The sequence below is a fragment of the Rathayibacter sp. AY1G1 genome (assembly GCF_002932095.1).
In the GTDB taxonomy this organism is placed as follows: Bacteria; Actinomycetota; Actinomycetes; order Actinomycetales; family Microbacteriaceae; genus Rathayibacter.
This window is the reverse complement of record NZ_PSUZ01000006.1, coordinates 1-54,877: the sequence shown is the minus strand read 5'-3', so window position 1 is coordinate 54,877 and position 54,877 is coordinate 1. Positions and strand designations below refer to the sequence as shown.

The window sequence follows — 54,877 nt, the reverse complement described above, 5'->3', positions numbered from 1 at the left end:
GCCGGGCGGGGCCCGGGCGCGGATCAGCCGCGCTTCTGGAGGGCGGCCAGGCGGTCGTTGTAGGCCGTGAGCTCGGCCTCTCCGGTGCGGTCGGCCTGGCGGTCGCGGCGCTTGGTCTCGCGGGCGTCGGAGCGGCTCCACATCATCGCGACGACGATCGCGAGCGCGAGGGTGGGGATCTCGCCGATGCTCCACGCGATGCCGCCGGCCGCCTGCTGATCGGCGAGCGCGGAGGTGCCCCAGCCCATCGCTCCGTACCAGTCGGCCAGGAGCAGCCCCTCCCCCGTCATCAGTGCGAGGCCGAAGAAGGCGTGGAACGCCATGGTGCCCAGCAGCAGCAGGAGGCGCATCGCGTAGGGCACGCGGTGCACGCTCGGGTCCACTCCGATCAGGACGCTGACGAAGAGGTAGCCGGTGATCAGGAAGTGGACGATCATCCACTCGTGGCCGATGTGGTCCGTGGTGGCCCAGCGGAACAGCGGGGAGTAGTAGAAGCCCCAGAGCGACCCGACGAACAGCAGCGCGGCGACGATCGGGTGCGAGATCGCGGTGGCGAAGCGCGAGTGCACGGCGACCAGCACCCACTCGCGGGCGCCGCGGGAGCCGTCGGAGCGGCGGGCGGCGGCGCGGGCGATGAGCGTGACCGGTGCCGCCGGGACGAGCAGCAGCGGCACCGCCATGGTGAGGACCATGTGCGAGAGCATGTGGGCGCTGAACAGGTACTTCTCGTACGCGTTCACCCCGCCGTTCGTGATGTAGGCCAGGAGGAGCATGCCCGCGATCCAGAGGATCGTGCGGTGCAGGGGCCAGCGGTCGCCGCGGCGGTGCAGGCGCACCACTCCGGCGACGTAGAACGCGATGGCGAAGGAGCAGACCAGGAGCCAGACCAGGTCGATGTTCCAGAGCGTGAGGAAGTTCATCGCGCTCGCGGGCGGCGGCAGGGGCTCGCCCGTCAGCAGCTGGGCCGGGGTCGGATCCGTGAGCTGGCTGGCGGCGATCTGGTCGACCGGGGTCGCGGTGCGCGCGAGAGCCGCGGCGACTCCGGACGCGATCCCCATGAAGGCGATCTCGGCGCCGACGAGCCACCAGAAGCTGCGGCCGCCGACACCGCCGGCCTTCCGCATCCGCTCGATGAGGTAGCGGCGCTGCAGCACGCCGAACAGGCCCAGCGCGACCAGCGCCGCGACCTTGACCAGCACGAGGATCCCGTAGCCGGTCAGCAGGTTGTCGAGGGTGGCGAGCCGGAGCTCGGCGCTGACGTAGCCGGACGCCGCGACCACGACGAAGCTCACGAGCGCGAGGCTGGAGTAGCGCTCGATCACGGGCAGCAGGCGGGAGCCGCCGAGCAGGGGCCGCAGGGCGATGACGGTGATGAGGCCGCCCAGCCAGATCGCCGCGAAGACGAGGTGCAGGCCCAGCGCCGTGACGGCGGCGTCGTGCCCGCTCGCTCCCGCCGCGTGCCCCTGCTGCGCCATCGGCAGCAGCGTGAGCAGGGCCAGGCCCGTGACGAAGACGAGCGCGGTCTGGTTGCGGACGGCGAAGCAGAGGACGGTGACGACGGCCGCGAGCAGCGTCGTGATGAGCCAGGCCTGGCCGACCTCGATGCTGCCGATGAAGTAGCTGAGCTTGGTGCCGAAGTCGCGGTCGAGGCTCAGAGGCGTCTGCGTGACGTTGAGGAAGGTGAGGAACCCGGTCACCGCGCTGGCCGCCGCGAAGAACGCGGCGCTGGCGGCGGCGACGTCGAGGGCGATCGAGAACTCGGTGCGCGGCTCGGGCGCGGCCTCGGCGGGCGCGGGGCGCGCGGGCGCGACCGCGGTGCGCGTCGATCCGGCGCGGGAGGAGGACTGGCCGCCGCGCGAGGACTGGCCGCCCCGCGCGGAGGCGTGAGCGGTCGAAGATCGGGACGAGGATCGAGCGTCGCGGGCGGCGGCGGCGCGGGGGCTCAGCGCGAACAGCGTCAGCACGAGCGAGCCGATCATGCCCGCGGCGCCGAGATTGACGGCCAGCTTGGCGATCGGGAGGCCGTAGCGGACCACGGGGCCGGGATCGTTCAGCAGCGGAGCCGCGGCTCCCCCGCCGAAGGCCAGGGCCGCGAGGAGGGCGACGAGCGCTGCGGCGACGAGCACGAGCGCAGGGCCGACGATCCGGACGGTTCGATTCACCGGTCCAGCCTACGTTCCGCGCCTGATCGGCAGCCGCGTCCGCGGACGATCGGCAGCCGCGTCCGCGGACGACGACGGCCCCGGCGCAGTGCCGGGGCCGTGTCGGAGGGCGCGACTACTTCGCGGCGGCCTTGAGCTTGGTGCCCGCGGAGACCTTGACCGAGTGGCCGGCGGCGATCTGGATGGTCTCGCCGGTCTGCGGGTTGCGGCCGGTGCGCGCGGCGCGGGAGGTGCGCTCGACGGCGATCCAGCCGGGGATGGTGACCTTCACGTCGTTCGACACGGAGTCGGCGAGGGTGGTGAAGAGCGAGTCGAGGACGCCGTTGACGGCGGCCTGGCTCTGGCCGGAGTCGGCGGCGATCTTCGCGACGAGCTCGGTGCGGTTGAGCGACTTGTCAGCCATGGAGTGTCCTCCCAGGACGTTCTCGCTGTCGGAACAGCTGGTTTCGATGGATCGTCCTCGGCCGGGGACGGACGTCCTCAACCGGTCGGACCGTCGGTAACCTACCAGCCCCGCCCCGGATCTCCGGCGATTCCGGCCCCGAGACGCCCGGAACGACGCCGATCGCGCCGGTCGGTCCCTCCACAGGAGGCGCTCGGCGCCTCTCGTCCACCGATCCGCCGATCGCCTCTCCGCAGAGTCCGCCGCCTGACGAGGATCGGCTCATGACGACGACGGCACTCCTCCCTCCATCCGCTCCGGCCGACGCGGCCCTCCCCCGGCCGCCCCGGCGGCACCCTCCCGCTCGCCGGCCGTACGAGCCCGGCCTCGCCGCGCTCGCGCTGGGCCTGCTCGCGCTCGCGTCCTCCGTGCATCCGCTCTGGGCCCTCCCCGCCGTCGCCGTGGCGGTCGCCGCGGTGATCGCGTCCGTGCGGGCGCTGCGGTGGGCGGGCGAGCGGAGGAGCGCGGTGGCCGGGCTCGCCTGCGCGGCTCTCGCACTGCTCGTCTGCTCCGTCACGGCACCCGCCTCCGTGCGGGCGGGCCTGGCCGTGCTGGCCTGGATCACCGCCCTGCGGCCCGGCCCGTGAGCGGGCGCGGCTCCGGTCCAGCCCGCCTCGCTACAGTGACGGCGGTCCGCGCCCGAGCGGGCCGGGAGGACGGCCACGATGGCTCAGACGGACGGTTGGATCTCGACGGCGATCTGGTGGCACGTCTACCCGCTCGGCTTCACGGGCGCCGAGGCGAGCGCCTCGGAGGGTCCGGGTCCGGACGACGAGCCGCAGCACCGCCTCCGCGCCCTGCTCCCCTGGCTCGACGACCTGCTGGCGCTGGGCTGCAACGGGCTGCTGCTCGGGCCGGTCTTCGCCTCCTCCACCCACGGCTACGACACGGTCGACCACTTCCGGGTCGATCACCGCCTCGGCGACGAGGCCGACCTCGACGCGCTGATCGCCGCGTGCCGCGAGCGCGGGATCCGGGTGCTGCTCGACGGGGTCTTCAACCACGTGGGACGGGAGCACCCCTGGTGGCGTGCCGCGGTCGCAGCCGGCGAGGGCTCCCCCGAGGCGGCGCGCTTCTCCCGCAGCGAGCGGTCGCAGGAGGTCGACGGCCTCCGCGTCGACGTGTTCGAGGGGCACGACGCTCTGGTCGAGCTCGACAACGGGAACCCCGAGGTCGCGGAGCACGTGTCCTCCGTGCTCGCGCACTGGCTCGAGCGGGGCATCGACGGCTGGCGGCTCGACGCGGCGTACGCGGTCGCGCCGGCGGCCTGGCGCGCGGCGATCGACCCGGTGCGGCAGCGCTTCCCCGACGCGTGGTTCGTCGGCGAGGTCATCCACGGCGACTACACCGGCTACGTGCGGGAGTCGGGGCTCGACTCGGTCACGCAGTACGAGCTCTGGAAGGCCGTCCGCAACTCCCTCGAGGAGGCGAACCTCTTCGAGCTGGCCTGGTCCCTGAAGCGCCACGACGACTTCGTCCGCGAGTTCCTGCCCCTGACCTTCGTCGGCAACCACGACGTGACCCGGATCGCCAGCGCCGTCAGCGACGAGCGCCACCACGGCCACGCCACGGCGATCCTCGGCTTCGTCGCCGGCGTGCCGAGCATCTACTCCGGCGACGAGCGGGGCCTGCGCGGCGTCAAGGAGGAGCGGATCGGCGGCGACGACGCGATCCGCCCGGAGTTCCCGGCCGAGCCCGCCGAGTGGCCGGGCGGGGAGGCCTACCGGGCCCACCAGGAGGTCGTCGCGTTCCGCCGACGGAACCCGTGGCTGGTCGGCGCGAGCACCCGCACGGTCGACCTCTCCAACACCGCCGTGATGCTCGTGGCGGAGGGCCCGGAGGGACGCACCGCGCGGCTCGCGCTGAACATCGGCGACGAGACGGCGACCGTCGGCGGCGTCCAGGTCGCTCCCCACTCCTGGTCGCTGCACGACTGACCCGGCGCGCGGGCGGCCCGGCAGTGCGCGACGGAGCGTCGACCTCCGGGGGCCCGTCCTCTACGCTCGGGCGCATGCCGAGACCTGCACGAGGACCCTTCGACGGGCGAGCCGACTCGATCGACGACGCCGGGATGCCGGCGTCCGGACTCGAGCAGGCGTTCGCCGCCCCCGTCGACCCGGAGAGCGACCCCGGACCGGGCGAGAGGAGCGGCCTGTCGAGCCGCATCGCCCAGGAGCTGCTCGAGGACGGCTTCGGCCTCGACGCGAGCGACGAGGAGCCCCCGTCCCGCGCCGTGGAGATCGACGATCCCGCCCGCGCCGTGGGTGACGATCCCGCCCACCCCGTGCACGGCTCGATGTCCGGCGAGTTCGAGCGCCGCTGAGCCCGGCCGCCGTCGGTCGGTCGTCGACAGCCCGGCGGCACCGCTCCGCCCGCCGGCCGTCGTCACCCCGCCGGTACCGCGCCGCCGGCCGCCGGAGCCGGGTCCGGGCCGGCCGCCTGCAGCTCGGCGAGGAATCCGGGCCGGAGCACGCGTGCCTCGATCGACGCGGCTCCCGAGGTCCAGCCGTCGCCGAGCGGACGCTCGGGCGTGAGCAGCACGTGGCCCGGCGTCCCCGCTCGGCCGAGGGCGGCGGCGACGCGGCCCTCCGGATCGTAGAGGGCGTGGTCGACGAGCGGCCCGTAGACGGCGTGCACCGCGAAGTCCTCGCGGCTGCCGAGGAGGACGGGCAGCAGCTCCTCGCCCGGGCGCAGGCCGTGGGGCCACCAGCGGAAGCGCTCGACGAGCGCGTGGCAGGCGGCGCACGAGGGCGAGAAGAAGACGAGGTGCGTCGCCGGGCGGGACAGCTCCTCGAGCGTCAGGAGCTCGCCGGCCACTGTGACGAACGCGAGGTCGGCGGCCGAGAGGTCGCCCTCGGGCGCGCGCCCCGGCGCGGACTCCCTGTCGGCTGCGGACAGGCGGGCGGCCGCCCGGACGCGAGCGGCCGTCGACGCCGCACGGCGGTCGCGCACCAGCACGAGCGAGACCGCGGCGAGAGCGGCGGCGAGCCCGGACGCCGCCGCCGAGGCACCGCCGCCGCCGAGCAGCGCGGCCGGAGCGAGCCCGCCGAGGGCCCCGGCGACCGCGAGCGCGAGCAGCACCGCGTTCCTCGCGACGGTGCGTCCGGTCATCCGTGCCGAGCCCAGCCCGCCGAAGCACTCGCAGTCGACGTCCTCCGTCGCGCGGACCGCGCGGACGGCGACGACGAGGAACACGGCGTCGAGGAGCGCCACCGGCACGAGGGCGGCACGGTGCGCCGGAGCGGGCGCCAGCACCACCGCGGCGCCCAGCGCGATCTCGACGACGGGGAAGGCGGCCGCGAACCAGCCGCGGCGCCGGAGGAGGAGGGGGACCCCGAGCGCCTCGAGGCTCGCCCGGAACCGCTCCGTGCGGCCGAGCTTCAGGGCGCCGCTGACGACGAGCACCGCGCCCGCGCACCACGCGGCGATCGCGAGAACCGCCTCCAGCATCCGTCGCCCTCCTCGCTCGGCATCGACCCGCACGACGCTACCGGCACGGACCGGCCTCCCGCGGCCGAGGCGGGGAACGGGGCGGAGACGGCGCGATCCGGCGCGTTCCGCCCTCCGGACGAGCCGCTGCCGGCGCATCCGGCGCCCGGATCCCTCCAGGCGGGGCGCCCCCGGGCTCCCTCCCGGTCCCGGACGGCCGCTCCGCCGTACACTGCGAGAGGATCGGAGGGGTCATGCGGGGACGGCGAGCGCGCGACGAGCGGCACGGCACGGCGGCGAGTCCGCCTGCGGCCGCCGCTCCCCCGGCTGCGGTCACGGCTCCGGCCCCCTCGGACTCGCCGGACGACGCCTCGGGCGACGTCTCGACCGGGATGCGGATCGCCGCCGCCTGGTCGTGGCGCTTCCTCGCCGTCGCCGGGCTCCTCTACCTCCTCGTGCGCCTCGTCTCGCTGCTGCCCGTGATCGTCGTGCCGGTGCTGATCGCGCTGCTGCTCACCGCGCTCCTCACCCCGCTGCGGAACCGGCTCGAGCGCCTGCGGCTCCCCCGCCCGCTCGCGGTCCTGGTCTCGATCGTCCTGATGCTCCTCCTGCTGACCGGCCTCGTCGGGCTGGTGATCGTGCAGTCGCGCTCCGGCTTCAGCGGAGTGGGGCAGCGCGCTCTCGACGCGGTCGACGGCGTCGAGGCGTGGCTGCGGAGCCCGCCGCTGTCGTTCTCGGACGTCCAGCTCTCGGACTGGGCGCAGCGCGCGGTCGACTGGGCCGACGCGCAGGCGTCGACGATCGCGTCCGGGGCCCTCGCCGTCGGCTCCCAGCTGGCCGAGGTCTTCGCCGGAACCCTCCTCACCCTGTTCTCGCTGATCTTCCTGCTCCTCGACGGCCGCCGGATCTGGCACTGGTTCCTCCGCCTCCTCCCCCGCCGCGCGCGCCCCGCGATGGAGCGCGGCGGCGCCGCCGGCTGGCGGACCCTCAGCCAGTTCGTGATCGCGCAGCTCGGCGTCGCCGGGATCAACGCCGTCGGCATCGGCATCGGCGCGCTCGCGCTGCAGCTGCCGCTCGTCGTGCCGATCGCGATCGTGGTGTTCCTCGGCTCGTTCGTCCCGATCCTCGGCGCGATCGTGACCGGTGCGCTCGCCGCGCTGGTCGCGCTGCTGTTCAGCGGGCCCGTCGCCGCGCTGGTGATGGTCGGCGTCGTGATCCTGGTGCACCTGCTCGAGGGGCACGTGCTGCAGCCGCTCATCCTCGGGACCGCCGTGAAGGTGCATCCGCTCGCCGTGGTGCTCGGAGTCGCGACCGGGCTCGAGGTGGCCGGGCTCGCCGGAGCGCTGTTCGCGGTGCCGACCATCGCGACGCTGAACGCGGCGGTCACCGCCATGCGGGCGCGCGCGCCCGGCGCGGAGTGAGCGCGTTCGATCCGGCCGCCCGACCCGGATCGACGGTGCTGCCCGCCCTCGCCTGCCCGGTCTGCGGCGGCGCGCTCGCCCCCGACGCGCTCCCCCGCCCCTCCTCGCTCCGCTGCCCCCTCGGGCACAGCGCCGACCTCGCGCGTCAGGGCTACGCCTCGCTGCTGCGCGGGAGGCACGCGACCTCGGGCGACACCGCGGCGATGGTGCAGGCCCGCGCCGACCTGCTCGGCTCCGGCCACTACCGGGTGATCCAGGACGCGGTCGCCGCGGCCGTCCCCGCCGGCGCGCGGCTCGTGGTCGACCTCGGCTGCGGCACCGGGGCGTACCTCGCGGCCGTGCTCGAGGCGCATCCGGCGGCGGACGGGCTGGGCCTGGACCTCTCGGCCCCGGCCGCCCGCCGCGCCGCCCGCGCGCACCCCCGGGCGGCGATCGCGACCGCCGACCTCTGGCAGCCCCTCCCGCTGGCCGACGCCTCCGCCGACGCTCTGCTCACCGTCTTCGCGCCGCGGAACGCCCCGGAGATGCGGCGGGTGCTCCGTCCGGGCGGCGTCGCCGTCGTCGTCACTCCGCGCGAGAGGCACCTGCACGAGATCCGCGAGCGGTTCGGGATGCTCGGCATCGACGCCGGCAAGGCGGAGCGGCTCGACGAGCAGCTGGCGGGGTTCGCGCTCGAGGAGCGCACCGAGCTGGACACGACGGTGCTGATGAGCGTCGACGAGCTGCGCGCCGAGGTGCTGATGGGGCCGAGTGCCCACCACGTGGATCCCGAGGCGCTGGACGCGCGGCTCGCGGCGGTGGAGGGGACGACCGCGGTGACGGTCGCGGTCACCGTGTCGCGCTTCGTGCGCGCGGAGTAGCGGCGGGCGTGCCGCCGGCCCCGCGTCAGTACGTCTCGCGCAGGCGCTCCTGGTCGACCACCGCTTCGCGGTCCGCGAGGCGGCGCAGGCCCGCGAGGGGCTGGGCCATCCGGTGGTTGCCGCGGAGGACCGGCTCGGCCCGGTCGAGGAAGGCCCAGTACCCGGCGGTCACCGGGCAGGCGTTCTCGCCCAGGCGCACCTTCGGGTCGAAGCGGCAGCCGCCGCAGTAGTCGGACATCCGGTTGATGTAGGCGCCGCCCGAGGCGTACGGCTTCGTCGCGACGACGCCGCCGTCGGCGTGCTGGGACATCCCGATCACGTTCGCCGGCATCACCCACTCCGTGCCGTCGACGAAGACGTCCACGAACCAGTCGTTGAGCTCCGCCGGATCCCACCCCCGCTGCAGTCCCCAGTTGCCGAGCACCATCAGGCGCTGGATGTGGTGCGCCCAGCCGTGCCGGTGCACGTCGTCGAGCGTCTCGTGCAGGCAGTTCGCCTCGATGCCGCTCGGGTCGAGAGCGAGCAGCTCGGCGGGCAGCGGCGTGGAGGCGCCGAGCGCGCGGCTGCGGTTCCGATACTCCGGTCCGAGGTGCCAGAACAGGTTCCAGACGTAGTCGCGCCAGCCGAGGATCTGGCGGATGAACCCCTCCGTCGCCGCGATCGGCGCGCCCCCGGCGGCGTACTCCGCCTCGGCCGCCTCGACGACCGTCCGCGGATCGAGCACGCCGAGGTTCATCGGGGCGCTGAGCAGCGAGTGGGCCATCGTCCAGTCGCCCGAGAGCATCGCGTCCTCGTAGGTCCCGAAGTCGCCCAGGCGCGACGACACGAAGTCGGCGAGCGCCGCCTCGGCCTCGGCGGGCGTCGCGGCGAATCGGCGCGGACCGTCGGCGCCGACCAGGCGGACCGCCCCCTCGGCCTCCCAGCGCGCGAGGTCGGCGCGCACCTCCTCGTCGATGTCGTCCTCCTCCGGCCACCACGGGTCCGGCAGGCCGAGCCGGGAGGCGCCCTTGGGCGGAGGCTGGCGGTTGTCGTGGTCGTAGTTCCAGCGGCCGCCCTCGGGCTGGTCGCCGCGCATCAGCACGCCGGTGCGCTCGCGGCTCCACCGGTAGAAGTCCTCCAGCAGCAGGCGCTTGCCCGAGCGGGAGAGCGCCCACTCGCGGAAGTCCTCCTCGGCCGTGATGAAGCCGCGGCTGGGCAGGACGCTCATGCCGAGCCTGCGGGCGAGGCGGCGGCCGCCGCGGGTCGGCGGGTCGATCACCTCGAGGTCGTCGCGCCCGGCGAGGGCCTCGCCGAAGGTCTCGGAGCGGACGTACTCGGCGCGGTCCCCGAGCTCGCGGGCGCGGTGGCGGAGCGCCGACAGCAGCAGCTGCGCCTTGGCGCGGTGCATCGGGCGGCGCCCGAACGCCGATCGGGCCTCGACCAGCAGCATCGGACCGCCGTCGTCGAAGGCAGGGCCGAGCTGGCCGATGACGCTCCAGCGGGTGCGAAGGGGTCTGCTCATCCTCGGAGGCTAGGCGGACGGATCCGGCGCCGGTAGGAGTTGCGCGGCACGGATGTGCAGCCGCCACGTCTTGCACCCCCGCCCCCGATGCAGAAGTCTCGGAGCGAGCGCGGCGGATCCGACCGCGCACCGACGCGACGAAGCGAGGAGGCCGCCATGGCCCACCACGACCACGACAACGAGCACCACGAGGGTCACGAGCACCACGACCACCACGAGGGTCACGACGAGCACACCGCCGGCCACGGCCGTCACGTCGCCGAGGGCACGAGCACCGAGGACACCGAGGGCGGCGAGTACACCTCGACGGAGGGCGTCTCGCACACCGCCGGCGAGGCCGAGGGCAGCTACGTCGACACCTCGGTCAACGAGCAGAGCACCGCCGACAAGGGCAGCTACGTCGACACCAGCGCCGCGGGCACCTCCGCCGAGGGCGAGGGCGAGTACACCGACCGCGACGAGTGACCCGCGCCCGGGCGCCGCGCGTCCCGCCGGGACACCGCGCTCCGGCCGGTGTCCCGGCGGGGAGCCGGCGCCTCGGCGGGGAGGTGGTCCGCCGGCCCTTCAGGCGGGCTTCAGCGGGGCCGCGGCTAGCCTGGGCTCGCGCGGGGCCCCGCGCGCCGAGCCCGGGGAGGCCGCCATCCGCATCCTGGTCGTCGACGACGAGATCAACCTGCTCCGCGCCCTCGAGACGGGCCTGGAGGCCGAGGGCTTCGCCGTGGACACCGCGACCACCGGCACCGACGCCCTCTGGTACGCGCAGGAGGCCGACTACGCTGCCATCGTCCTCGACCTGATGCTCCCGGACGTCAGTGGCTTCCGCGTCTGCGAGCGGCTGCGCGCCGCCGAGGACTGGACCCCGATCCTGATGCTCACCGCGAAGGACGGCGACCTCGACCAGGTCGAGGCCCTCGACACCGGCGCCGACGACTACCTCACCAAGCCGTTCTCGTTCCCGGTGCTCGTCGCGCGGCTGCGTGCCCTCATCCGCCGCGGAGCCGCCGAGCGGCCCACGGTGCGAGTCGTCGGCGATCTCGTGCTGGATCCGGCGTCCCGGAGCGTCGAGCGGGGCGGAGTCGCCGTGCCGCTGACCGCGCGCGAGTTCAGCGTCCTCGAGTACTTCGTCTCGCGGGCGGGCGAGGTCGTCTCCAAACGCGACGTCCTCGGAGCCGTCTGGGACTTCGACTACGACGGCGACCCGAACATCGTCGAGGTCTACGTCCGCACCCTGCGCAACAAGATCGACCGGCCCTTCGGCCGCGACACACTCCGCACCCGGCGCGGGGCGGGCTACACGCTGGTGGCCGGGTGAGCCGCCGGAGCCTGCGGACCCGCATCACCGCGGCCGCGACCGCCGTGGTGGCCGCCGCCGCGCTCCTCGGGAGCGTGCTCTTCGTCCTGGTCCTCTCCTCCGTGCTCGCCTCGAGCGCCGCCTCCGCCGCCGACGCCGAGGCGGAGCGGGTCGCGGCGCTGGTCGAGCAGGGCGGCCCGGAGGCCGTCCGCGGCTCGGAGGGACTGGTCCAGCTCGTGGTCGACGGGCGGGTGACCGCCGCGGGCGAGGACGCGGAGGACCTCCCTCCGCTCGCGCTGGCCGAGAGCGACGACCCGGTCACGGTCGACATGGACGACGAGGGGGCGGTGGTGGTCGCCGCCCGAGAGCTCGACGACGACTCCCTCGTCGTGGTCGGCGTGCCCGACGAGGGCCGCGAGGAGGCGGTGTCCACGACGATCGGGCTGCTCGCGGTCGCCGTCCCGCTGCTGATCGCGCTGGTGGCGGTGGTGTGCGCCGTCGTCGTCGGCCGGGCGCTGCGCCCCGTGGAGCGGATGCGCGCGGAGGCCGAGGCGGTCACCTCCTCCGCCCTGGACCGCCGGATCGCCGCTCCCGGCTCCGGCGACGAGGTCGACCGGCTGGCGCACACCCTCAACCGGATGCTCGATCGGCTGCAGAGCGGGCAGGAGCGGCAGCGGCGCTTCGTCTCGGACGCCTCGCACGAGCTGCGCTCCCCCGTCGCGGCGCTGCGCCAGACCGCGGAGGTGGCGCTCGCGCACCCGGACCGGCTCGACTCCGCCCGGCTGGCGAGGACGGTCGCGGAGGAGTCGGTGCGGCTCGGCGGGCTGATCGAGGGCCTGCTGCTGCTCGCCCGGTCGGACGAGGCGCGCCTGGCCCTGGCGGCGGCCCCGGTGGACCTCGACGACCTTGCCCTCGGCGAGGTGCGGCGCCTGCGCGACTCCGGAGCCCGGGTCGACGCGAGCGGGATCTCGCCCGTGCAGGCGGTGGCCGACGAGGCCCTGCTCTCGCGGGCGCTGCGGAACCTGGTCGACAACGCGGTGCGGCACCGCTCCTCGCAGCTGGCGCTCTCGACACGGGTCGACGGAGCGGAGGCGGTGCTCGCGGTGGACGACGACGGGCCGGGGATCCCGGCGGCGGAGCGCGAGCGGGTGCTCGAGCGCTTCGTCCGCCTCGACGAGGGCCGGGCGCGCGACGCCGGAGGGTCGGGCCTCGGCCTGGCGATCGTCGCCGGGATCGCGCGGGCCCACGGCGGACGGGTCGTCGTCGGCGACTCGGCGCTGGGCGGCGCCCGGGTCGAGGTGCGGGTGCCGCTCGTCCGCTGAGCGGGCGCTTCAGGCCTGCTTCAGCGCCCGACCGCGAGAGTGCTGGAGGCGTCGACGAGCGGCGCCGGGACGGAGCCATCGTGCAGAAGAAGACGAAGATCATCGCCGGGATCGCCGGAGCGGTCGTGCTGATCGGAGCCGGGACGGGCATCGCCTACGCGGCGACCGACGGCTTCGAGGGGTCCGACTCCCTCACCGGCAGCGACCTGGACCGCGCGAGCGAGGCCGCGCTCGCCGAGATCGGCGGCGGGACCGTCACCTCGGCCGAGCGCGACGACGACGGCGCCACCGGCTACGAGCTGGACCTGACCGACCGCGCCGGCCTCGAGTACGAGGTGCGCCTCGACGACTCCTTCGCCGTCGTGTCCGTGGACCCCGACGACCGCGCCCTCCAGGCCGGCTCCGGCGACGACGGCGTGCCTGCCGGCGACCCGACCACGGCCGCCGTGGACCCGGACGACCTCACCGGCGACGACCTCGCCCGCGCGAGCGAGGCGGCGCTGGGCGCCGTCGGCTCCGGGACCGTCACCGAGGCCGAGCGCAGCGACGACGCCGACCACGCCTTCGAGGTGGAGGTCACCCGCGAGGACGGCACGGACGTGGACGTCGAGCTCGACGCCGCGTTCGCCGTGCTCTCGACCCAGGAATAGCGCTCTAGCGGCCGCCGGGGCCCTTCGCGGCCCCGGGTGCGGCACCGCTGCCCGCGGGGGCGCCGACGCCGGTCGCCGCACCGCGAGCGCCCGGGCCGTTGCCGCCCGCGTTGCCGTTGCCGTTGCCGTTGCCGTTGCCGTTGCCGTTGCCGTTGCCGTTGCCGTTGCCGTTGCCGGGAGCGTTCCCGCTGTTGCCGGGTGCGCCACCGCTGTTCCCCGGAGCGTCGCCGCTGTTCCCCGGAGCGTCGTCGCCGGGAGCGGCCGGGGTCTCCTCCGCGGGCTCCTCCGGCTCGGTCGGCGTCTCCTCCGGCTCCGACTCCTCGGGCGAGGGGGCGGGGTCGTCCTCGGTCTCGACGGGGGCCGGCGTGTCCTCCGGCTCCTCCTCGACCGGGGTCGTCTCCTCGGGAGCCGGGGCGGTCGTCTCGGCCGGCGCCGGCTCCGGGGCTCCCGCGATCAGGGCCTCGAGGTCGGCGCGGACGACGTCGACCTGCGCCTGCACCGTCGCTGCGCGGTCGGAGCTGACGGAGTCCTCGGCGAGCGCGGCGTCGAGCGCCGACTGCAGCGAGGCGAGCTCGGTGAGAGCGCCCTGGTAGTCGTCGGCCGAGGCCTTCTCGGCGACGGCCACCACCGCGTCGTCGAGGGTCTGGGCGGTGCCCTCGTCGATGCCCTGCGGCGCGGAGGAGCATCCGCTCAGCAGCAGGACCGAGGCGAGCACGGCGCCGGCGGCGCGCAGTCTGAGGCCCCTCACGAGCGGATGCTCTCGCGCAGCTGACGGAGGTGGTCGCCCAGCTCGCCGTCCACCTGCGGCAGAGGCGACTGGGGACCGTCGATCAGGATGATCGCGAGCCCGACGGCGACCGCGACCAGCGCGAGCACCAGCACGATCAGCCACGGGCTCGGGCCGCGGCGCTGCGGAGGGGCGGCCGCGGGGCGGAGCGGCGCCGGAGCGGTCTGCGGCGCCGGAGCGGTCCGCGGTGCCGGAGCGATCCGCTCGGTCGCGGTGAAGCGCTGCGTCGGAGCGATCGCCTCCGTGGCCGGGTACGCGTCGGCCGCGAGCCGGCGGGTCGGATCGAGCGCCTCCGCCCGTGTGATCGGCTCGGTCTCGGCGAGCGGCTCCGTCGACATCACCCGGGTGGCGGGAACGTCGGGCACGACGATGGCCGCCGGCGGGGAGTCGCGCCGCGGATCGATCAGGCGGCGCGCCGACTCCGCCACCTGCAGCGCGGCGGGACGCTCGCCGGGCTCGCGCCGCGTCATCGCGGTCAGGAGCGAGGTCCAGCCACTGCCGAGCGACTCCGACACCTCGGGGTCGCGGAGCAGGCGGGCGAGCGTGACCTCGATCGCCGAGCCCGTGAACGGGCGGCGGCCGGTCAGCGACTCCAGGAGCACCAGGCCGAGGGAGTAGATGTCGCTCGCCGAGGTGACCGGGTCGCCGTGCGCCTGCTCGGGGCTGAGGTAGGCGGCGGTGCCGATGAGGGTGCCGGGCGCGGTGATCCGCGTCGCGTCGATGAGGGAGGCGATGCCGAAGTCGGCCAGCTTCGGGCGGAACTCGCGGCTCGTCAGCGGGCTCGGGACGAGCAGCACGTTCGACGGCTTCACGTCGCGGTGCACGACTCCGGCCGCGTGGACCGTGTGCAGGGCCTCGCCGAGGTCGCCCGCCATCGAGGCGACGTCGTTCGGCGCGACCGGGCCCTCGGCGAGCCGCTCGGACAGGCTCGGGCCCTCGGCGAGCTCCATCACCATGTAGGCCTGGCCGTTGGTGTCGTCGCCGCCGTCGTGCGCGTCGTAGAGGGTGACGAGGGCGGGGTGGTTGAGCGCCGCGAGCAGCCGGATCTCGGACGCCTTGCGCTGCAGGTCCTGGGCGTCGTCGATGCCGGGGGCGAACATCTTCAGCGCGACGGAGCGGCCGAGGACGCCGTCTCTCGCCCGGTAGACCGTGGCCATGCCGCCGCGGCCGATGAGCTCCTCGATCGTGTACCGGCCGTCGACCGTCGTCCCGACGATGCGGGTGTCGCCTGTCCGGTGGGATGCCACAAGTCCTCCTCGCGGTCGGCGGCGGGTGTGCCGCGCCCCCCGGTGCGACCGTCGACCCAGGGTAGTACGTCGACCCTGCACGCCGCCCTCCCCCGGCCGGGCTGTCAAGCGGGTGCCCCCGCGCGCGCCCCGACGTAGCGTCGGAGGTCCCGACGAAAGGCGACGACATGGACCAGGACCGCACGGAGCAGGACGACCAGGGCTCGACCATCGGCAAGCCGGACGGGGCGGCTCCCGCCACCTCCTCCGAGAGCGAGACCATCGAGAAGGACATCTCGGAGTCGCCCGGCAGCGAGCGCGAGACCGAGGCCAAGCAGGACTCGGATCCGGCGGAGAGCCGCACCGAGGTCTCCGGCTCGGCCGAGGTGAAGGCCGTGCCCGGCACGGGCGGCCCGGACGACGTGGGCGACGTCGAGGTCGACCCCGACGAGGTCTCGCTGAACGGCAAGCCGTTCCCGGGTCACGCCGGCACGAAGTAGGACGCCCGGGAGGGGCGGGGCCGCGGCTCCGCCCCTCCCGTGCTCTCCGGTCCACCCACCACCCGTCGTCCGCCCTCGCCCGGGGGGTTCCGCAGATCGCGCGGATCGTCCCGCGCCTTCCGAGCGAACGGCCTCAGGCGACCGGCGTCAGCAGGCCCGGGTCGCGGCGGTCGACGGTGCGGGAGTTGTTCACGCGGCGGTCGACCGGGTGGGCCGTGACGGTCGAGGCCATCGCGACGGACGCCCGGTCGAGGGTGGCGAGCATCTCCTCGGCGGAGGCGAGCGGAGCCGGGTCGAGCCAGGCGTCGCGCACGTCGGGCGTGAGGAACACGGGCATCCGGTCGTGCACTTCGCCGGAGGCGTCGCGCGCCTCGCGGGTGATGATCGTGAAGGAGACGCGCCAGTCGTCGCCCTCCTTGCGGGCCGTGTAGAGGCCGGCCGCGGCGAGGATCGGCTCCTCGCCCTGCAGGAACCAGGGCTGCTTGCCGTCGGCGCGGGCCTCCCACTCGTAGTACCCGCGCATCGGCACGATCGCGCGCTGCTTGGCGAACGCCCCGCGGAACAGGCCGTTCGTCGCGACCGACTCGAGGCGCGCGTTGATCGGCGAGGGCCCCCTGCCCTTCGACCAGGACGGGGTGAAGCCCCAGGACGCGAGCTCGAGCTCGCGCTCCCGCTCGCCGTCGTGGAGCCGCTCGCGCACGATCGGCGCGACGTCGGTGGGAGCGACGCTGTAGTCGGGCGCCCAGTCCTCGGCGCGCCCGCCCGCGGCGACGAACTCGCGGATCAGCTCATCGGTCTCGGAGTCCATCGCGAAGCGGCCGCACATGCGGGACAGGCTACGCCGCACCTCCGACGCCGCGCGAGGCGCCCGGTCCGACCACCCGGGACTTCGCGGACCAGAAGCGCATCAGCGCGCCGGCGAGGATCGAGCCCAGCGCGCCGGCGGCGAGGTCGCCCAGCGTGTCCTCGTAGCCGACGAAGATCGAGGAGTCGATGAAGCGGTGCCCCGCCCACTCGCCCCACTCCCACAGGACGCCCGCCGTCGTCCCGAAGCAGGCGCAGAGCACGACCGCCGGGAGCAGCGGCCCGCGATCGCCCGCGACCGCCGGCACGACTCCGGCCCGCGCGGCGACGATGTAGGCCACCGCGGCGATCAGCCCGTTGAGCACGCAGTGCACGACCAGGTCCCACTGCGGCCAGGCCTCGTAGAGGCCGAGGACGCTGCTCCAGGACGCCACGAGCAGCGCGAGCCCGAAGAGGGCGTCGAGCGCCGGACGGATGCCGAGGAAGCGCGGCAGCACCAGCCCGATCGCCGCGAGCGCGAGCACCGCCACGTCGACCAGGTCCCAGCCGATCGCGGCCGCCACGATGCTCGCCGCCCCGATCGCGCGGATGCCGTCGGCCGTCCACTCCCCGCGGGTGCGCGGGGGCTCGAGGAAGGTCTCGACGAGGGCGGAGCCGCTCACGGGCTCGTGAAGCGCAGCACGGCCTGGACCGGCTCGTGGTCGGAGGGCGCCGCTCCCCCGTAGCGGACGGCGTTGATCCCGGCGGAGACGACCTCGAACGCGCCCTCGCTGACGAGCAGCCAGTCGATCCGCTTGCCCGGCGCCGGCGCGCGGTAGTTCGAGAAGGTGCTCCACGAGTGGGTGAGGTGCTTCTCCGCCGTCTCCCACGCGTCCGCGAGGCGGCCCTCGTCGAGGATCGTCCGGTAGGGGACGGTGTCGACGTCGGTGTTGGTGTCGCCCATGACGATCGCGGGGCGTCCGAGCTCGAGGACGCGGCGGGCGATCAGCTCGGCGGAGCGCTGGCGCGAGCGCCGCGAGATGTGGTCGAAGTGGGTCGAGATCACGGTGAGCTCGCGGCTGGTCGCGTGATCGGTCAGCTCCGCGATCACGGCGGTGCGCGGGATGCGGTTGCCCCAGCTGCGCGAGCCGGCGACGTCCGGGGTGTCCGAGAGGGCGATCTGGGTCCAGTGCCGGACGGCGTAGCGGCTGCGGTCGACGAAGAGCATCACGCGCTCGCCGCCGCGGTCCGCGTCCCGGCCGAAGCCCATCGCCTCGAAGGAGGAGCCCAGCGCCTCGTGCACGGCGGCCGACTGGTCCGGCAGCGCCTCCTGCACGGCGAGGATCGAGGGGCGCTCCTGCTCCAGCACCCGCTGGACGAGCGGGCGCCGCCGGTCCCACTGGTCGACGGCGCGGGAGGTGAGGCGCGGCATCCGCCGGCGGATGTTGTAGGTCATCACGTGCAGATCGGGCGCCTCGGTCGGGCCGATCAGAGGCGTCGCGTCGGTCATCACTCCACCCTACGGGGGCGGATCGAGGTGCCACGGAGGCTTGCGGTGACCGCTCCCGGCCGCTCTACTTCGGACATGCCCCTCTCCCAGGACCTCACCGCTCTCGCCGACGAGCGCTTCGTCTCGCTCACCACGTTCCGGAAGTCCGGGGACGCCGTCTCGACCCCGGTCTGGATCGCCCGCGACGGCGACGAGCTGATCGTCACCACTCCCCGCCGCAGCGGCAAGGTGAAGCGCCTCCGCAACGACGCGCGGGTGACCCTCGTCCCGTGCGACCGCCGCGGCCGCGTCTCCGACTACGCGGTGCCGGTCGAGGCCGCCGCGGAGATCGACGCCGACCCCGGCGAGGTGGAGCGCCTGGGCCGCGTGTTCCTGGCGAAGTACCGGCTCGAGTACCGCGTGTTCCTCCTGATCGAGGGCCTGGTCACCCGCGCCGACCGCACCCGCGTGATGCTCCGCGTCTCCGACCGCTGACCCGGCACCGCCCTACACCCCCGGAGGCTCCCGCCGGAAGGCCTGGGGGCCGCCGGACCCGGGGTCTACCGTGGGGCGATCGCCGGTGCCCCTGCGCGCTTCCCGCGTGCGCTCCGGCGGCAGTCAGAAGGAGCACGCAATGAGCATCGGAGCAGGGATCTTCCTCCTCGTCGTCGGCGCGGTCCTCGCCTTCGCGGTGGACGTGCAGGTGTCCGGGATCGACCTGAAGCTGGTCGGCTACATCCTCATGGCGGCCGGAGCGGTCGGCCTGATCCTCGGGCTGGTCCTGCTGACGCGCCGCCGCCAGGCCGTCTCGACCACGCGCTCGGCCGTCGACCCGGCCAGCGGCGAGCAGGTCACCCGCCGCTCGAGCGAGAGCGACGGCCCGCTGATCTGATCGGCGGAACGACGAAGGGCGGGACCTCGCGGTCCCGCCTTCGTCGTTCACGGCCCTACTCGGCGGGCTCGTCCGGCTCGCCGCCGGAGACGGTGTCGGTGTCGCCGCCACCGGAGGAGGTGTCCGTCCCGGTGCCGTCGGGGAGGTCCTCGGTCTTCTCGGTGTCCTCACCCGTGGTGCGGTCGGTGCTCATGGCGCTCTCCCTTCGCGTCGGCGACCTGCCGACCCTCCCACTCTGCTCCGCCCGCGCCTCGCGGGGCAGGGGGTAGCGGAGGCGGAGGGCGGCGTGGAAGGCGCCTACTCCTCGACGACGATGGTGGTGATGACCGGGTTCCGGCGGTGGCGGCGGGTCAGCCAGCGGCCGAGGGTGCGCGTGATCAGCGCCTCCATGGCCTCGAGCTCAACCGGCTTGCCCGCGGCCTGCAGGACGGCGTCGTCGATCGCCTTGCTCGCATTGGCCTTCCAGCCCGGCTCCTCGACGAAGCCGCGGGTGAAGAACTCGACCGGCTCGCCGAGCGTGCCGCGGTCGAGGTCGGCGATGGCGAGGACCGTGATGGCCCCCTCCTCGGCGAGGACGATGCGGTCGTTCATCGCGTCCTCGGTGGCGACGCCCATCGTGGTGCCGTCGACCAGGATCTGGTCGGCCGGGATGCGCCCGCTGATGCGCGAGCGGCCCTTCACCAGGTCGATCGAGACGCCGTCCTCGATGACGAAGACGTCCTTCTCGTCGATCCCGGTGCGGGTCGCGATCGCCGCGTTCGCGGTGAGGTGGCGCCACTCGCCGTGCACGGGGAGCACCGCGGTGGGGCGGAGGATGTTGTAGCAGTAGGCGAGCTCGCCCGCGCTGGCGTGACCCGAGACGTGCACCTTGGCGTTGCCCTTGTGCACGACGGTGGCGCCCCAGCGGGTGAAGGCGTTGATGATCCGGTAGATCGCGTTCTCGTTGCCGGGGATCAGCGAGCTTGCCAGCAGCACGGTGTCGCCGGGGCCGATGTCGATGATGTGGTCCTTGTTGGCCATGCGCGAGAGCGCCGCCATCGGCTCGCCCTGCGAACCGGTGCAGATCATCACGATCTCGGTCGCGGGGAGCTTCTCGAGCACCTTCATGTCGACGACGAGGCCGGCCGGGATCTTGAGGTAGCCCAGGTCGGCGGCGATGCCCATGTTGCGGACCATCGAGCGGCCGACGAAGGCGACCTTGCGGCCGTGGCGCTGCGCGGCGTCGAGGACCTGCTGGATGCGGTGCACGTGGCTCGCGAAGCTGGACACGACGATGCGGCGCGGCGCGGTGCGGAACACCTGGTCGATCGCGGGGGCGAGGTCGCCCTCCGAGATCGCGAAGCCGGGGACGTCGGCGTTCGTGGAGTCGACCAGGAACAGGTCGACTCCCTCGTCGCCGAGGCGCGCGAAGCCGGGGAGGTCGGTGGTGCGCCCGTCGAGTGGGAACTGGTCCATCTTGAAGTCGCCCGTGTGCAGCACGAGGCCGGCCTCGGTGCGGATCGCGACGGCGAGCCCGTCCGGGATGGAGTGGTTCACGGCGAGGAACTCGAGGTCGAAGACGCCGGCGTCGATCCGGTCGCCCTCCTTCACCGGGCGCGTGCGCGGCGTGATGCGGTGCTCCTGCAGCTTCGCGCTGATCAGCGCGAGGGTGAAGGTCGAGGCGATGATCGGGATGTCGCCGCGCTCCTTGAGGAGGTACGGCACGCCGCCGATGTGGTCCTCGTGGCCGTGGGTGAGGACGATGGCCTCGATGTCCTTCAGGCGCGAGCGGATCGCGGCGAAGTCGGGGAGGATCACGTCGATGCCGGGCTGGTTCTCCTCGGGGAAGAGGACGCCGCAGTCGACGATGAGCAGCTTGCCCTTGTGCTCGAAGACGGTCATGTTGCGGCCGATCTCGCCGAGGCCGCCGAGCGGAGTGATCCGCATGGCGCCCTTCTCGAGGGGCTTGGGCTTGGGGAGCTCGAGGTGGTGGCGGGCGGGCTTGGCGGTTCTGGCGTTTCTCATGCGGTTCTTCCGGGAGGGAGTGGCTGGACGCGGGCGCGCGGCGCAGGGTCCGACCGCGCGCCCGGTCGGGCCGCGGTGATGTGTCGCTCCGGCGCTGTGAGCGCTGTCGGGAGCGGGTGGAGGTGTGCGGGACGGGGCCGGGCGGGGCCGCTCTCAGCGGGCGGTGCCGTCCGTGCGGCGCGCTCTCGCGCACCGACCGTCCCGTACATCCTGCCAGCGTTCCCTGGGTCGCGGGTCCAGGAGGCGGGATCCGGGCCTCGCAGGCGCTCAGGCGCGTGCGTCCTCGACCTCTCGCCGACCCACCGCGTCCTGGCGGCTGCGGAGGAGCTGGCGGCCTGGCGCGCGTGACGGGCGCCGTTCGATGGTTTTACTGCGCTTCACTCGATCTGGATAAAGCACAGTAGGACTCCTGAACCGGCCCGTATGGATGCCGTCGACAATCCCTACACGCCGAACGCGGGAGCGCGACCGGAGATCCTCATCGGCAGAGACGAGCAGACCCAGGCGTTCCGCACCCTGCTGACGCGCCTGCGACGGGGCCGCACGAACCAGTCGATGATCATCACGGGGCTGCGGGGCGTCGGAAAGACGGTCCTTCTCAACGGCTTCCGGACGATCGCCCAGGAGGAGAACGGGGACAGTGATCGAGTTCGAGGCGGTCAAGCACGACAAGGGCCGGTTCCGCCAGGTGCTGGCATCCCAGCTCAAGGCGGCACTCCTCCGCCTGTCTCCCCGCGCGAGATGGACCGACCGCGGGAGGCACGCCGCCGCGGTCTTGAGCGCCTTCGCGGTGTCTGTCGGAGCGGACGGCGAGTGGTCCATCGGATGGGATGTACCGCCGGCAGAAGGAGTGGCCGATCATCGGGATCTCGGACTGGACCTGACGGACGTCCTCGTCGCCGTGGGTGAAGCGGCGGCCGAGCAGGGCGAGGGGATCGTCCTGCTCATCGACGAGGTCCAGTTCCTCGACTCACCGCAGCTCGAAGCGCTCATCCAAGCCATCCACAAGACCGTGCAGCGGAGCCTCCCCGTCACGTTCGTCGGTGCCGGTCTTCCGCAGATCGCCGAGCTGGTGGGCGATGCGAGATCGTACGCCGAGCGGCTCTTCACCTTTCCGCGGATCGACTCGCTCGATCACGACGAAGCGGTAGCGGCTCTCCGAGAGCCGGCAGCGGCCGAGGGCGCGGTCTACGACGACGACGCTGTTGAACTCGCAGTCGAGATCACGACCGGATACCCCTCTTTCATCCAGGAACTGGGCTACCAGGTCTGGACGGTGGCTGAGAACGATCGCATCCACCGGGAGGACGTCGAACTGGCGAGGGAGGCCTACGAGGCGAAGCTGGACAGCTCCTTCTTCCGCGTGCGACTCGATCGGGCGAGTCCACTTCAGACCGCGTACATGCGAGCCATGGCGGAGCTCGGACCAGAGCCCCAGAAAGCGGGCGACGTCGCGGCGCTTCTGGAGCGCGCGTCCACTCAGCTCGGATCGGTCCGCGCGGAGCTGATCGGGATGGGGCTCCTGTTCACTCCCGAGCACGGGTACGCCGCGTTCACTGTTCCGGACTTCGACCGGTTCATGAAGCGTGCAGTCCCCGTCTTGGAGGTGCCTCCCGTCGTGAGCCGGGGAGCCCGTCGAGCACCCGCCACCGAGGTCTGAGCCAGGCCGCACCCGTTCACGGCCGCCCGGCGTCAGGACTCGTCGGCCTCGAAGCGCAGGGACCGGTCGGCCACCGGCAGCCCGGAGTCGCGCACAGCGGCCTCGATCGCGGCGTGCCCGCCGTCGGGCGCGACGATCCGCAGGCCGTCCTCGGTCGCCCAGTAGGCGGTGACGCCGTGCTCCTCGACGAGGGTCGTGAGCAGCGCGGCGGTCCGCTCCTGCTCGCCGGGACCGACGGTGATCGCGGCCCAGGGACCGGAGATCTCGACCGGGGCGCCCCGCTCCGCGCCCGCAGCGTCCCGCAGGTCCTCCGCCGCCCGGACGATCGGGAGCAGCGCGGGCAGCCCGCCGGAGACGTCCTCCAAGGAGTCGAGGGCGAAGGCCCCCTCGCGGAGCGACGCGTGCAGCTCCAGGTCGCGGCCGAGCCCGTCGATCCGCTCGAGCAGGGCCGACGCGTCGACAGCGGGAGCGGGGCACGCGGCGGTCGGCTCCTCCGCGCCCGCGAAGGAGAGGGTGTTCCCGCCTGCGGACGTCGCCCGGAACGACCACAGCACCGGATCCGCGTACTCGGTCGCGCAGGCCGTCGCGAGGGCGTCGGCGAGCGCCGGCTCCTCAACCGCGACCCCGACCCAGGAGGTCGGCGGGCCGAACGCCGGCGCCTCGACCCAGCGCTCGGCGCCATCGAGGGAGACTCCGGGCACCGCGGCGACCTCGCTCGTCAGACGGTCGAAGCCGGCGTCGGGCCGTGCGAACGGCGTCTCGTCGATCGTCCAGACGAGGAGCGTCAGCCCGCCGGCGGCGAGGGCCGCGGCGAGGACGCCGGCGACGGGGAGGAGGAGGCGACGGGACACGCCCCCATCCTCGCTCCCCTCCTCCGCGGCGTCACGTGAACATCGGGCGAACGGACGGTGCGTCGGCGACGACGGCTCCCGCCCGCGGCCCGGCCCGCGCCGCTACTGCCCGGCGCCCATCCCGCCGTCGATCCGGTACTGGGCGCCCGTGATGAACGAGCTCTCGTCCGAGGCGAGGAAGAGCACCAGCGCGGCGATGTCCGAGGCCTCGGCGTAGCGTCCGAGCGGGATCCCGGCCTCGTAGGCGGCACGCTGCTTCTCAGCGTCGCCGCCGCCCGCCTCGATCGAGCGCATCATCCGCGTGTTCACGGGCGACGGGTGGATCGAGTTGACCCGGACGCCGGTGCCCGCGACCTCGAGGGCCGCGCTCTTGGTGAGCCCGGCGACCCCGTGCTTCGAGGCGACGTAGGGGCTGAGGCCCGGGGCGCCGTCGAGCCCGGCGACGGAGGAGGTGTTGATCACGCTGCCCCGCCCCTGCTCGATCATCCGCGGCAGCACGGAGCGGAGCCCGAGGAAGGCACCGCGCAGGTTGATGCCGATGACGCGGTCGAAGTCCTCGGGGGCCGTGTCGACGATCGACGCCACCCTCCCCTCGATGCCGGCGTTGTTGAAGAAGACGTCGATCCCGCCGAAGGCGTCGACGGTCGCGCTCACGTAGCGGTCGACGTCGTCGGGGTCGGAGACGTCGGCGCGGACGGTGAGGACGCGCCCCTCCGCCTCGAGGCCCGCGGCCGCCTCGTCGAGCGCCGACTGGTCGATGTCGACCAGCACGACGCGGGCTCCGGCGTCCAGGAGCGCGCGGGCGGTCGCGAGGCCGATGCCTCCGGCGCCGCCGGTGATGATCGCGGTGCGGTCGGTGAAGTCGGTCATGGTGATTCCCTTCGTCGTCCGTGGTGCGGGGCGGCGGCGGTGCCGGCCCGCTCCCAGCACGCTAGGCGGCGGCCGGCCGCCTGCCACGGGGGTCGACCTCCGCGGGGGGCAGGGGTTGCCGGCGCAGTCCCGAGACGAGCGCGAGGAGCCCGTCCATCGACTCGACGACGAGGGGCGGGAGGTCGCCGCGCTCGGCGACGAAGGCGATCGGGGTGGTCGCGACGACGTGCCCGGCGAGCTCGCCGTCGACGTGCACGACCAGGAGGCCCGCCCCCTCGGCCTCGGGGGTGCCGACCACGACCTCCCGCTCGCCGAGGAAGCCGGTCCGCGGTTCCGTCCGGGCGGAGCGGATCCACGCGGGCAGCGGCTCCTCGGCGACGTACCTCGAGAGCGCGTCCTCGAGCGACGGGCAGGTCACGTCCTCCTGCGGCAGCCCGAGGCGGTGCGCCTCGAAGCCGCCGTCGACCGGCGTGATGAAGCCGAGCACGGCCTCCGGCTCCCGCGGGTCCTCGGTGCGGGCGCGGACCCGCCAGCCGTCGTCGCCGACCGGGTCGAGCTCCACGTCGTCGACGGTCGCGGGCAGTGCTGTGCGGATCACGGGTGGTCCTTCCTCGAGGGACCGTCCAGTCCACCGGACGGCGGAGGGCGCGTCACCGGGGTTGACGACGGTCGCACCACCCGCATCGAGCACGCCCGCTCCGGACGCGTCCGACTGCTCCCGCTCCGGCACAAGGCCCAGCGCGCGGGCCGCCGTCTCCGCTTGACTGGGGGCGACGCGCCGACCCTCGGCGCACCCGGGAGGCGACATGGCGAACCACCGTTTCGAGCTGCGGTCCGGCCGCGGGATGGGCGTCTCGGCGGCGGGCGATCCCGTCGCCGACCGGCTGGTGGTGTTCTGCCACCCCACTCCCGGAGCGGGCGGCTTCGACCCCGACCCGACCGTCACCGGTCCGTGGGGTCTGCACCTGCTGATCCTCGACCGCCCCGGCTACGGCGCCTCGGACCCGGTCGACGCCGCTCACGGCCGCGTCGAGGACCGCGCGGACGACCTCGCCGAGTACCTGCGCCGCTCCGAGCGCACCGCCCGCATGGTCGAGGGCGCCCGCTTCGGCAGCGTCGGCGTGGTCGGCTGGGGCTCCGGCGGCGCGTTCGCGCTCTCGCTCGCGGCCCGGCACCCCGACCTCGTGGACCGCCTCGCGCTGGTCGGCACCCCCGCGCCCCCGCAGGCCGGCGTGATCGTGCACCCCACCAGCGCGTGGGAGCGGCGCGAGACCCTCCGCGGAGAGGACGCCGACGCGATCGCCGCCGCCCTCCCGCAGACGCAGCCGGGCCTGGACGCGCTCGGGATCGACTCCGACGACCCGGTGCTCGCCACCCACGGCGGACTGCGCAACCGGCTGGAGCGGATGCTCGCCGAGGGCTGGCGGCAGGGCTCGAGCGGCGCCGCGACCGACCTCGCGGCGCTCCGCGACGGCTCCTGGGCCGACGACCTCGACCGGGTGACCGCCGAGACGCTCCTGGTCCACGGCGACGCGGACCCGGTGGCGAGCGCCGAGGACGGCCGCTGGTACCGCGGCCGCCTCGCGCGGGCGCGCACCGTGACGGTCGACGGGGCCGGCCGGCTGGCGCTCGTGCGCGAGTGGCGCCGGATCCTCGACCACGTCGCTCCGCTCGAGCGCGGGGCGGAGGGCCGATGAGCCGCCTGGGCGCGGGCCCGCTCGTGCTCGTGTCGGCGATGGCGGTCTCGGGAGTCGTGCACCTGGTGCACCCGCGGACCTTCGACGCGGTCGTCCCGCGAGGGATGCCCGGCTCGGCGCGCGGATGGGTCCTCGTCTCGGGAGCGGCGGAGCTGGTCTGCGCGGCCGCGACGCTGCACCCGCGGACCCGCGCGGCCGGCGGTCTCGCCTCCGCCGCCCTGATGGCCGCCGTCCTCCCCGGCAACGTGCAGATGGCGCGGGACGCCCGTCGGCCTCGGACCCGGGTGATCACGCTGCTGCGCCTCCCGCTCCAGATCCCGCTCGTGCTCTGGGGTCTTCAGGCGGCACGCAGCCGCTGACGCAAGCCCGCGCGGGCGCGGATCGCCCGCTGCTACCGTCCAGGCATGACCGACCAGAGCGCGGACGACCGCCACGACCAGCTGACCAGCGCCCCGAAGGCGACGGAGGCCGACGCGGCCCCGCGCATCGAGGTCTCCACCACCGAGGCCGGCGACACCCGCATCGACATCCGCGAGGACGCCGCCGTGCGTCCGGGCCGTGTCGACGAGAACGGCGACGAGCTCGACGAGAGCCGCGACGATGCCTGAGCGCCGCCGTGCCGCGCTCGTCTACAACCCCGTCAAGGTCGACCTGGAGTCGGTGAAGGCCGCTGTGAAGCGCGCCGAGGAGGCCGCCGGCTGGGAGGAGACGCTCTGGTACGAGACCTCCGTCGAGGACCCCGGAGCCGGTCAGACGAAGGAGGCCCTCGCCGCGGGCGCCGACGTCGTGATCGCGGCCGGCGGCGACGGGACGGTCCGCGTCGTGGCGGAGGCCCTCCGCGGCTCCGACGCCTCGCTCGCGCTGCTGCCCTCCGGCACCGGCAACCTGCTCGCCCGCAACCTGAACCTCACGCTCGACGACATCGACAACTCCCTGACCGTCGCGTTCTCCGGACAGGACCGGGCGATCGACGTCGGGATGATCGACATCGAGACCTCCACGGGCCGCGACCGCCACGCCTACGTCGTGATGGCGGGCCTCGGGATCGACGCGAAGATGCTCGCCAACACCGACGACGACCTCAAGAAGCGGGCCGGCTGGCTCGCCTACGTGGACGCGCTGCGGAAGGCCCTGCTCGACAAGAACCAGCTCGAGTTCCGCTACCGCCTCGACGGCTCGAAGACCCGCAAGGTGCGCGCGCACACGATCATCGTGGGCAACTGCGGCGCCCTGCCGGCGAACATCCTCCTGCTGCCGGACGCGGCCGTCGACGACGGCGAGTTCGACATCGTCCTGCTGCGCCCCGAGGGCTTCTTCGGCTGGGTGCAGATCATCTTCAAGGTGGTGTGGGAGAACGGCGTGCTCCGCCGCAGCGGCGTCGTCGGCAAGAAGCTGATGGGCCTGACCAAGGAGGTGTCGGCCCTGCGGTACGTGAAGGGCCGCGACCTCACGGTCCGCCTCGAGCACGCGCAGGAGATCGAGCTCGACGGCGATCCGTTCGGCTCGACCTCGGCGTTCCGCACCTGGATCGAGCCCGGCGGGCTGACGGTGCGCGTCCCGGCGTAGCGCCGGCGGCGGCCGGGCGGATCCGCCCGGTCCGCCTCCCGCCGGGAGAGAGGATCGTCATCCCTCCCGGCGGAGGCGTCTGCTCCGAGCAGGGCGGTGCAGTGCGGCTTCGGGTACCGCACCCCATGCACCTGCATGAACACGGCGACTGTAGTGCGGAATCCGTCGCCGCCGCAACGATCCGCGGGGCTCCGGCGGCTCGAATGGGTAGTTCCACCGTGCGATGCTCCGTGGCCGCGACGGATTCCGCAGCTGACTCGCCCCGGCAGGAGCGTCATCGCCCGTCCGTCGATCGACGAGGCTTCTCCTCGGCACGGTGCCGACACGCGCACGAAACGCCCGCCCGCTAGCGTGCGGACATGACATTCCGTGCGTCAGCCGCGCTCAGCGCGCTCGTGGCCTCCTCCCTCCTCCTCGCACCCGCCGCCATCGCCTCCCCCGCCGCCCGCGCGGGCGCCGTCGACGGGGGCACCAGCGCCGGCGATCCGTACTTCCCCGGCCTCGGCAGCAGCGGCTTCGACGCCCTCACCTACAGCCTCGTCCTGAAGTACGATCCGGCGACCCGGGCCCTCGGCGGCAGGGCCGTGGTCACCCTCGCGCCCCAGAAGGACCTGCGCTCGCTCTCCTTCGACCTGACCGGCCTCACCGTCTCGAAGGTCACCGTCAACGCCGGGGGCGCCCGGTTCTCGCAGTCGGGGGACGAGCTGACCGTCACGCCCGCCCGGACCCTCCGGAAGGGCCTGCCCGCGCTGGTGAGCATCGACTACGCCGGGACCACCGGGAACCCCGTCGACGGCACCGGGGCCCCCTTCGGCTGGTGGTCGACGGACGACGGCGCCCTGGTCGCCAGCGAGCCGGACGGCGCCTCGACCTGGTACCCCGTCAACGACTCGCCCGCCGACAAGGCGCGCTACACCTTCAGCATCACGGTCCCGGAGGGCCGGACGGTCGTCGCGAACGGCCTGCCGGTCGGCTCCCCCACCACCTCGAAGGGGTGGACGACCTCCCGCTGGGTCGAGACCAGCCCGATGGCGAGCTACCTCGCCATGGTGAACATCGGCGACTACGACCTGGTCCGCTCCACCCAGGGCGGCGTGACGACCATCGACGCGATCGACCGGGACATCACCGGCGACACCCGCGCCCGCACCGAGGCGGCGCTCGCGAAGCAGGGCGCGATCATCGACTACTTCTCCTCCGTCTTCGGCCCGTACCCGTTCCGCTCGGCCGGAGCCGTGGTCGACGACGAGCGGATCGGCTACGCCCTCGAGACCCAGGGCCGCTCGTTCTACTCCGGCGGCGCGGACGAGTCGACCGTCGCGCACGAGACCGCGCACCAGTGGTACGGCGACAGCGTCACTCCGGAGACCTGGTCCGACATCTGGCTGAACGAGGGCTTCGCGACCTACGCCGAGTGGCTCTGGGAGGAGCACACCGGCGGCGCGAGCGTCACCGAGTCCGCCGCCCGGGTCGCCGCCGCTCCCGCCGACGACCCGTTCTGGTCGACCGCCGTCGCCGACCCCGGAGCCGCGGGCCTCTTCGACGCGCCCGTCTACGCCCGCGGCGGCCTGACCCTCGTCGCCCTCCGCGACCGGATCGGCGCGGACGCGTTCGGCGTGCTGCTGAAGCGCTGGGCCTCCGAGAACCGCTACTCGAACGCGACGACCGCCGACTTCCAGGCCCTGGCCGAGAACGTCTCCGGCTCCGACCTGGCGGACTTCTTCGACACCTGGCTGCGCACGCCGGAGAAGCCCGCCGGTCTCTGACCCCCGGATCGCCGCGGCGCGGCCGGGGTGTCAAGGAGGGACGGCAGGTCGGCCCGAGCCGATACCGTCCCTCCATGGGCTTCTTCGACCGCAACGACTCCTCGACCAGCGCCGCCGCGCCGCAGCCGAGCGCACCCGATCCGCAGCGGCGGGTCTGGAGCGACGGCCTCGGCCGGTTCGCCACCCGCTGCCTCCAGGTGGTCATCGTCCTCCTGCTGGCCTCGGTGCTCGTCTTCGCGATGACGCAGCTCACGCTGGTGCTCATCCCCGTGATGATCGCGCTCATCCTCGCCGCGGCGATCCACCCGGTCCTGGCGTGGATGCGGCGCAAGGGCGTGCCGTCGATCCTCGCGACCTGGCTGGCGCTGATCGGGCTGCTCGCGATCCTCGGCGCGGTCGGCTGGCTGATCACGGTCGCGGTCCGCAACCAGTGGGACGAGCTGGTCAGCAGCGCCTCCGACGGCATCACCTCGCTGCAGGACTACGTGCAGCACCTGCCTTTCCAGATCACCGACGAGCAGATCGAGTCCGCCCGCCAGTCGGTCGTCGACTTCCTCACCTCCAGCTCGTTCGGCAACGGCGCGCTCGCGGGCGTCTCCGCAGCGGCGAACTTCATCACCGGCCTCGTGCTGATGATCGTGGTGCTCTTCTTCTTCATGAAGGACGGCCCGAAGATCTGGGAGTTCCTCCTGCGCCCCTTCACCGGCTCGGGCTACGAGCGCGCCAAGCGCGTCGGGCACAAGACGGTCGACGTGCTGGGCGGCTACGTCCGCGGAACGGCGACCGTCGCGGCGGTCGACGCGATCGGCATCGGAGTCGCACTGGCGATCATCCAGGTGCCGCTGGCGATCCCGCTGGCCGTCATCGTCTTCCTCACCGCGTTCATCCCGATCGTCGGAGCCACGGCCGCCGGCATCCTCGCCGCTCTCGTCGCCCTGGTCGCCAACGGCCCGGTCGCCGCGCTGATCGTGATCCTGGTCGTCATCGGGGTCAACCAGCTCGAGGGCAACTTCCTCCAGCCGGTCGTGATGGCGCGCTCGCTGAAGCTGCACCCGCTGATCGTCCTGATCGCCCTGACCGTGGGCACCGTCCTCGCCGGCATCGTCGGCGCCGTGCTGGCCGTGCCGATCGCGGCCGTCGTCTGGGGCATCGTCTCGATCTGGAACGGGCCCTCCGACCCCGCCGAGCCCGCGCGGCAGAAGCGCGCCGAGACGGTCTAGGCCCCCGGGATCGTCGAGCGCGCGCCTAGCGCTCGACGATCCCGTCGCGCAGCGCCTGCCGGCGGAGCGAGATCTTCGTGCCGACGGCCAGCCCCTCCGCCCGGTACTTGCCCCGGGCGCTGCGCAGCGAGCTCCGCGCGGCGTCCTGGGTGATGCCGAGGAGCGTGGCGACCTGCTTCAGCGGCATCCCGTCGACGAAGAGGCGGACGATCTCCCGCTCGCGGTGCGTCAGGGTGCCCGGGCGGTCGGCCCCGAGCAGCTCCCGCGTCTGCGCCGTCAGGAAGCGCTCGTCGCGCGCCGCCGCGCGGATCGCCGCGAGGATCGTCTCGGTCCGCTCGCTCTTGACCACGTAGCCGTGCGCCCCGGCCTCGAGCGCCCGGCTGATCGTGCCCGGCTCGGAGTGCGTGCTGATGATGATCGTGGCGGCGCCGGCGGCCGCGATGATCCGGATCTTCATGGCGAGGTCGAGCTCGTCGCCGAGGTCGATGTCGAGCAGCACCACGTCGGTCGGGAAGGCCGGATGCGCGAGCAGGTCCGTCCAGGTGCCGACCGTCGCCGCCACGCGGATGTCCGTGCCCGAGCGGCGGATCCACTCCGCCAGCGCCGCCAGCAGGATCGGGTGGTCGTCGAGGATGGCCAGCGTGATCGCGGGCTCGTCGCTCATGTCGTCGTCCTCCTCCGGGGCCGGTGGGCGACGAGGATCCTCGTCGCGCCGTGGTCGGTCGTCGTGCGGTGCTCGCCGAGCTCGCCGAGCTCGCTGAGGATGCCCCAGACCGAGCGGTCGAGGTCGCGGGCGCGGATGCCCGCGGCGACCAGGGCGAGCTCCACCCCGCCGCTCTGGCCCGGCTCCAGGCGGACGGCGAGCGGAGTCCTCCCCGCGGGGGCGGTGAGCAGCCAGAGCACCGAGAGCAGCCGCGAGCGGTCGAGCGGGGCCAGCAGCGCCGCAGCCCCGCTCGGATCGTCGATCGCGACAGCGGAGGACAGCAGCGCCGACTCCTCCACCGCGATCCTCAGCCAGGTGCGGTCGTGGCTGCGGGCGAGCGCCTCGCGGAGCTCGTCTCCGAGCACCCGCGCCCGCTCGCCCAGCTCCTCGTCCAGCGGCACCGGCGTCCGGACCCGTTCGAGGAGCTCCTCGATGCGGGCGTCCACCTGCGAGAACTCGTCGTCCGCGGCGTGGACGGTGCCGTCGGCCAGGCTGCGGTCGAGCGTGCGCCGCACGTACTGGTCGAGCGAGGTGAGCACGACGACGCACACGGCCGCGGGCGCGACGGCGAGGAGGACGTTGCTCACCGCGAGGGCGGCGCCTCCGTCGCCGAGGAGCGCCTGGCCGACGAGGCCGAGCGCCGTGAGCCCGACCAGGACCACCAGGGCGAGGAACGAGCGCGAGAGCGGCTGGAAGGTGATCAGCGCGATCACCCCCGCGCCCACTCCCACGCAGACCGACGGGTAGTACATCGGAGCCGGTGTCGGCAGGGCGTGGTCGGCGAACTCGAGCAGCAGCGCGGCCACGTCCACAGCGAGGACGCCCGCGAAGGCCCGGCGGGGCAGCTCGCCGTGGCGGCGGAGGGCGATCGAGACCCCCACCGCGCTCGCGGCGACGACCAGCAGCCAGGAGAGTCCGCTCAGCCAGGTCGCGGACCGCGCGTCGAGGGACCAGAGGTACGAGATCACTCCGCGGATGTCGAGCAGCACCGCCATCGTGAGGAAGCCCAGCCCGAGGTAGCTCCCGCTCAGGCGATTCGGCCGGGTGAGGCGCTCGCGGATGCTCCACAGCGCGCCCGGGCTCCTGTCCGCCGCCCGGACCAGCTCCAGGAGCGTCCCCTCCTCCTGCCGCGACCCGCTCACAGCGGCACGCTCAGCAGCACGGTCGCGCCGGACCCGGGCGCCGAGAAGACCCGGACCTCGCCGCCCACCGTCTCGATCCGGCCGACGACCGACTCCGCGAGGCCGAGGCGTCCGGCCGCCACCGCGGCCGGGTCGAAACCGCGCCCCTCGTCCGAGACGACGACGCGGAGCGAGCCCGCCTCCTCCGCCACGCTCACGTGGGCCAGGGCCGCTCCGGAGTGGCGCCGCACGTTCTCGAGGCACTCCCCGGTCGCGCGCACCACGGCGTCGAGCACCTCCGGTCGGATCCGCGGCTGCGCACCGCCGTGCCAGCGCACCTCCACGCCCACCGCCGCCGACCGCCGACCGAGCGCGAGGAGCGCCTCCGGCACCCCGGCCGCCCCGTCCGGGTCCGGCTCCTCCACCGTCTCCAGACCGCGCAGGAGGGCCAGGTCGGCGGCGGCCCGGTCGCGCAGCACGGGAGCGGGTACGCCCTCCCCCCGGTGCGCCACCAGCGTCAGCGTCGCCAGGATCGTGTCGTGCATCAGCCGCGCGTCGGCGCGGTGCCGGGACTCGCTCTCGCTCGAGCGGCGCTCGGCGTCGTGGGCGGTCCGGAGGCGGGCGGTGCCGACGTGCGCACGCGCGACGCAGCCCGCGAGCCACCGCGCGGCGGTCAGGAGCAGCGCCCAGCAGACGACGACCGAGATCAGGACGAAGGGAGCGCGCCCGGACGCGCCCGTCGCCGCCGCGCCGAGGGCGAGGACCGGGAGCAGCGCGAGGACCGCGGCCCACGGCATGCCCCGCCAGGAGCCGACGGCGAGCAGCGCGCACGGCAAAGCCATCGAGGCGAGCATCGTGATCCCGCCCAGAACGGCGCGGAGGGAGGCGTCGACGCCCGGCGAGAGGAAGGCGGCGAGTGCCGCGACGTCCAGCGCGGATCCCAGGATCACGGCCCTCGTCCCGGTCGCGACCGATCGGCCGGGCGCGAGCTGCACGAGCGCCGAGACGACCAGCAGCGCCAGGCTCGGCAGCACCGTGATCAGCTGCGCGGGCGTCAGGGCGAGCAGGTGCAGCGCGGAGGCGGCGGTCAGCACCCCGCCCGCCCGCCGGGCGCAGAGCACGCCGACCTCGCGCTGCTCGCGCAGCAGCACCGCGGCGTCGGCGGGCCGGGGAGGCAGGGGCACGGTGACCTCGGGAGGACGGGCTCCGGGCTCGTTCCGGGGCGACGGTGGCGGGGAGGCTGTGGCGGGGAGGCTGTGGCGGGGATCGGCGGCGGGGAACGGCGGCGGGGAACGGCGCGATCCGAGTCGTATCGTGGCACAACGCGACCCGCCCGGACAGCGGTTCCGGCCGCCTCGCGCACGCGGATCGGCGCGCCGTATGACGCGGGCGGTCGCGCTCGGGGGCCGTGATCCCGTAGAGTCGAGACATCTCCTGGGCGATCGCCCGAATTCCACGGCTGAGAAGTCGCACGACGACGAAGAGACTCAGCCCCTGATAGAGACCGCACCGACCGAGAGCATCGTCCTCGGTCGTCCGGTTCGAACGCCCGCCTCGCACGCGGGTACCGCCCTTCACAGGACGCCGCGGAAGCCGCGCCGTTCCTCGTTCGACCCCCGCTCCACCGGCTCGCCCGGTCCGCGGGACGTTCTCCCCCGCAGAGCCGCCCTCCCCCGGAGGCGCGAGCTCAGCCCCTAGACGACCCGGACGACTCCGGCAGACGCGTGTTTCACCCGCGGAGGCCGAGTCGAGCGGGTACCGCACACTCGTGCGGACTCTGACGACGCCGGCCTCGGTCGGCGTCATTAACACATAAGGAAAAGAAATGCCTACTGGCACCGTTAAGTGGTTCAACTCCGAAAAGGGCTTCGGCTTCATCGCTCCCGACGACGGAGGCGCCGACGTGTTCGCGCACTTCTCCGCCATCGCGAAGCAGGGCTACCGCGAGCTCGTCGAGAACCAGCACGTCGAGTACGACGTCGAGCAGGGCCGCAAGGGCCCGCAGGCCGCGAACATCCGCGGCGTCGGCGAGTAATCTCCGACTTCCGACGCCCCGTCGACCAGGATCCCCGGATCCGGTCGGCGGGGCGTCCGTCGTTGACGGGGTGATCCCGCCCTCGGCCGGCGGAGGCGAAAGCCGTGTCACCCCTCCGGGTCGCAGGATCGGTATCCTCTCCGTGGCGGCTCCCGAGCTCACGGAGCCCGCGACGCCGTCCGGGACTCCGGCGCGTCGGCACGACTTCACGGCGGAGACAATGGGACGACTGATCTACGGACCGCAATCACTCGAGATCGACTTCGAGGACCGGCTCCTCGCGCACCTCAAGGTCGCGATGTTCACCAAGATGCGGCGGAACGAATCGTTCAGCCTCTCCTGGAGCGAGCCGGAGTCGTCCGGCTACGGCCGCAGCTCCGTCTGGGTGCACCCGACGACTCCGCTGCACTTCCGGTTCCACGGCAGCAAGCGCCCGTCGCTGAACCGCCTGTGGATCGAGCAGTTCATCGCGAGCGCGAACAACACCGGCGAGATGACCGTGGTGCCGGAGCCCGCCGAGGGCTCCTGAGCCGCGACGCTCCTCAGACCACGAGCGGCCGGGCCGTGTGCACGAGCTCCTCGTGCGGCAGGGCCCGGAGGCGGTCGGCGATCTCGGCAAGGGCCCCCGCGTCGACCGAGGCCCGGGCGTGCTCCTGCGGCCGCAGCGGCGTGAGGGTGACCAGGTCGGCGTGACCGGTCGCCAGGTCGAGCCGCTCGGGCAGGCCGGGGCTGCGCAGGCCCAGGAGGACGCCGACGGTGCCCTGCTCGTCGGTCCAGGCGGGCGGCGCCGCGACGTTCGCGAGCCGCGCCGTGTCGAGGGAGCTGCGGCAGCACACCCCCTGCAGGGCGGCCCGTCGGGCGGCCTCGTACAGCAGGCGGAAGTGCCAGTGGTTCCAGAGCTCGGCGGTGGGGACGCCGCGGACGGCGGACGTCTCGAGGCACAGCTCGAGGCCGAGACCGGTGCCGGGATGCGCGAGCCGGTCGAAGGGATCGCTCAGCCCGTCGGTAGCGAGCACCACGGAGGTGCCGCGGTCGACGCGCAGGAACGCACGGTGATCGGTGGGCCAGCGCGCGCCGCCCCGGACGCCGGGATCCTCGGTCGAGACGACGACGGTGCGATCCAGCGCACCCACTCCGCGCCAGGCGTCGGCCCGGTCCTCCGCCACCGCCTCGGCCAGCGCCCGCCTCTCGTCCTCGGTCCATCGGACCTCACGAGTGCGGTTCAGGAACAACGACATGGGACTCCCCGTCCGCGCGACCGGCGTGCCGCGCTCCCGGAACGCTACGGCGCCCACCCCTGCTCCTCCTCCGAGCAACCGGAACGCCAGCTGTGTTTGTTGCGCGGCGGTCCCCGCCCGCCGCGGCGCGGTCGGCTCCCAGGAAAGGCCGGGCAGGTGGAGCGTGTCGCGACCGGCTACGCCGAAACGCTGGAACGCGTTTCGACGGTTCGCCTCAGGCGGTGTTCACTCCCGCGGCGGTCCCCGCCCGCCGCGGCGCGGTCGGCTCCCGCAGACGGCCGGGCAGGTGGAGCGAGTCGCGACCGGCGGTGTTCGTTACCGCCGCGGTCCCCGCCCGCCGCGGCGCGGTCGGCTCCCAGGAAAGGCCGGGCAGGCGGAGCGCGTCGCGTCCGGCTACGCCGAAACGCTGGAACGCGTTTCGACGGTTCGCCTCCGGCGGTGTTCGATCCCGCGGCGGTCCCCGCCCGCCGCGGCGCGGTCGGCTCCCGCAGACGGTCGGGCAGGTGGAGCATGTCGCGTCCGGCTACGCCGAAACGCTGGAACGCGTTTCGACGGTTCGCCTCCGGCGATGTTCACTCCCGCGGCGGTCCCCGCCCGCCGCGGCGCGGTCGGCTCCCGCAGACAGCCGGGCAGGTGGAGCGGGTCGCGTCCGGCTACGCCGAAACGCTGGAACGCGTTTCGACGGTTCGCCTCACGGCGCGCCGCCGTGGCCGTGGATGGAGGAGTCGATGGCCCGCGCGGCCGGGCGTCCACCGCCGCTGTGTCCGCGAGGCGAACCGGCGGGACGCGTGTCAGCGTTCCGTCGTAGCTGGACGCAGGACGCTCCACCCGCCCGGCCATCCCGGGTAGCCGACTGCGCCGCGGCGGGCGGGGACCGCCGCGGAAGAAGGCTCACCCCAGCGGGTTGATGCCGTTGGTCCGCCAGCGCTCGTCGGCGAGCTGGCCGGGGGTGCCGGCGCTCGCGTTCTCGCCCAGGGGCTCGCCGCCCTCGACGGCGTCGGCGCCGAGTGCGGTGCCGGCTCCCTCGGCAGTGCTGCCGGGGGGAAGCAGGCCCTCCTCGTCCTCGCGGGGGCCGACCTCGTCCTCGGGGGCGTTCTCGGAGCCGCTCTCGCTCATCGGGTCGTAGCCGTGGTCCGGGTCGCGGCTCTCGTCGGCCGTCGTGTTCTCCTCGACCTCGGCGTCAGCGGGACGGACGTCGTCGGCCTTCTCCGCATCGGTGGAGGGGGTGGCCTCGAAGCCTGCGAACTCGGGACTGTCGTCTGCGCTCATGGCCGCCACGGTAGCACCGGCCCCGCGGGCACCGGAGGGGGTTCCGCCGGGCGCCCGCGACGCCTCCGCTCAGCGGCCACGCCCTAGGCTCGGGGGGCTGGCACGGACGACGGGAGCGACATGCGACGACTCGGGTACGACAGGTTCGGCGGGCCCGATCTGCTCTCGTGGCGGGAGGCGCCGGTGCCGATGCCGGGTCGCGGCGAGGTCCTGGTGCGCACGCGCGCGGCGAGCATCAACGCGACCGACGAGAAGATCCTGTCCGGCTCCGCGCGGATCATGGCCGTCGGCCGCTCCCGTCCCTACGGGTTCGGCCTCGACATCGCCGGCACCGTCGAGGCGCTCGGCCCGGGGTCGCACTCGGTCGCGATCGGCGACCGAGTGGTGGGGACGACCCGCGACGGCGACGCCTTCGCCGACGCGTCCATCGCGCGCAGCCGCTCGCTCGTCCCGATGCCCGACTCCCTCGGCTTCGTCGAGGCCGTCACGCTCGCGATGTCGGGCGGCACCGCGGTGGGCCTGGTGGACGCACTGCACGTGCGCGCCGGCGAGCGCGTCCTCGTCAGCGGCGGCTCGGGAGCCATCGGCGATCCGACGATCCAGCTGCTGGTGCGGGCGGGCTGCACGGTCGCGGCCACCGGCTCGGCCGCCTCCGCCGACCTGCTCCGCTCGCTCGGCGCCGAGCCGCACGACTACCGCGCGCTCGACCTCGGGGTGCTGGGCGGCCGCTTCGACGTGGTCGTCGACGTCTCCGGCCACCTGCCGGTCGACGACGCGGCGATCCTCCTGGCCGAGGGCGGGCGCATCGCGACGCTGGTGCCGAGCGGTCCGGCGCTGGTCTCGCAGGCGACGGGCCTCGTCCGCCGCGACCGCCCGCGGGTGCGCAACCTGATCGTGGTGGCGACGGCGGAGCGGATCGGGCGCGCGGTCTCGCTCGCCACCTCCGGCGAGCTGCGGCCCCGGCCGGGCGCCGTGCATCCGCTGGGCGACGTCGTCGACGTGCTGTCGCGCCGAGCGACCGGCGCCGACCGCACGATCGGCAAGATCGTCTTCACCGCCGACGACTCGGCTCCGCTGAGCTGACCACCGTCTCCTCCTCCTCTGCCGGGCGGCCGAGCGAGAGCGTGGCCAGGAAGCCGACGGCGAGGAACCCGGCGGCCGCGAAGGCCGCGTAGCGGGTGCCGTCCGAGAACGCCTCGCCCGCCGCCCGGGCCGCGTCGGCGGTGTCCGGTGAGGCGGCCAGCCCGGCGATCGCGGCGCCGGAGGAGTCGACCACCGCGTCGACGGTGCTCGCGACCTGCTCCGCGGGGAGGCCCTGCTGCTCGAGCGAGGTCGTGAGGACCCCCGCGGTCGAGGTGTAGAGGATCGTCCCGAGCACGGCGATGCCCAGCGCCGAGCCGATCTGCCGCGCGGTCGACTGCGTGCCCGAGCCCTGCCCGCTGAGCTCGATCGGCACGTCCCGGAGCACGACCCCGGTCAGCTGCGCCGTCGCGAGGCCGACGCCGAAGCCGTAGACGGCGAGGAACGGGACGAGGGCCCACCACGGGGTGGAGTCGGAGACGACCAGGCCGATGCCCGCGACGCCGACGATCTCGGCCGCGAGACCCACCCGCACGATCAGCACCGGCGCGACCCTGTTGCCGAAGGCGCCGGCGAAGCCCGAGGCGACGAAGGAGCCGAGCGCGAGCGCGAGGAGCACCAGGCCGGTCTGCACGGCCGTGTAGCCGAGGACGCTCTGGAGCCAGATCGGCAGCGCCAGGATGATCCCGAACTCGCCGAGCGAGACGATCATCGCGGCGAGGTTGCCGTTGCGGAACGAGGCGAGGCGGAAGAGCCCGATCGCGAGCATCGCCGAGCGCCCGGCGCGCTCGCGGGCCCGCGCCCAGAGGACGAAGGCGACCCCGGCGAGCACCGCGACGGCGAACGCGATCGGGACCGGCGAGAGACCGAGCGGCCAGCTCCAGCCGCCGACGCTCAGGCGCTCGTCGACGCCCCACCAGCCGAGGGTGCGCCCCTCGATGAGGGCGAACACCAGGGAGGCGGAGGCGATGATCGAGAGCGCGGCGCCGACGAGGTCGACCCTCCGCCCGTCGGGCTGCCGCGACTCGTCGACGAACAGCAGCGCTCCGACCACGATGATCACGCCGAGCGGGATGTTGATGCCGAACGCCCAGCGCCAGGAGAAGTCGGTGGTGAGCCAGCCGCCGAGCAGCGGGCCGACCGCGGTCATGCCGCCGATGGTCGAGCCCCAGACGGCGAAGGCGATGGCGCGCTCGCGCCCGCGGAAGGTGGCGTTGATCAGCGAGAGGGTCGTCGGCAGCACCATCGCTCCTCCGACGCCCTGCACGACCCTGGAGAGGATCAGCAGGTCGCCGGTCGGAGCGAGGGCCGCCGCGACGGAGGAGAGCGCGAAGAGCGAGACGCCGACGATCAGCATGCGGCGCCGGCCCCAGCGGTCGGCGAGGGTGCCGAAGACCAGCAGGAGCGCGGCGAACACGAGCGTGTACGACTCCTGCACCCACTGCACCTGGGTCGAGGTGATCCCGAGATCGGCGACGATCGACGGGATGGCGACGTTGACGATGGTCGAGTCGACGATGATCGTCGCCACTCCGAGGCTGATGACGACCAGCCCGATCCACTTGCGGTTGCGCACGACGCTCTCCTCCGACGATTTAGTAAGCCAGCTGACTATATGCCCGCGGAGGGCGCCGTGTCGAAGGGAGGGCCTGGGAGATTAGCGGGAGGCGGGCGCGGCGACAAGGGCGCGAAGCTCCCGGAGCCGCCCGGTCAGGATGGACGCATGCCCGCATCCCCCCGTTCCTTCCCGTATCCCCTCGGCGTCTCCCTCCGCGGCGACGCCGGCGCCGACGTCGCCGTCTACTCCGAGACCGCGGACAGCGTCGAGGTCTGCCTCTTCGACGAGTCCGGAGCAGAGACCCGCGTCGCCCTCACCGAGCGGAGCGGCCACGTCTTCCACGGCCTCGTCCCCGAGATGGGCATCGGCACCCGCTACGGACTGCGCGTCGACGGCCCCTGGGACCCCGCCAACGGCCTCCGCCACAACGCCGCCAAGCTCCTCCTCGACCCGCACGCCACCGCGATCGAGGGCTCGTACACCTGGTCCGAGGACGTCTTCGGCCAGTTCTACGAGGACGCCGACACCCGCAACGACGCCGACTCCGCGCACGCGGTCCCCCGCTGCGTCGTCACCGACCCCGACTCCTTCGACTGGAGCGGCGACACCGCGCCGCGCATCCCGCTCGAGGAGACCGTCGTCTACGAGGTGCACGTGAAGGGCTTCACGAAGCTGCACCCCGACGTGCCCGAGGACATCCGCGGCACCTACCGCGGCCTCGCTCACCCCGCCGCGATCAAGCACTTCACCGACCTGGGCGTGACCTCGGTCGAGCTGCTCCCCGTGCACCAGTTCGTGCAGGACTCGCACCTCGAGGAGAAGGGCCTGCGCAACTACTGGGGCTACAACTCCCTCGGCTTCTTCGCGCCGCACAACGAGTACTCGCACGCCGGCGACGACGGCTCGCAGGTCGACGAGTTCAAGGCCATGGTCAAGGCGTTCCACGAGGCCGGCCTCGAGGTCATCCTCGACGTGGTCTACAACCACACCGCCGAGGGCAACGACAAGGGCCCCACCCTCTCGTTCAAGGGCATCGACAACGGCTCCTACTACCGACTGGTGGAGGAGGACCGCGCGAACTACTTCGACACCACCGGCACCGGCAACAGCCTCAACGTCGCGCACCCGGCCGCGCTCGGTCTGATCATGGACTCGCTGCGCTACTGGGTGACCGAGATGCACATCGACGGCTTCCGCTTCGACCTCGCCACCACCCTCACCCGCCAGACCGGCGAGGCCGAGGTGCACAGCGCCTTCCTCGACCTGATCGCGCAGGACCCGGTGCTCGCGCCCGTCAAGATGATCGCCGAGCCGTGGGACACCGCCGGCTACCAGGTCGGCGGCTTCCCCGCGGACTGGTCGGAGTGGAACGGGAAGTTCCGCGACGACGTGCGCGACTTCTGGAACGGCGCCGACTCGGTGCTCGGCACGACCGCGCAGCGCGTCCTCGGCTCCCCCGACGTGTACGAGGCCGACCGCCGCTCGCCGGTCTCCAGCATCAACTTCGTCACCGCGCACGACGGCTTCACCCTCGCCGACCTCACCGCCTACTCGCGCAAGCACAACGCAGCCAACGGCGAGGACAACAACGACGGCGAGAGCGACAACCGCTCCTCCAACAACGGCGCCGAGGGCCCGACCGAGAACGAGGCGGTCAACGAGCGCCGCGACCGCATGCGCCGCAACTTCCTCGCGACGCTGCTGCTCTCGGCCGGCGTGCCGATGATCCTGGGCGGCGACGAGATCGCCCGCACGCAGGGCGGCAACAACAACGCCTACTGCCAGGACGACGAGATCTCGTGGTTCGACTGGGAGAACGCGGACCGCGAGCTGCTCGCCTTCACCCGCGAGCTGATCGCCCTCCGCGCCGCGGAGCCGGCGCTGCGCCCGAAGTGGTTCCGCCGCGCCCCCGGCGACGGCGGCCCCGACACGGTCGACATCCTCCGCTCCGACGCGCAGGGCTTCGCCGACGAGGACTGGGACAACCCCGACGCCCGCTCGATCACCTTCGTGTTCGAGCACGAGGGCAGCGCGAGCTTCGCCCTGCTGCTGAACGCGGCGGAGAACGGCGTCGAGTTCACCGTTCCCGAGGCGCCCGGCGCCGAGTGGACGCTGGCCGCCTCCAGCGACCCGGAGCAGGTCGTCGAGGGCGAGGTCACCACGCTGATCGTCCGCGACGGCTCGTTCACGCTGCTGCGCTCGGCCTCCTGATGACCGGCCGGACCCCGCGGCTCCTCCGCTTCGGCGGGCGCATCGCGGGGTTCGGCACGTCCTCGGGCACGAGGATCGTGCTGGGCCTCTGGGAGGACACCCCCTTCGGCCCGTTCGCCGACGCGATGGTCGAGGACGGCGACGGCCACCGCCTCCTGATCGCACCGACCCGCGAGGTCGCGGACTTCATCGGGTCGACGTACTCGTTCGACGAGGTGCGGATCGCGCCGGTGTCGTGGCGGAGGATCGCGGGCGGCCTGTCCGTCTCGGCCGGACCGCTCGCGGTGCGCCTGGAGCTCGGCGGTCTCACTCCGCTCGGCCGGCTGCTGCGGATCGTTCCGCGGCCGCTCGCCGAGCACCCGGCATGGCTGACCGCGATCTCGCCGGTCGCCTCCCTGCTCGTCCGCGGGGTCAGCACGGCCGGGTCGGCCGGGCACGGACGCCGCGAGTACTACGGCGTGCGGGCGATCCGCCGCGTCGAGGGCGTCCACGCCGTGCTGGCGGAGGAGGACCTCGGCCCGCTGGGACCGCTGTCGCCGCCCGTGCGGTTCGGCTTCTCGTCGGCGCCCGCCGCCCCGGCGATCGTCGACGTCACCACCACCATCGCGCTCCCGCGCGAGGGGACCACCGCGCTCCGGCGCGACCGAAAGAGAGGAGCCGCCTCGTGAAGAAGGGCGACAAGATCAGCTGGAACACCTCGCAGGGCGAGACCCACGGTGAGCTGGTCGAGAAGAAGACGAAGGAGTTCCAGTTCGAGGGGCAGAAGTTCAACGCCTCGGACGACGAGCCCTACTGGATCGTGCAGAGCGACAAGACCGACGCGAAGGCCGCGCACAAGGAGTCGTCGCTGACGAAGAAGTGAGCGGGCGCACGCCGAGCGGCTGCGGGCCGGGCTCCGGATCGACTCCGGGGCCCGGCCCGCGCCCGTCTCACGCGATGCGGATGAGCTTCTTGTTCACGAACTCCTCGAGGGCGGGGCGGCCCATCTCGCGGCCGGTGCCCGAGCGCTTCACACCGCCGAAGGGCAGCTCGGCCGCGTCGCCGAGGACGAGGTTGATCCAGACCATGCCCGCGTCGATCCGATCCGCCAGGCGCAGGGCCTGCTCCTGGTCGGTCGTGTAGAGGTAGGAGCCGAGGCCGTAGGGGGTGTCGTTCGCGAGGGCGATCGCCTCGTCCTCGTCGCGGACGCGGTAGAGCGCGGCGACGGGGCCGAAGAACTCCTCGCGGTAGGCGTCCATCGCGGGCGTGACGCCCTCGAGCACGGCGGGCGGGAAGAAGTTGCCGGTCACCTCGCCGCTGGCGCGGACGGTGGCCCCCTGCTCGCGCGCGGCCGCCAGCTGCGCCTCGAGGCGCTCCGTCGCGGCGGAGGAGGAGAGCGGGCCGAGGAGGGTGCCCTCCGCGAACGGATCGGCCGGCTGGGCGCGGGTGAACGCCTCCGTGAACTTCTCGGCGAACGCGTCGTACAGCTCGTCGATCACGATGAAGCGCTTCGCGGCGTTGCAGGACTGGCCGTTGTTGTCCAGGCGCGCGGCGACCGCGTCCTCGACCGCCTTGTCGAGGTCGTCGGTCGACAGGAGCACGAACGGGTCGGAGCCGCCGAGCTCGAGCACGACCTTCTTCAGGTGTCGGCCCGCGAGCTCCGCGACGGCCGCGCCGGCCCGCTCGGAGCCGGTGACGGAGACGCCCTGGACCCGGGGGTCGGCGATGACGGTCGCGGCCTGCTCGTTCGTGGCGTAGAGGTTCACGTAGACGCCGGCGGGCGCGCCCAGCTCCTCGGCCGCGGTGCGGAACATGTCGGCGATGGCGGCGGCCGACTCCGGGCACTGCGGCGCGTGCTTGAGCAGGATCGTGTTGCCCGCGACCACGTTCGGGCCGGCGAAGCGGGCCACCTGGTAGTAGGGGAAGTTCCACGGCATGATGCCCAGCAGCACGCCCAGCCCGGCGCGGCGGATCAGCGCGGAGCCGGTGCCCTCGGCGAGCTCGATCGGCTCGTCGGCGAGGAAGGCCTCGCCGTTCTCGGCGTAGTAGCGGTAGATGTCGGCGGCGAAGCCGACCTCGCCCTGCGCCTGGTCGAGCGGCTTGCCCATCTCGCGGACGATGATCGCCGCGAGCTCGTCGGCGCGCTCGACGTGCAGCTCTGCCACGCGGGCGATCAGCGCCGCGCGGGTCGCGACGGGCACGGTTCGCGACCACGAGGAGTAGGCGTCCTGCGCCGAGCCGATCGCCGCGGTCAGCTCGGCGTCGCCGAGGGTCGGGTACTCGCGGAGGGTCTCGCCCGTGGCCGGGTCGATCACGGCGTAGTGGGTGCTCATGCGGGCTGTGCTCCTTCGCGCTGGGGGGCCGGTGCGGTCGCGCCGTCCTCGTCGATGATCTCCTGTGCCAGGCGCCTGCCGACGCGGATGGCGCCGTCGACGTGCTGGTAGCCCTCGGCGGCGAGGTCGCTCGTGCCGAAGCGGAGCGGACCCACCGGCTCCAGCTGCAGCGCGCCGTACCGGGTCAGCCCGCCCAGGTCGAAGCTCGCGGCGTACGCGCCCTGCGTCCACTCCTCGGACGCCCAGTCGCTCTCGTAGTAGACGACCGGATCGAGTGCGGCCGGGCCGAAGTAGGCGGCGAGCGAGTCGAGGATCGCGGCCTTCCGCACCGCCTCGTCGAGCGCGAGCACGCGGTCGGCCTTCTCGTCCGAGACGAAGCCGACCAGGGTGCCGCGCTCCTCCCCGTGGTTCGAGTTGTCGTAGGCCTCGTGCACGAGCGAGTGCGGGCTGAACGCGGTGCCGGAGAGGCCGTCGGCGCGCCAGAAGGGCGTGGCGTAGGTGGCGTGCACCTTGATCACGAGGCCGAGCGACTGGTGCTGCAGGGCCTGCTGCCGCAGGCGCGGGAGCGGCGGGTCGAACGAGATGCGGCCGACGAGGTTCGGCGGCACGGCGACGATCGCACGGCGGGCGCGGAGGACGACGCCGTCGGCGCGCACCTCGACCCCGTCGTCGCCGTAGCGGACGGAGCGGACCGGGTGCCCGAGCAGGACACGCTCGGCGCCGAGGCGCTCGGCGAGCCGCTCCGGGACCTGCTGGAGGCCGCCGATCACGCGCTTGTCGAGGATGAAGTCGGCGTCGACCAGGTTGCTGAAGCTCCCCGCGCTCGCGGCCATGAGGAGCGCCTGGAGGAGGGAGAAGGCGTGCGCCGGCTTGGTGAGCATGGCGTCGGCGAGGAAGAGGGCGATGTTGGCCCGCGCCTCCTCGTCGTCGCTCTGCTGCTCCAGCCAGGCGGCGAAGGTGACGCGGTCGTAGTCGCGGGCGAGCGGGTGCGTCCACGGCGCCGCCGGATCGGTCTCGGCGACGAGGCGGTCGAGCACCTCGATCAGGCGGGAGATCTCGGACTCCGTGCGCTCGCTCCCCGGGAAGATGTCGCCGGTGAAGCGGCGGGCGGAGCCGTCGGCGCCGATGTAGACGCTCTCGCCCTCGCGGTAGCGGGAGTAGGTGCCGAGGCCGAGCTCGTCGAGGGTCTCGAGGAGCGCCGTCTGGTCCGGCGAGACCCACTGGCCGCCGAGCTCGAGGAGCTGCCCGTCGACCACGCGGGTCTCGAGCCGCCCGCCCACGCGCTCGCGCGCCTCGACGACGACGACGTCGAGGCCGTGCTGCTGCAGCCGGAGCGCCGCGGTGAGTCCGGTGGCACCGGCTCCGATCACGACGACGTCGTGCTCGCTGGGGGACATGACTTCTCTTTCCGTCGGTGATCGCGGGAGTGGACGCGCGAATACGAATGATCCTGTCACAGAAGCGGAGGAGAACGTCAGTGAGTGCGCCCGATGGAGGGTGGACTCGGAGCGCCCTCCGCCGAACTACATAGGCGTGCTATATTGTTTCTCGTGCCCGATCCCAGTGCCCCTGTGCGTCTCGCCTCCGCCGCCACCGCCCTCACGCGGTTCGCGGGCCGGGCGAGCGGCGCGACCGGGCTCGGCGCGCAGTCCGGAGCCGTCTGGTCGACGCTCGCCGAGCTGCGCACCGCCTCCCCCTCCCGCCTCGGCGAGCTCGCCGAGCGGGTCCGCGTCACCCAGCCGACGATGACCGGCATCGTCGCCCGGCTCGACGAGGCCGGCTGGATCCGCCGCGTCCACGACGCCGGCGACGGCCGCGCCTGGCTGATCGAGGGCACTCCCGCCGGCTTCGACGCCCTCGCCGAGCACCGGCTCCGCCTCGAGGCCGCCCTGGCCCCGCTGTTCGAGGACCTCGACGAGGACGACCGCCTCGCCCTCGAGCGCGCCGCGACCCTCGTCGAGGCCCGCGTCGCCCGGATCGCCGGCACCCCCGTCCCCTCCTCCCCCGAGAAAGGCTTCACGCAGTGACCACCTCCCCCCACTCGCCCGCTCAGGGCTCGATCCTGAAGCAGCCGCTGGCCGTCTGGGCCGTCGCCTTCGCCGCGGTGATCGCCTTCATGGGGATCGGCCTGGTCGACCCGATCCTCCCGGCCATCGCCGAGAGCCTGCAGGCGACTCCGACCGAGACCTCGCTGCTCTTCACGAGCTACCTCGTCATCACCGGCGTCGTGATGTTCTTCACCAGCTGGCTCTCCAGCCGCATCGGCGCCAAGAAGACCCTCATGATCGGCCTGGTGCTGATCGTGGTGTTCGCCGCGCTCGCCGGCACGGCGGGCAGTGTCGAGGGCGTCATCGGCTTCCGCGCGGGCTGGGGCTTCGGCAACGCGCTGTTCATCTCGACCGCACTGTCGACCATCGTCGGCGCGGCGAGCGGAGGCTCCTCCGCGGCGATCGTGCTCTACGAGGCCGCTCTGGGCATCGGCATCGCCGTCGGCCCGCTGCTCGGCGGGCTTCTCGGCAGCGTCTCGTGGCGCGGTCCGTTCTTCGGGACCGCCGTGCTGATGGCCGTCGGCTTCATCGCCATCGCGACGCTCCTGCGCGAGGACGGCCCGAAGCCCGCTCCGACTCCGCTCTCGGCGCCCTTCGCGGCCCTCAAGGTCCCGGCCATCCGCACGCTGGCGGGCGCCGCCCTGTTCTACAACATCGGCTTCTTCGTGCTGCTCGCCTACACGCCCTACCCGCTCGGGCTGGACGAGATGGGCCTCGGCTTCACGTTCTTCGGCTGGGGCCTGGGAGTGGCGGTCACCTCCGTGTTCGTCGCTCCGCTGCTCACCCGGCGCCTCCCGCGCACCGTCGTGCTGCGCTCGGTGCTGCTGCTGCTCGCGCTGGACCTGATCGCCGGCGGCCTCGTGATCTCGTCCCGTGTCGGCCTGATCGTCTGCATCATCGTCGGCGGCCTGCTGCTCGGAGTCGTCAACACGGTGCTCACCGAGTGCGTGATGGAGGCGACCGACCTGCCCCGCTCCGTCGCCTCGTCCGCCTACTCCGGCGTCCGCTTCCTCGGCGGCGCGATCGCCCCGCCCGCCGCCTCCGCCCTGGCCGCGGCGATCTCGCCGGCCTTCCCGATGTACGCCGCGGCCGGAGCCGTCGCCGTCGCCGCGCTGATCGTGCTGCTCGGACGCCGCACCCTGGCCCGCGCCGACGCCCACGAGCCCGAGCCCGAGCTCGTCGAGGCGCAGGCGATCACGCTCGGCGAGTGACGCGCCCGGCGGGCTTCAGGGGCCCGCCGAGGCGTCACGAACGGACGTCATCCGGGCAGGGTGACGGCCGTTCGTGACGCCTGGACGCGGTCGAGCGGGAAGGGCGCAGGATCCGACCTGTGGAGAACCGGTTCACAAGATCGGGAGGCGGGACAGTGGCCGGATGCACGATCCCTCGCCGCTTCCGGTCGGACTCCGCGGCCGCGCCTTCACCGTCGCTGACGCTCGCGCGAGCGGACTGAGCCGCGGGCGGCTCCGCAGCTCCGACCTCCACCGGCCCTTCCACGGGGTCCGCACCGCCGACCCCGACCCCGACCTGCGCCTGCGCGCGCAGGCGCTCCTCGCGCTGGTCGGTCCGGAGGCGCTCCTGAGCCACGTGACGGCGGCGCGGCTCTGGCCGCTCGACCTCCCGCCCGCCGCTGCGGACGAGCCGGTGCACGTCAGCGTCCGCCGGCCGGGACGCGCTCCCCGGCACCGGAACGTCGTCGGCCACGCCCTCGCCGATCCCGACGTCCGCCGCGTCCTGCGCCGCGGACTGCCCCTCACCGATCCGGCCTCGCTCTTCTGCCATCTCTCCGCGCTCCTCGAGCCGGACGACCTCGTCGCGGTGGGCGACGCGCTGGTGCGCACGCCGGTCGTCGGCGATCCGGCCGATCGACGGCCCTGGGTGCCGCTGCCCGACCTGCGGGAGCGCGCGTCGGCCTTCCGCGGTCGGGGCTCGGTGCGGCTCCGCGCGGCGCTCGCTCTGGTGCGCGACGGGGCGGAGTCGCGGCAGGAGTCGTGGTTCCGGCTCGCCTCGGTGCGGGCGGGCCTCCCGGAGCCGGTGCTGCAGGAGCCGCTGTTCGACTCCGACGGGGTCTTCATCGGGCGTCCGGACGGCTGGTACCCCGCGGAGCGGGTCGCGTGGGAGTACGAGGGCGACGATCACCGCACCAGCAACCGGCGCTTCGCGCGCGACCTCGGCCGCTACGACGACCCAGCCTCGATCGTCGTCCGCATCGTCGGCGCCGAGTTCGTCCCCCACCCCGAGCGCTCCGTCGAGCGCCTGCGACGAGCACTCGCGGAACGATCCCCGCATCGACGACCGCCGAGGGGTCGCGACGGTCGTCATCCGAGCGGGATGACGACCGTTCGTGACGCCTCACGGGAGGGCGCGCGCTCAGGAGTCAGGGCGCGACCTCGAAGAGGCGCGGGCGCAGCGCGGACGTGCGCGGGTCGGCGGCGCAGGCGGCGAGCGCCGCCGCGAGGACGCCGCGGGCCGGGTGCGGCTCGCGGACGTACACGTCGACGCCGGCGGGCGTGAACGGCGTCCGGGCGAAGCGGGTGAGCGCCCAGCCCGCCTCCTCGTCGGCGGCCACGAACGACCAGCGGCTGCGGGCGAGGAGGGTCAGCGGCTCGACGCCGCGCCAGCGAAAGCCGGACGGATCGTGCGGGTCGGGGGTGTCGATGCCGACCACGTAGTGCGAGCGCGTGCGGCCGCGCCAGCTGACGACGTCGCCGATCCCGCCGGTCGGGAGCGGCGCGTACGTGATCGCCACCCCCGACCGCGAGCGCCAGAGCGGCAGCGAGGAGCCCCGGACGAACCAGGTGCCGCTCGCGAGCGCTCGGGCGTCGATCATCGGAGAGCGTGCTTGATGTTGGTGCGGGCCAGCGCGACGGCCTCGCCCGCTCCTCCGTTCATCACGATCTTCGAGACCGCCAGCGCGAAGCCCTTCACCTGCGCGCCCGTGATCGTGGGTGGGAGCGAGAGGGCGAGCGGATCCGTCACCACGTCGACGAGGACCGGGCCGCCGTCGGCGAGCGCCGAGCGGAGGGCCTCCTCCACGTCGCGCGGGTCCTCGACGCGGATTCCGCGGATGCCGATCGCCTCCGCCACCTTCGCGTAGTCGACCATCGGCACGTCGACGGCGAAGTCCGGGAAGCCGTCGACCAGCATCTCGACCTTCACCAGCCCGAGCGTGGAGTTGTTGAACACGACGATCGTCACGGGCAGCCGGTAGGCGGCGACCGTGACCAGCTCGCCCATCAGCATGGAGAGCCCGCCGTCGCCGCTCAGCGAGACGACCTGGCGACCGGGGTGCGAGAGCTGCGCGCCGACCGCCTGCGGCAGCGCGTTCGCCATCGAGCCGTGCATGTACGAGCCGAGCAGGCGCCGCTTCCCGTTGGGGGTGATGTAACGGGCCTGCCAGACGTTGCCCATGCCGGTGTCGGCGGTGACGATCGCGTCCTCGGAGAGGAGGCCGTCGAGCGTGGACGCGACGAGCTCGGGGTGGATCGGGCTGCGCGTGCCGACCTCGGTGTACTTCCCGACGACTCCGGTGACCAGCTTCTCGTGCTTCTTCAGCGTCTTGTCGAGGAAGCGGTGGTCCTTCCGCTGCACGAGCGGGGTCAGCGCGGTGAGGGTCGCCGCCACGTCGCCGTGGACGGGGTGCGCGACGCTGACGCGGCGACCGAGCTTCGAGGCGTCGCTGTCGACCTGAGCGATCACCACCTTCGAGGCGTCGGGGAGGAACTGCTCGTAGGGGAAGTCGGTGCCGAGGAGGAGGAGCAGGTCGGCGTCGTGCATGCCGGCGTGCGCCGCTCCGTAGCCGAGGAGGCCCGTCATGCCGACGTCGTAGGGGTTGTCGTACTGGATCCACTCCTTGCCGCGCAGGCTGTGCCCGACGGGCGCGCCCACCAGCTCGGCGAAGGCGACGACCTCGTCGTGCGCGTTCTGCACTCCGGCGCCCGCGAAGATCGCGACGGTCCGCGCCTGGTCGATCGCGGCCGCGAGGGCGCGGACGTCGGCGTCGGCGGGGACCAGGACGGGTGTCGACGGCAGCACGAACGCGGGGAAGCCGTCGACCGCCTCCAGCTCGGCGATGTCACCGGGGAGGGTGACCACGGCGACTCCGCGGAGCGCCACCGCGCTGCGCATCGCGGCGTTCACGACCCGCGGAGCCTGGGCGGCGGTCGAGATCAGCTCGCGGTAGTTCGAGCACTCGACGAAGAGCCTGTCCGGGTGCGTCTCCTGGAAGTAGGACGAGCCGATCTCGTTGCTCGGGATGTGGCTCGCGATGGCGAGCACCGGGGCGGAGGAGCGGTGCGCGTCGTAGAGGCCGTTGATGAGGTGCAGGTTGCCGGGGCCGCAGCTGCCGGCGCAGACGGCGAGGCGCCCGGTGAGCTGCGCCTCCGCGCCGGCGGCGAAGGCGGCCGCCTCCTCGTTGCGCACGTGGATCCAGTCGATGCCTCCCTTCTCGGATCCGCCGCTGCGGCGCACCGCGTCGACGATCGGATTCAGCGAGTCGCCGACGATCCCGTAGATGCGGGAGACGCCGGCGTCGATGAGCTGAGCGATGAGCTGGTCTGCGACCGTCTTCTGAGCCATGACCCCATTCGACCGGACCGGGCTGAGCGTCCGCTACTCCGGAAAGTGGAGATCCGGATCGGGTGCATCCCCCTCGGGACGGATGCCCTGCACCTCTAGCCTGGGAGTCGTCACAGGAACACCTCCGTACCGCTGATCCCGGGAGTCGCCATGAACCGCCGCAGAACCGCCCTCGTCCTGGCCGCCGGCGCGGCCCTCACCCTCGGCCTGACCGGCTGCTCGGGCCTGAACGGCCTGATGGGAGGCGAGACCCGCGACGACGAGACCGGGGAGATCACCGAGGGCGGGACGACCGACGTCTTCCAGCTGCGCGTGGGCGACTGCCTGAACGGCGAGCTCAGCGAGGAGGCGACCGAGGTCACCGACGTGCCGACCGTGCCCTGCACCGACCCGCACGTCTACGAGGTGTTCCAGAACCTGACGATGGCCGACGCCGACGAGTACCCGGGCGAGTCCGTCGCGACGGAGCAGGCCGAGACCGACTGCGTCACGGCGTTCGAGTCGTTCACCGGGATCGGCTACCAGGACTCGGCGTACGACTTCAGCTACTACTACCCGACCGCCGAGAGCTGGGGCACGGGCGACCGGACGATCAACTGCATGATCACCGACCCGAACGGGCCGAGCACGGGCACGCTGGCGGGCGTCGCGGCCTGATCGCGATCCCCGCGCGCGGCGGTGCCGGTCCCGCCGAGCGCTCCGCGCGCGGCCCGGGTCAGTCGCGGTCGCGCGCGGGGAACAGCCGCAGCAGCAGGCCGGAGCCGATCCAGACCACGGCGATCCCCGCGACGAGCCAGGAGGCTCCGAGGCCGGACGCCGCTCCCGCCAGCACGGCGCCGACGGCCGCTGCGGCGGAGCGCAGCCCCGCGCCGATCGTGAACACCTGCGAGCGGACAGCGGCGGGGCTCTCCTGGTCGCGCAGCAGCAGCATCGCGGCGTTCGAGGGGGCCGTGAAGACGCCCGCGACCGCGAAGGCGGCGATCGCCGCGACGATGCCCAGGTCGGGGACGGCGATCAGGAGGACGGCGCCGGTCGCGATGTAGGCGGCGCCCATGGTCCACGCCGGCGGCCGGCGGGTCCAGCGGCGGGCCGCCACGGCGAGGGCGCCCAGCAGGCCGCCCACGGCGAAGGCGGTCAGGATCCACGCGGCGGCGTCGGTGCTGCCCAGCCGCTCCACCGAGAGGCTGATCGCCGCGACTCCCGCCGCTCCGCCCGCGACCTGGCTGAGCGTGCCGGCCGAGGTGACCACCGCGATCGGACGGTGCCGCACGAGGTGGGTGACGCCCGCGACGATCGTCCGCAGCACGCCGACCGTCGGCGCCGGACGGGCCTCCATCGCCAGGCCGAGCGATCCGACGACGCCGATGAGGGCGAGGACCGCCATGGCGAGCATCGCGGTCCGCGCTCCCCCGACTCCGACCGCGAGGCCCACGATCGCCGGCCCGCTGATCGAGGCGACCGTGTACGAGAGCGAGTCCTGCGCGTAGGCGCGGCGCGGCTCCGGGATGGCGCTCGTGACGAAGCTCGACATGCCGCCCATGTAGACGGGCGTCGCGAGCCCCGCGAGGAGCAGCAGCACCACGATGAGCGGCGTCGGCACCTCGCCGAGGAAGGCGGCGACCGCGAAGGCGACGGCGGTCGTGAGCGCGGCGCCGACCAGGAGCCGGCGGGGGCGGCGGACCCGGTCGAGCACCGTGCCGACCAGCGGCGCGGCGATCACGGCGGGGAAGAGCGCCGCTCCGGTCAGGGCACCGCCGAGCGCGACGTCGCCGAGACGCTCGACGGCGAGGACGGGGAGGGCGACGACCATGCCGGCGCTGGCCAGGCGGAGGGGGATCGACGCGGCCTGGTAGCTGACCGCGCTCATGCGGGACCGGGGATCGACATCACCTCCGATGGTGCCACGGCTGCGGGGCGGGGTCGTTCGGAGAGGCAGGCCACCGGCGTCCGAGCGGCCTGCGGCGGCGCGCCCTAGGCGATCGGCGTCCGCGCCGCGAGCTCGGCCGCCGCCGCGACGCCCAGGCGCCAGGGCGCGCCGTGGCCGGGGAGGAGGGTCCGCGCCCCGGTCCCGGCGAGGACCCGCAGCGAGTCGAGGGACAGCGCCGTGTCGGCGGTGGCGGCGCGCGCGACCAGGTGCGGGCCGGTGCGCGCGGAGTAGGGGTCGAGCGTGACCAGCGCGTCTCCGCCGATCACCGCGTCGCGCTCGGAAAGGTGCAGCGAGACGTGCCCGTCGGTGTGCCCCGGAGTCGCGAGCACGCGGGGCGACCCGGGCACGTCGAGCACCTCTCCGGCGGTCAGCGGCAGCGTCCCGTGCACGGGCGGCACCGCGAGCGCCCCGGCACGGGCCATCGCTCCGAGCACCGGGATCGCGGAGGGGTGCAGCAGCGGGTACACGAACGGGGTGCGCTGGCGGCGGTAGGAGTAGGGCTGCGCGGCGAGCGGCTCGTCGGCCGCGTGCAGGTGCACGGGGACGCCCCGCCGGACGAGGCTGCGGGCGACGCCGAGGTGGTCGAAGTGCGCGTGGGTCAGCACGAGGGCGTCGATGTCGCCGAGCGAGCGGCCGAGCACCTCCAGCGCGCGGATCAGGTGCGGCCACGTCCTCGGGAGCCCGGCGTCGACGACGGTCAGCCGACCCGCCTCCTCGATCAGGTAGAGGTTCGTCCAGGCGTGCTCGAGCCGGTGCACCCCGGGCGCGACGTCCCGGTGCAGGCTCGCGCCGCCCCCTCGCCGCTGCTGCCGGCCCTGCTGCTCGCGCTGCTGCTGGTCCATCGTGCTCCCGCCCCTCCGGGCCCGCGCCCGATCGCGACGACGCTACGAGTGTCTGCGACGGATCGGACAGGGCGTTGACGGCGGGGGTCCGCGTCGTGCAGGGCTCAGCGGCGCCGCCCGCGGAGGGCGAGCTGCACCGCGGCGAGCAGGAGGAGGACCGCGAAGAGGATCCCGGACACGCGCGCCGGCAGGAGGAAGGAGAGCGCCACTCCGGCGAAGGAGAACGCCGTCGCGGTGAGCCCGACCACGAGGCCCGCGCGCACGTCGAGCAGGCCGCGCCGGGCGTTCGCGATCGAGCCGGTGACCGCCGTGGGGATCATCGCGGCCAGCGAGGTGCCCTTGGCCAGGAGGTCCGCGAGCCCGAAGGCGCCGACCAGGACCGGCACGGCGATCGCTCCGCCGCCGATGCCGAAGAGGCCGGAAGCGACGCCCATCCCGATGCCGAGCCCCGCGAATCCGGGCCACACGCCCCAGCCCTCGGCGACGTCGCCGGTGTCGTTCGAGCCGAACACGGCCATCCGCACCGCCGCGGCCACGAGCAGCGCCACGAACATCCAGCGCAGCACGCCGAGGGGCAGCCGCGCGAGCAGCCAGGATCCGGCCACCGCCCCGAGCATCGCCGCAGCCGCGATCACCGCCGCCGGGACCCAGGCGACCTGACCGGCGAGGGCGTAGCCGAACGCTCCGGCGACCGAGGTCGGAGCGATCGCGAGCAGCGAGGTGGCGGAGGCGCGGCGCTGGTCCATCCCGGCCCACGCGATCAGCATCGGCACCATCACGATCCCGCCGCCGACGCCGAACGCGCCCGACAGGGTCCCGCCGACCGCGCCGATCAGGGCCAGGACGAGCAGGGCGCGCGGGCGCATGCGCGCGGCCGTCCGATCGGGGAGGGGCGCCTGCGGGGCGGTCGCGTCGGTCACGGCTCCATGCCACCACAGCACCGGGCCGAGGGCGAATCGACGGGCGTCGACCGCGTTCCTGAGAGGACCGGCCCGGCCCGGCCCTCCTCTCTGGCAGTTGCCTGGGCGGGCCGGATCCGACCGTGACGTTCGGCGTCGACGGAGCGTCCTACCTGCATACCCCGCCTGATCGAGCGATCGGGCCCCGAGCGAAAGAGGAGACCATGGCCGAGACCACCGCGACCACCACCCGTCAGACCAGCACCGGATCCGGACGCACCGTGATCGAAGACGGCGTCATCGCCAAGGTCGCCGGCATCGCCGCGCGCGAGGTCCCGGGCGTCCACGCCCTCGGCGGAGGAGCGGCCCGAGCGATCGGCGCCATCCGCAGTGCGATCGGCAACGACGACCGCGGCCAGGGCGTCAAGGTCGAGGTCGGCGAGCGCCAGGTCGCCGCCGACATCACCATCGTCGCCGAGTACCCCGCGCCGCTGCAGAAGGTCGCCGAGGACGTGCGCTCCGCCGTCGCCGACGCCATCCAGCACATCGCCGGCATGGAGGTCGCCGAGATCAACGTGACCGTCCAGGACGTCCACATCCCTGAGGACGACACCCAGGAGTCCGACCCGCGCGTCGTCTGACCCGTTCCCCCGCACCGACGCCCCGG

General features: G+C 73.8%; 56 protein-coding genes and 1 pseudogene. 31 read left to right on the top strand and 26 right to left on the bottom strand.

Features of this window, described 5'->3' with window-relative positions:
- Positions 1-23: 23 nt before the first annotated feature.
- Together C5C36_RS04775 and C5C36_RS04770 are read right to left on the bottom strand one after the other, a co-directional pair.
- On the bottom strand, positions 24-2,162 hold the full coding sequence (locus tag C5C36_RS04775; RefSeq protein ID WP_258072194.1) for a bifunctional copper resistance protein CopD/cytochrome c oxidase assembly protein: 2,139 nt from the start codon (positions 2,160-2,162) through the stop codon (positions 24-26).
- Positions 2,163-2,277: 115 nt separating this feature from the next.
- Positions 2,278-2,565 (bottom strand): HU family DNA-binding protein, encoded by a 288-nt coding sequence (locus C5C36_RS04770; protein WP_056037903.1) that lies wholly within the window; start codon positions 2,563-2,565, stop codon positions 2,278-2,280.
- A gap of 263 nt (positions 2,566-2,828) precedes the next feature.
- Between C5C36_RS04770 and C5C36_RS04765 the strand changes: the two genes are divergently transcribed.
- From C5C36_RS04765 to C5C36_RS17985, 3 genes are all read left to right on the top strand, one after another.
- On the top strand, positions 2,829-3,191 hold the full coding sequence (locus C5C36_RS04765; RefSeq protein ID WP_104262765.1) for a hypothetical protein: 363 nt from the start codon (positions 2,829-2,831) through the stop codon (positions 3,189-3,191).
- 78 nt (positions 3,192-3,269) lie between these two features.
- Positions 3,270-4,541, top strand: coding sequence for an alpha-amylase family glycosyl hydrolase (locus tag C5C36_RS04760; protein ID WP_104309350.1), 1,272 nt, complete (start codon positions 3,270-3,272; stop codon positions 4,539-4,541).
- A gap of 74 nt (positions 4,542-4,615) precedes the next feature.
- Positions 4,616-4,927, top strand: a complete 312-nt coding sequence (locus tag C5C36_RS17985; RefSeq protein WP_146076888.1) for a hypothetical protein — start codon at positions 4,616-4,618, stop codon at positions 4,925-4,927.
- A 62-nt stretch (positions 4,928-4,989) separates the two neighbouring features.
- Here the strand turns inward: C5C36_RS17985 and C5C36_RS17980 are convergent, their stop codons facing one another.
- Positions 4,990-6,054, bottom strand: coding sequence for a MauE/DoxX family redox-associated membrane protein (locus C5C36_RS17980; protein WP_104226122.1), 1,065 nt, complete (start codon positions 6,052-6,054; stop codon positions 4,990-4,992).
- Between the two features lie 233 nt (positions 6,055-6,287).
- On the opposite strand from C5C36_RS17980, the gene C5C36_RS04745 reads away from it, so the two are divergent.
- Positions 6,288-7,454 (top strand): AI-2E family transporter, encoded by a 1,167-nt coding sequence (locus tag C5C36_RS04745; RefSeq protein ID WP_104226121.1) that lies wholly within the window; start codon positions 6,288-6,290, stop codon positions 7,452-7,454.
- Complete coding sequence (locus C5C36_RS04740; protein ID WP_104269453.1) at positions 7,451-8,314, top strand: methyltransferase domain-containing protein; 864 nt, start codon at positions 7,451-7,453, stop codon at positions 8,312-8,314. Before C5C36_RS04745 ends, C5C36_RS04740 begins: the two co-directional genes overlap by 4 nt.
- A gap of 25 nt (positions 8,315-8,339) precedes the next feature.
- Here the strand turns inward: C5C36_RS04740 and C5C36_RS04735 are convergent, their stop codons facing one another.
- Positions 8,340-9,815 carry a cryptochrome/photolyase family protein gene (locus tag C5C36_RS04735; RefSeq protein ID WP_104261530.1) on the bottom strand — a complete coding sequence of 492 codons (1,476 nt, stop codon included), beginning with the start codon at positions 9,813-9,815 and terminating at the stop codon, positions 8,340-8,342.
- 156 nt (positions 9,816-9,971) lie between these two features.
- Here C5C36_RS04735 and C5C36_RS17505 point away from each other — a divergent pair, with 156 nt between their 5' ends.
- The 4 genes from C5C36_RS17505 to C5C36_RS04715 all read left to right on the top strand — a co-directional run bounded on the left by C5C36_RS17505 (position 9,972) and on the right by C5C36_RS04715 (position 13,078).
- Positions 9,972-10,280 carry a hypothetical protein gene (locus C5C36_RS17505; RefSeq protein WP_181027115.1) on the top strand — a complete coding sequence of 103 codons (309 nt, stop codon included), beginning with the start codon at positions 9,972-9,974 and terminating at the stop codon, positions 10,278-10,280.
- Between the two features lie 175 nt (positions 10,281-10,455).
- Positions 10,456-11,127 (top strand): response regulator transcription factor, encoded by a 672-nt coding sequence (locus tag C5C36_RS04725; RefSeq protein WP_104222956.1) that lies wholly within the window; start codon positions 10,456-10,458, stop codon positions 11,125-11,127.
- Positions 11,124-12,428 carry a cell wall metabolism sensor histidine kinase WalK gene (locus C5C36_RS04720; protein ID WP_104246941.1) on the top strand — a complete coding sequence of 435 codons (1,305 nt, stop codon included), beginning with the start codon at positions 11,124-11,126 and terminating at the stop codon, positions 12,426-12,428. Before C5C36_RS04725 ends, C5C36_RS04720 begins: the two co-directional genes overlap by 4 nt.
- An 80-nt stretch (positions 12,429-12,508) precedes the next feature.
- Positions 12,509-13,078 carry a PepSY domain-containing protein gene (locus C5C36_RS04715; RefSeq protein WP_104226118.1) on the top strand — a complete coding sequence of 190 codons (570 nt, stop codon included), beginning with the start codon at positions 12,509-12,511 and terminating at the stop codon, positions 13,076-13,078.
- A gap of 4 nt (positions 13,079-13,082) precedes the next feature.
- Here C5C36_RS04715 and C5C36_RS17500 read toward each other — a convergent pair whose 3' ends face one another.
- Both C5C36_RS17500 and C5C36_RS04705 read right to left on the bottom strand, forming a co-directional pair.
- Complete coding sequence (locus tag C5C36_RS17500; RefSeq protein WP_181133774.1) at positions 13,083-13,826, bottom strand: hypothetical protein; 744 nt, start codon at positions 13,824-13,826, stop codon at positions 13,083-13,085.
- Positions 13,823-15,112 (bottom strand): serine/threonine-protein kinase, encoded by a 1,290-nt coding sequence (locus C5C36_RS04705; RefSeq protein WP_104309349.1) that lies wholly within the window; start codon positions 15,110-15,112, stop codon positions 13,823-13,825. Before C5C36_RS04705 ends, C5C36_RS17500 begins: the two co-directional genes overlap by 4 nt.
- 167 nt (positions 15,113-15,279) lie before the next feature.
- Between C5C36_RS04705 and C5C36_RS04700 the strand changes: the two genes are divergently transcribed.
- Positions 15,280-15,591, top strand: a complete 312-nt coding sequence (locus C5C36_RS04700) for a hypothetical protein (protein WP_104222919.1) — start codon at positions 15,280-15,282, stop codon at positions 15,589-15,591.
- Positions 15,592-15,724: 133 nt separating this feature from the next.
- On the opposite strand, the gene C5C36_RS04695 is transcribed toward C5C36_RS04700, so the two are convergent.
- The 3 genes from C5C36_RS04695 to C5C36_RS04685 are packed head-to-tail and all read right to left on the bottom strand — an operon-like array spanning position 15,725 to position 17,884.
- Positions 15,725-16,417 carry an SOS response-associated peptidase gene (locus tag C5C36_RS04695; RefSeq protein ID WP_104309348.1) on the bottom strand — a complete coding sequence of 231 codons (693 nt, stop codon included), beginning with the start codon at positions 16,415-16,417 and terminating at the stop codon, positions 15,725-15,727.
- Between the two features lie 10 nt (positions 16,418-16,427).
- Positions 16,428-17,057 (bottom strand): hypothetical protein, encoded by a 630-nt coding sequence (locus C5C36_RS04690; RefSeq protein ID WP_104226114.1) that lies wholly within the window; start codon positions 17,055-17,057, stop codon positions 16,428-16,430.
- The gene (locus C5C36_RS04685; RefSeq protein WP_104309347.1) at positions 17,054-17,884 is read right to left on the bottom strand and encodes an endonuclease/exonuclease/phosphatase family protein; all 831 of its coding nucleotides are present in this window, start codon (positions 17,882-17,884) and stop codon (positions 17,054-17,056) included. The genes C5C36_RS04690 and C5C36_RS04685 overlap by 4 nt, the downstream gene beginning before the upstream one ends.
- 75 nt (positions 17,885-17,959) lie before the next feature.
- Between C5C36_RS04685 and C5C36_RS04680 the strand changes: the two genes are divergently transcribed.
- A complete protein-coding gene (locus C5C36_RS04680) occupies positions 17,960-18,358 on the top strand; it encodes a PPOX class F420-dependent oxidoreductase (RefSeq protein ID WP_104238818.1) in 399 nt (132 codons plus the stop codon).
- Between the two features lie 139 nt (positions 18,359-18,497).
- Positions 18,498-18,755, top strand: coding sequence for a DUF6458 family protein (locus C5C36_RS04675; protein ID WP_104222924.1), 258 nt, complete (start codon positions 18,498-18,500; stop codon positions 18,753-18,755).
- 55 nt (positions 18,756-18,810) lie between these two features.
- Here the strand turns inward: C5C36_RS04675 and C5C36_RS17495 are convergent, their stop codons facing one another.
- Entirely contained in the window at positions 18,811-18,948 is a 138-nt protein-coding gene (locus tag C5C36_RS17495; RefSeq protein WP_159940924.1) for a hypothetical protein, read from the bottom strand.
- 104 nt (positions 18,949-19,052) lie between these two features.
- Entirely contained in the window at positions 19,053-20,759 is a 1,707-nt protein-coding gene (locus tag C5C36_RS04670) for a ribonuclease J (protein ID WP_104222925.1), read from the bottom strand.
- Positions 20,760-21,182: 423 nt separating this feature from the next.
- On the opposite strand from C5C36_RS04670, the pseudogene C5C36_RS17975 reads away from it, so the two are divergent.
- A pseudogene (locus C5C36_RS17975) lies at positions 21,183-21,329 on the top strand (ATP-binding protein); the annotation flags it as partial.
- Between the two features lie 70 nt (positions 21,330-21,399).
- Complete coding sequence (locus C5C36_RS04665) at positions 21,400-22,419, top strand: ATP-binding protein (RefSeq protein WP_258072201.1); 1,020 nt, start codon at positions 21,400-21,402, stop codon at positions 22,417-22,419.
- Between the two features lie 32 nt (positions 22,420-22,451).
- Here C5C36_RS04665 and C5C36_RS04660 read toward each other — a convergent pair whose 3' ends face one another.
- The 3 genes from C5C36_RS04660 to C5C36_RS04650 form a co-directional block, all read right to left on the bottom strand.
- Positions 22,452-23,270, bottom strand: a complete 819-nt coding sequence (locus tag C5C36_RS04660) for a hypothetical protein (protein ID WP_104309346.1) — start codon at positions 23,268-23,270, stop codon at positions 22,452-22,454.
- A gap of 102 nt (positions 23,271-23,372) precedes the next feature.
- Positions 23,373-24,140 (bottom strand): SDR family NAD(P)-dependent oxidoreductase, encoded by a 768-nt coding sequence (locus C5C36_RS04655; RefSeq protein ID WP_104226110.1) that lies wholly within the window; start codon positions 24,138-24,140, stop codon positions 23,373-23,375.
- A 61-nt stretch (positions 24,141-24,201) separates the two neighbouring features.
- Positions 24,202-24,738 (bottom strand): hypothetical protein, encoded by a 537-nt coding sequence (locus C5C36_RS04650; protein WP_104309345.1) that lies wholly within the window; start codon positions 24,736-24,738, stop codon positions 24,202-24,204.
- Between the two features lie 208 nt (positions 24,739-24,946).
- On the opposite strand from C5C36_RS04650, the gene C5C36_RS04645 reads away from it, so the two are divergent.
- The 6 genes from C5C36_RS04645 to C5C36_RS04620 all read left to right on the top strand — a co-directional run bounded on the left by C5C36_RS04645 (position 24,947) and on the right by C5C36_RS04620 (position 30,389).
- Positions 24,947-25,837 (top strand): alpha/beta fold hydrolase, encoded by an 891-nt coding sequence (locus C5C36_RS04645; protein WP_104246947.1) that lies wholly within the window; start codon positions 24,947-24,949, stop codon positions 25,835-25,837.
- A complete protein-coding gene (locus C5C36_RS04640; protein WP_104222929.1) occupies positions 25,834-26,196 on the top strand; it encodes a hypothetical protein in 363 nt (120 codons plus the stop codon). The genes C5C36_RS04645 and C5C36_RS04640 overlap by 4 nt, the downstream gene beginning before the upstream one ends.
- A gap of 45 nt (positions 26,197-26,241) precedes the next feature.
- Positions 26,242-26,445: a multidrug transporter gene (locus C5C36_RS04635; protein WP_104222930.1), complete on the top strand. Its 204-nt coding sequence runs from the start codon at positions 26,242-26,244 to the stop codon at positions 26,443-26,445.
- Positions 26,438-27,403 carry a diacylglycerol kinase family protein gene (locus tag C5C36_RS04630; RefSeq protein WP_104222931.1) on the top strand — a complete coding sequence of 322 codons (966 nt, stop codon included), beginning with the start codon at positions 26,438-26,440 and terminating at the stop codon, positions 27,401-27,403. The genes C5C36_RS04635 and C5C36_RS04630 overlap by 8 nt, the downstream gene beginning before the upstream one ends.
- Positions 27,404-27,762: 359 nt before the next feature.
- Positions 27,763-29,169: a M1 family metallopeptidase gene (locus C5C36_RS04625; RefSeq protein WP_104257996.1), complete on the top strand. Its 1,407-nt coding sequence runs from the start codon at positions 27,763-27,765 to the stop codon at positions 29,167-29,169.
- Positions 29,170-29,243: 74 nt separating this feature from the next.
- Positions 29,244-30,389: an AI-2E family transporter gene (locus tag C5C36_RS04620; protein ID WP_104226105.1), complete on the top strand. Its 1,146-nt coding sequence runs from the start codon at positions 29,244-29,246 to the stop codon at positions 30,387-30,389.
- 25 nt (positions 30,390-30,414) lie between these two features.
- On the opposite strand, the gene C5C36_RS04615 is transcribed toward C5C36_RS04620, so the two are convergent.
- The 3 genes from C5C36_RS04615 to C5C36_RS04605 are packed head-to-tail and all read right to left on the bottom strand — an operon-like array spanning position 30,415 to position 33,397.
- Entirely contained in the window at positions 30,415-31,053 is a 639-nt protein-coding gene (locus C5C36_RS04615; RefSeq protein WP_104257995.1) for a response regulator, read from the bottom strand.
- Entirely contained in the window at positions 31,050-32,234 is a 1,185-nt protein-coding gene (locus C5C36_RS04610) for a hypothetical protein (RefSeq protein WP_104309344.1), read from the bottom strand. The genes C5C36_RS04615 and C5C36_RS04610 overlap by 4 nt, the downstream gene beginning before the upstream one ends.
- Positions 32,231-33,397, bottom strand: a complete 1,167-nt coding sequence (locus C5C36_RS04605; RefSeq protein WP_104287827.1) for a sensor histidine kinase — start codon at positions 33,395-33,397, stop codon at positions 32,231-32,233. The genes C5C36_RS04610 and C5C36_RS04605 overlap by 4 nt, the downstream gene beginning before the upstream one ends.
- A 641-nt stretch (positions 33,398-34,038) precedes the next feature.
- Between C5C36_RS04605 and C5C36_RS04600 the strand changes: the two genes are divergently transcribed.
- Together C5C36_RS04600 and C5C36_RS04595 are read left to right on the top strand one after the other, a co-directional pair.
- Positions 34,039-34,248 carry a cold-shock protein gene (locus C5C36_RS04600; RefSeq protein WP_055786246.1) on the top strand — a complete coding sequence of 70 codons (210 nt, stop codon included), beginning with the start codon at positions 34,039-34,041 and terminating at the stop codon, positions 34,246-34,248.
- A gap of 220 nt (positions 34,249-34,468) precedes the next feature.
- Complete coding sequence (locus C5C36_RS04595; protein WP_104226101.1) at positions 34,469-34,777, top strand: hypothetical protein; 309 nt, start codon at positions 34,469-34,471, stop codon at positions 34,775-34,777.
- A gap of 13 nt (positions 34,778-34,790) precedes the next feature.
- On the opposite strand, the gene C5C36_RS04590 is transcribed toward C5C36_RS04595, so the two are convergent.
- Both C5C36_RS04590 and C5C36_RS04585 read right to left on the bottom strand, forming a co-directional pair.
- A complete protein-coding gene (locus C5C36_RS04590) occupies positions 34,791-35,486 on the bottom strand; it encodes a hypothetical protein (protein WP_104309343.1) in 696 nt (231 codons plus the stop codon).
- 891 nt (positions 35,487-36,377) lie between these two features.
- Positions 36,378-36,755, bottom strand: coding sequence for a hypothetical protein (locus tag C5C36_RS04585; RefSeq protein ID WP_104314845.1), 378 nt, complete (start codon positions 36,753-36,755; stop codon positions 36,378-36,380).
- Between the two features lie 120 nt (positions 36,756-36,875).
- Between C5C36_RS04585 and C5C36_RS04580 the strand changes: the two genes are divergently transcribed.
- Positions 36,876-37,838: an NADP-dependent oxidoreductase gene (locus tag C5C36_RS04580; protein WP_104309342.1), complete on the top strand. Its 963-nt coding sequence runs from the start codon at positions 36,876-36,878 to the stop codon at positions 37,836-37,838.
- On the opposite strand, the gene C5C36_RS04575 is transcribed toward C5C36_RS04580, so the two are convergent.
- Positions 37,807-39,411, bottom strand: coding sequence for a DHA2 family efflux MFS transporter permease subunit (locus C5C36_RS04575; protein ID WP_104309341.1), 1,605 nt, complete (start codon positions 39,409-39,411; stop codon positions 37,807-37,809). The two genes, C5C36_RS04580 and C5C36_RS04575, sit on opposite strands and share 32 nt — an antisense overlap.
- A 147-nt stretch (positions 39,412-39,558) precedes the next feature.
- Between C5C36_RS04575 and glgX the strand changes: the two genes are divergently transcribed.
- From glgX to C5C36_RS04560, 3 genes are read left to right on the top strand one after another with little or no spacing between them, the layout of a single operon-like run.
- Positions 39,559-41,604 (top strand): glycogen debranching protein GlgX, encoded by a 2,046-nt coding sequence (gene glgX, locus C5C36_RS04570; RefSeq protein ID WP_104309340.1) that lies wholly within the window; start codon positions 39,559-39,561, stop codon positions 41,602-41,604.
- Positions 41,604-42,272, top strand: coding sequence for a hypothetical protein (locus C5C36_RS04565; protein ID WP_104309339.1), 669 nt, complete (start codon positions 41,604-41,606; stop codon positions 42,270-42,272). Before glgX ends, C5C36_RS04565 begins: the two co-directional genes overlap by 1 nt.
- Positions 42,269-42,466, top strand: a complete 198-nt coding sequence (locus C5C36_RS04560) for a DUF2945 domain-containing protein (protein ID WP_056866275.1) — start codon at positions 42,269-42,271, stop codon at positions 42,464-42,466. Before C5C36_RS04565 ends, C5C36_RS04560 begins: the two co-directional genes overlap by 4 nt.
- Before the next feature lie 67 nt (positions 42,467-42,533).
- Here the strand turns inward: C5C36_RS04560 and C5C36_RS04555 are convergent, their stop codons facing one another.
- Both C5C36_RS04555 and C5C36_RS04550 read right to left on the bottom strand, forming a co-directional pair.
- On the bottom strand, positions 42,534-43,916 hold the full coding sequence (locus tag C5C36_RS04555) for an NAD-dependent succinate-semialdehyde dehydrogenase (protein WP_104222944.1): 1,383 nt from the start codon (positions 43,914-43,916) through the stop codon (positions 42,534-42,536).
- Entirely contained in the window at positions 43,913-45,313 is a 1,401-nt protein-coding gene (locus tag C5C36_RS04550) for an NAD(P)/FAD-dependent oxidoreductase (RefSeq protein ID WP_104309338.1), read from the bottom strand. Before C5C36_RS04550 ends, C5C36_RS04555 begins: the two co-directional genes overlap by 4 nt.
- 153 nt (positions 45,314-45,466) lie before the next feature.
- Between C5C36_RS04550 and C5C36_RS04545 the strand changes: the two genes are divergently transcribed.
- From C5C36_RS04545 to C5C36_RS17285, 3 genes are all read left to right on the top strand, one after another.
- A complete protein-coding gene (locus C5C36_RS04545) occupies positions 45,467-45,943 on the top strand; it encodes a MarR family winged helix-turn-helix transcriptional regulator (protein WP_181027117.1) in 477 nt (158 codons plus the stop codon).
- Entirely contained in the window at positions 45,940-47,175 is a 1,236-nt protein-coding gene (locus C5C36_RS04540) for an MFS transporter (RefSeq protein ID WP_104246960.1), read from the top strand. The genes C5C36_RS04545 and C5C36_RS04540 overlap by 4 nt, the downstream gene beginning before the upstream one ends.
- Before the next feature lie 163 nt (positions 47,176-47,338).
- A complete protein-coding gene (locus C5C36_RS17285; protein WP_146085306.1) occupies positions 47,339-48,478 on the top strand; it encodes a hypothetical protein in 1,140 nt (379 codons plus the stop codon).
- A gap of 312 nt (positions 48,479-48,790) precedes the next feature.
- Here C5C36_RS17285 and C5C36_RS04525 read toward each other — a convergent pair whose 3' ends face one another.
- Positions 48,791-50,542: a pyruvate dehydrogenase gene (locus tag C5C36_RS04525; protein WP_104226089.1), complete on the bottom strand. Its 1,752-nt coding sequence runs from the start codon at positions 50,540-50,542 to the stop codon at positions 48,791-48,793.
- Between the two features lie 150 nt (positions 50,543-50,692).
- Between C5C36_RS04525 and C5C36_RS04520 the strand changes: the two genes are divergently transcribed.
- Positions 50,693-51,199, top strand: coding sequence for a septum formation family protein (locus tag C5C36_RS04520; protein ID WP_104246962.1), 507 nt, complete (start codon positions 50,693-50,695; stop codon positions 51,197-51,199).
- A 58-nt stretch (positions 51,200-51,257) separates the two neighbouring features.
- Here C5C36_RS04520 and C5C36_RS04515 read toward each other — a convergent pair whose 3' ends face one another.
- The 3 genes from C5C36_RS04515 to C5C36_RS04505 all read right to left on the bottom strand — a co-directional run bounded on the left by C5C36_RS04515 (position 51,258) and on the right by C5C36_RS04505 (position 54,231).
- Positions 51,258-52,409, bottom strand: a complete 1,152-nt coding sequence (locus C5C36_RS04515; RefSeq protein ID WP_104309336.1) for an MFS transporter — start codon at positions 52,407-52,409, stop codon at positions 51,258-51,260.
- A gap of 104 nt (positions 52,410-52,513) precedes the next feature.
- Positions 52,514-53,311, bottom strand: a complete 798-nt coding sequence (locus C5C36_RS04510) for an MBL fold metallo-hydrolase (protein WP_104309335.1) — start codon at positions 53,309-53,311, stop codon at positions 52,514-52,516.
- 104 nt (positions 53,312-53,415) lie between these two features.
- A complete protein-coding gene (locus C5C36_RS04505) occupies positions 53,416-54,231 on the bottom strand; it encodes a sulfite exporter TauE/SafE family protein (RefSeq protein ID WP_104233037.1) in 816 nt (271 codons plus the stop codon).
- A 203-nt stretch (positions 54,232-54,434) separates the two neighbouring features.
- On the opposite strand from C5C36_RS04505, the gene C5C36_RS04500 reads away from it, so the two are divergent.
- A complete protein-coding gene (locus C5C36_RS04500) occupies positions 54,435-54,851 on the top strand; it encodes an Asp23/Gls24 family envelope stress response protein (protein WP_104225148.1) in 417 nt (138 codons plus the stop codon).
- The last annotated feature ends 26 nt before the right edge of the window (positions 54,852-54,877 follow it).

Bases quoted from the DNA above. Each gene is read 5' to 3' on its own strand.
- C5C36_RS04550 (WP_104309338.1), bottom strand. From the start codon at position 45,313: ATGTCCCCCAGCGAGCACGACGTCGTCGTGATCGGAGCCGGTGCCACC.
- C5C36_RS04675 (WP_104222924.1), top strand. From the start codon at position 18,498: ATGAGCATCGGAGCAGGGATCTTCCTCCTCGTCGTCGGCGCGGTCCTC.
- C5C36_RS04770 (WP_056037903.1), bottom strand. From the start codon at position 2,565: ATGGCTGACAAGTCGCTCAACCGCACCGAGCTCGTCGCGAAGATCGCC.
- C5C36_RS04645 (WP_104246947.1), top strand. From the start codon at position 24,947: ATGGCGAACCACCGTTTCGAGCTGCGGTCCGGCCGCGGGATGGGCGTC.
- C5C36_RS04500 (WP_104225148.1), top strand. From the start codon at position 54,435: ATGGCCGAGACCACCGCGACCACCACCCGTCAGACCAGCACCGGATCC.
- C5C36_RS04555 (WP_104222944.1), bottom strand. From the start codon at position 43,916: ATGAGCACCCACTACGCCGTGATCGACCCGGCCACGGGCGAGACCCTC.
- C5C36_RS04760 (WP_104309350.1), top strand. From the start codon at position 3,270: ATGGCTCAGACGGACGGTTGGATCTCGACGGCGATCTGGTGGCACGTC.
- C5C36_RS04510 (WP_104309335.1), bottom strand. From the start codon at position 53,311: ATGGACCAGCAGCAGCGCGAGCAGCAGGGCCGGCAGCAGCGGCGAGGG.
- C5C36_RS04590 (WP_104309343.1), bottom strand. From the start codon at position 35,486: ATGTCGTTGTTCCTGAACCGCACTCGTGAGGTCCGATGGACCGAGGAC.
- glgX (WP_104309340.1), top strand. From the start codon at position 39,559: ATGCCCGCATCCCCCCGTTCCTTCCCGTATCCCCTCGGCGTCTCCCTC.
- C5C36_RS04625 (WP_104257996.1), top strand. From the start codon at position 27,763: ATGACATTCCGTGCGTCAGCCGCGCTCAGCGCGCTCGTGGCCTCCTCC.
- C5C36_RS17980 (WP_104226122.1), bottom strand. From the start codon at position 6,054: ATGCTGGAGGCGGTTCTCGCGATCGCCGCGTGGTGCGCGGGCGCGGTG.
- C5C36_RS04600 (WP_055786246.1), top strand. From the start codon at position 34,039: ATGCCTACTGGCACCGTTAAGTGGTTCAACTCCGAAAAGGGCTTCGGC.
- C5C36_RS04630 (WP_104222931.1), top strand. From the start codon at position 26,438: ATGCCTGAGCGCCGCCGTGCCGCGCTCGTCTACAACCCCGTCAAGGTC.
- C5C36_RS04565 (WP_104309339.1), top strand. From the start codon at position 41,604: ATGACCGGCCGGACCCCGCGGCTCCTCCGCTTCGGCGGGCGCATCGCG.
- C5C36_RS04745 (WP_104226121.1), top strand. From the start codon at position 6,288: ATGCGGGGACGGCGAGCGCGCGACGAGCGGCACGGCACGGCGGCGAGT.
- C5C36_RS17285 (WP_146085306.1), top strand. From the start codon at position 47,339: ATGCACGATCCCTCGCCGCTTCCGGTCGGACTCCGCGGCCGCGCCTTC.
- C5C36_RS04685 (WP_104309347.1), bottom strand. From the start codon at position 17,884: ATGACCGACGCGACGCCTCTGATCGGCCCGACCGAGGCGCCCGATCTG.
- C5C36_RS04635 (WP_104222930.1), top strand. From the start codon at position 26,242: ATGACCGACCAGAGCGCGGACGACCGCCACGACCAGCTGACCAGCGCC.
- C5C36_RS04680 (WP_104238818.1), top strand. From the start codon at position 17,960: ATGCCCCTCTCCCAGGACCTCACCGCTCTCGCCGACGAGCGCTTCGTC.
- C5C36_RS04515 (WP_104309336.1), bottom strand. From the start codon at position 52,409: ATGAGCGCGGTCAGCTACCAGGCCGCGTCGATCCCCCTCCGCCTGGCC.
- C5C36_RS04670 (WP_104222925.1), bottom strand. From the start codon at position 20,759: ATGAGAAACGCCAGAACCGCCAAGCCCGCCCGCCACCACCTCGAGCTC.
- C5C36_RS04655 (WP_104226110.1), bottom strand. From the start codon at position 24,140: ATGACCGACTTCACCGACCGCACCGCGATCATCACCGGCGGCGCCGGA.
- C5C36_RS04585 (WP_104314845.1), bottom strand. From the start codon at position 36,755: ATGAGCGCAGACGACAGTCCCGAGTTCGCAGGCTTCGAGGCCACCCCC.
- C5C36_RS04640 (WP_104222929.1), top strand. From the start codon at position 25,834: ATGAGCCGCCTGGGCGCGGGCCCGCTCGTGCTCGTGTCGGCGATGGCG.
- C5C36_RS04520 (WP_104246962.1), top strand. From the start codon at position 50,693: ATGAACCGCCGCAGAACCGCCCTCGTCCTGGCCGCCGGCGCGGCCCTC.
- C5C36_RS04580 (WP_104309342.1), top strand. From the start codon at position 36,876: ATGCGACGACTCGGGTACGACAGGTTCGGCGGGCCCGATCTGCTCTCG.
- C5C36_RS04700 (WP_104222919.1), top strand. From the start codon at position 15,280: ATGGACCAGGACCGCACGGAGCAGGACGACCAGGGCTCGACCATCGGC.
- C5C36_RS04765 (WP_104262765.1), top strand. From the start codon at position 2,829: ATGACGACGACGGCACTCCTCCCTCCATCCGCTCCGGCCGACGCGGCC.
- C5C36_RS04735 (WP_104261530.1), bottom strand. From the start codon at position 9,815: ATGAGCAGACCCCTTCGCACCCGCTGGAGCGTCATCGGCCAGCTCGGC.
- C5C36_RS04525 (WP_104226089.1), bottom strand. From the start codon at position 50,542: ATGGCTCAGAAGACGGTCGCAGACCAGCTCATCGCTCAGCTCATCGAC.
- C5C36_RS04620 (WP_104226105.1), top strand. From the start codon at position 29,244: ATGGGCTTCTTCGACCGCAACGACTCCTCGACCAGCGCCGCCGCGCCG.
- C5C36_RS17495 (WP_159940924.1), bottom strand. From the start codon at position 18,948: ATGAGCACCGACCGCACCACGGGTGAGGACACCGAGAAGACCGAGGAC.
- C5C36_RS17505 (WP_181027115.1), top strand. From the start codon at position 9,972: ATGGCCCACCACGACCACGACAACGAGCACCACGAGGGTCACGAGCAC.
- C5C36_RS04695 (WP_104309348.1), bottom strand. From the start codon at position 16,417: ATGTGCGGCCGCTTCGCGATGGACTCCGAGACCGATGAGCTGATCCGC.
- C5C36_RS04615 (WP_104257995.1), bottom strand. From the start codon at position 31,053: ATGAGCGACGAGCCCGCGATCACGCTGGCCATCCTCGACGACCACCCG.
- C5C36_RS17985 (WP_146076888.1), top strand. From the start codon at position 4,616: ATGCCGAGACCTGCACGAGGACCCTTCGACGGGCGAGCCGACTCGATC.
- C5C36_RS04595 (WP_104226101.1), top strand. From the start codon at position 34,469: ATGGGACGACTGATCTACGGACCGCAATCACTCGAGATCGACTTCGAG.